61 protein-coding genes and 1 tRNA gene (2 of these 62 only partly in view) are annotated in these 54,502 nt (G+C 62.6%); 39 read left to right on the top strand and 23 right to left on the bottom strand.

All coding sequences use genetic code 11. The annotated features are described in order from the left end of the window. From CSE6_RS11555 to apaG, 4 genes are all read right to left on the bottom strand, one after another. A protein-coding gene (locus tag CSE6_RS11555; RefSeq protein WP_059440580.1) for a DUF4139 domain-containing protein crosses the window boundary here: on the bottom strand, nt 1–1,278 show its 5' portion. Its footprint begins 339 nt before the window's first position; the window shows 1,278 of its 1,617 coding nt (coding positions 1–1,278); it begins with the start codon at nt 1,276–1,278; its stop codon lies off the left edge, out of view. Between the two features lie 99 nt (nt 1,279–1,377). After that, nucleotides 1,378–2,355, bottom strand: a complete 978-nt coding sequence (gene thiL / locus CSE6_RS11550; protein WP_059440579.1) for a thiamine-phosphate kinase — start codon at nt 2,353–2,355, stop codon at nt 1,378–1,380. Between the two features lie 61 nt (nt 2,356–2,416). Continuing rightward, complete coding sequence (locus tag CSE6_RS11545; RefSeq protein WP_034395882.1) at nt 2,417–4,384, bottom strand: site-specific recombinase; 1,968 nt, start codon at nt 4,382–4,384, stop codon at nt 2,417–2,419. 19 nt (nt 4,385–4,403) lie between these two features. Next, entirely contained in the window at nt 4,404–4,817 is a 414-nt protein-coding gene (apaG, locus tag CSE6_RS11540) for a Co2+/Mg2+ efflux protein ApaG (protein WP_059440578.1), read from the bottom strand. Between the two features lie 31 nt (nt 4,818–4,848). On the opposite strand from apaG, the gene rpe reads away from it, so the two are divergent. From rpe to speE, 3 genes are all read left to right on the top strand, one after another. Next, a complete protein-coding gene (rpe, locus tag CSE6_RS11535; RefSeq protein ID WP_034355083.1) occupies nt 4,849–5,529 on the top strand; it encodes a ribulose-phosphate 3-epimerase in 681 nt (226 codons plus the stop codon). Between the two features lie 196 nt (nt 5,530–5,725). Further along, nucleotides 5,726–6,409, top strand: coding sequence for a phosphoglycolate phosphatase (locus tag CSE6_RS11530; protein WP_034355080.1), 684 nt, complete (start codon nt 5,726–5,728; stop codon nt 6,407–6,409). 138 nt (nt 6,410–6,547) lie between these two features. After that, on the top strand, nt 6,548–7,813 hold the full coding sequence (speE, locus tag CSE6_RS11525) for a polyamine aminopropyltransferase (RefSeq protein WP_059440577.1): 1,266 nt from the start codon (nt 6,548–6,550) through the stop codon (nt 7,811–7,813). 1 nt (nt 7,814) lies between these two features. Here speE and CSE6_RS11520 read toward each other — a convergent pair whose 3' ends face one another. Beyond that, nucleotides 7,815–8,420 (bottom strand): chalcone isomerase family protein, encoded by a 606-nt coding sequence (locus CSE6_RS11520; protein WP_034355074.1) that lies wholly within the window; start codon nt 8,418–8,420, stop codon nt 7,815–7,817. A 445-nt stretch (nt 8,421–8,865) separates the two neighbouring features. Here CSE6_RS11520 and trpE point away from each other — a divergent pair, with 445 nt between their 5' ends. From trpE to trpC, 6 genes are all read left to right on the top strand, one after another. Then, nucleotides 8,866–10,365: an anthranilate synthase component I gene (gene trpE / locus CSE6_RS11515; RefSeq protein WP_059440620.1), complete on the top strand. Its 1,500-nt coding sequence runs from the start codon at nt 8,866–8,868 to the stop codon at nt 10,363–10,365. After that, nucleotides 10,362–10,691, top strand: coding sequence for a chorismate mutase (locus CSE6_RS11510; RefSeq protein WP_034355072.1), 330 nt, complete (start codon nt 10,362–10,364; stop codon nt 10,689–10,691). Before trpE ends, CSE6_RS11510 begins: the two co-directional genes overlap by 4 nt. A 4-nt stretch (nt 10,692–10,695) precedes the next feature. Continuing rightward, complete coding sequence (locus tag CSE6_RS11505; protein ID WP_034355070.1) at nt 10,696–11,277, top strand: aminodeoxychorismate/anthranilate synthase component II; 582 nt, start codon at nt 10,696–10,698, stop codon at nt 11,275–11,277. A 111-nt stretch (nt 11,278–11,388) separates the two neighbouring features. Then, the gene (gene trpD / locus CSE6_RS11500) at nt 11,389–12,432 is read left to right on the top strand and encodes an anthranilate phosphoribosyltransferase (protein ID WP_152668560.1); all 1,044 of its coding nucleotides are present in this window, start codon (nt 11,389–11,391) and stop codon (nt 12,430–12,432) included. Continuing rightward, nucleotides 12,429–12,590 carry a hypothetical protein gene (locus CSE6_RS26075; RefSeq protein ID WP_193751120.1) on the top strand — a complete coding sequence of 54 codons (162 nt, stop codon included), beginning with the start codon at nt 12,429–12,431 and terminating at the stop codon, nt 12,588–12,590. The genes trpD and CSE6_RS26075 overlap by 4 nt, the downstream gene beginning before the upstream one ends. Then, on the top strand, nt 12,583–13,383 hold the full coding sequence (trpC, locus tag CSE6_RS11495; protein WP_059440575.1) for an indole-3-glycerol phosphate synthase TrpC: 801 nt from the start codon (nt 12,583–12,585) through the stop codon (nt 13,381–13,383). Before CSE6_RS26075 ends, trpC begins: the two co-directional genes overlap by 8 nt. Before the next feature lie 21 nt (nt 13,384–13,404). Here the strand turns inward: trpC and CSE6_RS11490 are convergent, their stop codons facing one another. Continuing rightward, a complete protein-coding gene (locus CSE6_RS11490; protein ID WP_012840108.1) occupies nt 13,405–13,809 on the bottom strand; it encodes a winged helix-turn-helix domain-containing protein in 405 nt (134 codons plus the stop codon). A gap of 172 nt (nt 13,810–13,981) precedes the next feature. Between CSE6_RS11490 and CSE6_RS11485 the strand changes: the two genes are divergently transcribed. Beyond that, the gene (locus CSE6_RS11485) at nt 13,982–14,719 is read left to right on the top strand and encodes a uracil-DNA glycosylase (protein WP_080745841.1); all 738 of its coding nucleotides are present in this window, start codon (nt 13,982–13,984) and stop codon (nt 14,717–14,719) included. Between the two features lie 20 nt (nt 14,720–14,739). Here the strand turns inward: CSE6_RS11485 and CSE6_RS11480 are convergent, their stop codons facing one another. From CSE6_RS11480 to CSE6_RS11465, 4 genes are all read right to left on the bottom strand, one after another. Then, nucleotides 14,740–15,666 carry a DMT family transporter gene (locus CSE6_RS11480; protein WP_238585684.1) on the bottom strand — a complete coding sequence of 309 codons (927 nt, stop codon included), beginning with the start codon at nt 15,664–15,666 and terminating at the stop codon, nt 14,740–14,742. A 105-nt stretch (nt 15,667–15,771) separates the two neighbouring features. Beyond that, the gene (locus tag CSE6_RS11475) at nt 15,772–16,626 is read right to left on the bottom strand and encodes a Wzz/FepE/Etk N-terminal domain-containing protein (protein WP_034404566.1); all 855 of its coding nucleotides are present in this window, start codon (nt 16,624–16,626) and stop codon (nt 15,772–15,774) included. 127 nt (nt 16,627–16,753) lie between these two features. Continuing rightward, nucleotides 16,754–17,842, bottom strand: a complete 1,089-nt coding sequence (gene queA, locus CSE6_RS11470) for a tRNA preQ1(34) S-adenosylmethionine ribosyltransferase-isomerase QueA (RefSeq protein ID WP_034377352.1) — start codon at nt 17,840–17,842, stop codon at nt 16,754–16,756. A gap of 87 nt (nt 17,843–17,929) precedes the next feature. Further along, nucleotides 17,930–19,141: an HD-GYP domain-containing protein gene (locus tag CSE6_RS11465; RefSeq protein WP_059440574.1), complete on the bottom strand. Its 1,212-nt coding sequence runs from the start codon at nt 19,139–19,141 to the stop codon at nt 17,930–17,932. A 148-nt stretch (nt 19,142–19,289) separates the two neighbouring features. Between CSE6_RS11465 and recG the strand changes: the two genes are divergently transcribed. The 5 genes from recG to ubiA all read left to right on the top strand — a co-directional run bounded on the left by recG (nt 19,290) and on the right by ubiA (nt 25,061). Continuing rightward, nucleotides 19,290–21,473, top strand: a complete 2,184-nt coding sequence (gene recG / locus CSE6_RS11460; protein ID WP_034377350.1) for an ATP-dependent DNA helicase RecG — start codon at nt 19,290–19,292, stop codon at nt 21,471–21,473. Nucleotides 21,474–21,615: 142 nt separating this feature from the next. Beyond that, nucleotides 21,616–22,584 (top strand): LysR substrate-binding domain-containing protein, encoded by a 969-nt coding sequence (locus CSE6_RS11455; protein WP_003050465.1) that lies wholly within the window; start codon nt 21,616–21,618, stop codon nt 22,582–22,584. A 63-nt stretch (nt 22,585–22,647) separates the two neighbouring features. Continuing rightward, nucleotides 22,648–23,184, top strand: a complete 537-nt coding sequence (locus CSE6_RS11450) for a Dps family protein (RefSeq protein WP_034355046.1) — start codon at nt 22,648–22,650, stop codon at nt 23,182–23,184. A 97-nt stretch (nt 23,185–23,281) separates the two neighbouring features. After that, the gene (locus CSE6_RS11445) at nt 23,282–24,130 is read left to right on the top strand and encodes a phosphatase PAP2 family protein (protein ID WP_059440573.1); all 849 of its coding nucleotides are present in this window, start codon (nt 23,282–23,284) and stop codon (nt 24,128–24,130) included. A 49-nt stretch (nt 24,131–24,179) separates the two neighbouring features. Next, nucleotides 24,180–25,061: a 4-hydroxybenzoate octaprenyltransferase gene (ubiA, locus tag CSE6_RS11440; protein ID WP_034377347.1), complete on the top strand. Its 882-nt coding sequence runs from the start codon at nt 24,180–24,182 to the stop codon at nt 25,059–25,061. An 85-nt stretch (nt 25,062–25,146) separates the two neighbouring features. Here ubiA and proC read toward each other — a convergent pair whose 3' ends face one another. Continuing rightward, nucleotides 25,147–25,986, bottom strand: a complete 840-nt coding sequence (proC, locus tag CSE6_RS11435) for a pyrroline-5-carboxylate reductase (protein WP_059440572.1) — start codon at nt 25,984–25,986, stop codon at nt 25,147–25,149. A gap of 70 nt (nt 25,987–26,056) precedes the next feature. Next, nucleotides 26,057–27,235, bottom strand: a complete 1,179-nt coding sequence (locus CSE6_RS11430) for an esterase-like activity of phytase family protein (RefSeq protein ID WP_059440571.1) — start codon at nt 27,233–27,235, stop codon at nt 26,057–26,059. A 100-nt stretch (nt 27,236–27,335) separates the two neighbouring features. Between CSE6_RS11430 and aqpZ the strand changes: the two genes are divergently transcribed. After that, a complete protein-coding gene (aqpZ, locus tag CSE6_RS11425) occupies nt 27,336–28,034 on the top strand; it encodes an aquaporin Z (protein WP_003068393.1) in 699 nt (232 codons plus the stop codon). Nucleotides 28,035–28,144: 110 nt separating this feature from the next. On the opposite strand, the gene glpK is transcribed toward aqpZ, so the two are convergent. Genes glpK through CSE6_RS11410 form a run of 3 tightly spaced genes read right to left on the bottom strand, consistent with a single transcriptional unit; the run spans nt 28,145 to nt 30,899 of the window. Next, on the bottom strand, nt 28,145–29,641 hold the full coding sequence (glpK, locus tag CSE6_RS11420; protein WP_034355032.1) for a glycerol kinase GlpK: 1,497 nt from the start codon (nt 29,639–29,641) through the stop codon (nt 28,145–28,147). A gap of 14 nt (nt 29,642–29,655) precedes the next feature. Beyond that, on the bottom strand, nt 29,656–30,138 hold the full coding sequence (locus CSE6_RS11415; RefSeq protein ID WP_034355029.1) for a GNAT family N-acetyltransferase: 483 nt from the start codon (nt 30,136–30,138) through the stop codon (nt 29,656–29,658). After that, a complete protein-coding gene (locus tag CSE6_RS11410) occupies nt 30,135–30,899 on the bottom strand; it encodes a DeoR/GlpR family DNA-binding transcription regulator (RefSeq protein ID WP_003068405.1) in 765 nt (254 codons plus the stop codon). Before CSE6_RS11410 ends, CSE6_RS11415 begins: the two co-directional genes overlap by 4 nt. A gap of 499 nt (nt 30,900–31,398) precedes the next feature. Between CSE6_RS11410 and CSE6_RS11405 the strand changes: the two genes are divergently transcribed. The 19 genes from CSE6_RS11405 (at nt 31,399) to CSE6_RS11315 (ending at nt 42,342) form a co-directional block, all read left to right on the top strand. Then, nucleotides 31,399–32,994: a glycerol-3-phosphate dehydrogenase/oxidase gene (locus CSE6_RS11405; protein ID WP_059440570.1), complete on the top strand. Its 1,596-nt coding sequence runs from the start codon at nt 31,399–31,401 to the stop codon at nt 32,992–32,994. A gap of 421 nt (nt 32,995–33,415) precedes the next feature. After that, nucleotides 33,416–33,784: a 50S ribosomal protein L14 gene (gene rplN / locus CSE6_RS11400; protein WP_003050500.1), complete on the top strand. Its 369-nt coding sequence runs from the start codon at nt 33,416–33,418 to the stop codon at nt 33,782–33,784. Nucleotides 33,785–33,796: 12 nt separating this feature from the next. Continuing rightward, nucleotides 33,797–34,114 (top strand): 50S ribosomal protein L24, encoded by a 318-nt coding sequence (gene rplX / locus CSE6_RS11395; protein WP_003068411.1) that lies wholly within the window; start codon nt 33,797–33,799, stop codon nt 34,112–34,114. A 10-nt stretch (nt 34,115–34,124) separates the two neighbouring features. Further along, nucleotides 34,125–34,664: a 50S ribosomal protein L5 gene (gene rplE / locus CSE6_RS11390; RefSeq protein WP_003050507.1), complete on the top strand. Its 540-nt coding sequence runs from the start codon at nt 34,125–34,127 to the stop codon at nt 34,662–34,664. An 8-nt stretch (nt 34,665–34,672) separates the two neighbouring features. Then, entirely contained in the window at nt 34,673–34,978 is a 306-nt protein-coding gene (rpsN, locus tag CSE6_RS11385; RefSeq protein ID WP_003050509.1) for a 30S ribosomal protein S14, read from the top strand. Nucleotides 34,979–34,998: 20 nt separating this feature from the next. Beyond that, nucleotides 34,999–35,394, top strand: a complete 396-nt coding sequence (gene rpsH / locus CSE6_RS11380) for a 30S ribosomal protein S8 (protein ID WP_003050510.1) — start codon at nt 34,999–35,001, stop codon at nt 35,392–35,394. Nucleotides 35,395–35,418: 24 nt separating this feature from the next. Then, nucleotides 35,419–35,952, top strand: a complete 534-nt coding sequence (gene rplF / locus CSE6_RS11375) for a 50S ribosomal protein L6 (RefSeq protein WP_003068417.1) — start codon at nt 35,419–35,421, stop codon at nt 35,950–35,952. Between the two features lie 11 nt (nt 35,953–35,963). Continuing rightward, on the top strand, nt 35,964–36,329 hold the full coding sequence (gene rplR / locus CSE6_RS11370) for a 50S ribosomal protein L18 (RefSeq protein WP_003050513.1): 366 nt from the start codon (nt 35,964–35,966) through the stop codon (nt 36,327–36,329). 15 nt (nt 36,330–36,344) lie between these two features. Next, complete coding sequence (gene rpsE / locus CSE6_RS11365) at nt 36,345–36,866, top strand: 30S ribosomal protein S5 (protein WP_003050515.1); 522 nt, start codon at nt 36,345–36,347, stop codon at nt 36,864–36,866. A gap of 14 nt (nt 36,867–36,880) precedes the next feature. Continuing rightward, nucleotides 36,881–37,063: a 50S ribosomal protein L30 gene (rpmD, locus tag CSE6_RS11360; RefSeq protein WP_003050517.1), complete on the top strand. Its 183-nt coding sequence runs from the start codon at nt 36,881–36,883 to the stop codon at nt 37,061–37,063. An 11-nt stretch (nt 37,064–37,074) separates the two neighbouring features. Next, on the top strand, nt 37,075–37,506 hold the full coding sequence (gene rplO, locus CSE6_RS11355) for a 50S ribosomal protein L15 (RefSeq protein WP_003050519.1): 432 nt from the start codon (nt 37,075–37,077) through the stop codon (nt 37,504–37,506). Nucleotides 37,507–37,530: 24 nt separating this feature from the next. Further along, nucleotides 37,531–38,844 carry a preprotein translocase subunit SecY gene (secY, locus tag CSE6_RS11350; RefSeq protein WP_003050520.1) on the top strand — a complete coding sequence of 438 codons (1,314 nt, stop codon included), beginning with the start codon at nt 37,531–37,533 and terminating at the stop codon, nt 38,842–38,844. Between the two features lie 118 nt (nt 38,845–38,962). Next, a complete protein-coding gene (rpmJ, locus tag CSE6_RS11345) occupies nt 38,963–39,076 on the top strand; it encodes a 50S ribosomal protein L36 (protein ID WP_003050535.1) in 114 nt (37 codons plus the stop codon). A gap of 22 nt (nt 39,077–39,098) precedes the next feature. Further along, the gene (gene rpsM / locus CSE6_RS11340; RefSeq protein WP_003068424.1) at nt 39,099–39,464 is read left to right on the top strand and encodes a 30S ribosomal protein S13; all 366 of its coding nucleotides are present in this window, start codon (nt 39,099–39,101) and stop codon (nt 39,462–39,464) included. A 17-nt stretch (nt 39,465–39,481) separates the two neighbouring features. Next, nucleotides 39,482–39,886 carry a 30S ribosomal protein S11 gene (gene rpsK, locus CSE6_RS11335; RefSeq protein WP_003050538.1) on the top strand — a complete coding sequence of 135 codons (405 nt, stop codon included), beginning with the start codon at nt 39,482–39,484 and terminating at the stop codon, nt 39,884–39,886. 89 nt (nt 39,887–39,975) lie between these two features. Then, the gene (gene rpsD, locus CSE6_RS11330; protein ID WP_003068426.1) at nt 39,976–40,599 is read left to right on the top strand and encodes a 30S ribosomal protein S4; all 624 of its coding nucleotides are present in this window, start codon (nt 39,976–39,978) and stop codon (nt 40,597–40,599) included. 112 nt (nt 40,600–40,711) lie between these two features. Next, nucleotides 40,712–41,710 (top strand): DNA-directed RNA polymerase subunit alpha, encoded by a 999-nt coding sequence (rpoA, locus tag CSE6_RS11325; protein WP_003050542.1) that lies wholly within the window; start codon nt 40,712–40,714, stop codon nt 41,708–41,710. A gap of 131 nt (nt 41,711–41,841) precedes the next feature. Beyond that, on the top strand, nt 41,842–42,225 hold the full coding sequence (rplQ, locus tag CSE6_RS11320; RefSeq protein ID WP_003050544.1) for a 50S ribosomal protein L17: 384 nt from the start codon (nt 41,842–41,844) through the stop codon (nt 42,223–42,225). 40 nt (nt 42,226–42,265) lie between these two features. Beyond that, nucleotides 42,266–42,342, top strand: a tRNA-Met gene (locus tag CSE6_RS11315). Between the two features lie 72 nt (nt 42,343–42,414). Here CSE6_RS11315 and CSE6_RS11310 read toward each other — a convergent pair. Further along, complete coding sequence (locus CSE6_RS11310) at nt 42,415–42,741, bottom strand: hypothetical protein (RefSeq protein ID WP_034355023.1); 327 nt, start codon at nt 42,739–42,741, stop codon at nt 42,415–42,417. Between the two features lie 268 nt (nt 42,742–43,009). Between CSE6_RS11310 and CSE6_RS11305 the strand changes: the two genes are divergently transcribed. Further along, complete coding sequence (locus CSE6_RS11305) at nt 43,010–44,515, top strand: DASS family sodium-coupled anion symporter (RefSeq protein WP_059440568.1); 1,506 nt, start codon at nt 43,010–43,012, stop codon at nt 44,513–44,515. 9 nt (nt 44,516–44,524) lie between these two features. Here the strand turns inward: CSE6_RS11305 and CSE6_RS11300 are convergent, their stop codons facing one another. The 7 genes from CSE6_RS11300 to CSE6_RS11270 are packed head-to-tail and all read right to left on the bottom strand — an operon-like array spanning nt 44,525 to nt 52,200. Continuing rightward, nucleotides 44,525–45,115: an alkylhydroperoxidase domain protein gene (locus tag CSE6_RS11300; RefSeq protein WP_034395849.1), complete on the bottom strand. Its 591-nt coding sequence runs from the start codon at nt 45,113–45,115 to the stop codon at nt 44,525–44,527. After that, entirely contained in the window at nt 45,112–45,807 is a 696-nt protein-coding gene (locus tag CSE6_RS11295) for a CMD domain protein (protein ID WP_059440567.1), read from the bottom strand. The genes CSE6_RS11300 and CSE6_RS11295 overlap by 4 nt, the downstream gene beginning before the upstream one ends. Continuing rightward, the gene (locus CSE6_RS11290; protein WP_059440566.1) at nt 45,804–46,922 is read right to left on the bottom strand and encodes a putative FMN-dependent luciferase-like monooxygenase; all 1,119 of its coding nucleotides are present in this window, start codon (nt 46,920–46,922) and stop codon (nt 45,804–45,806) included. Before CSE6_RS11290 ends, CSE6_RS11295 begins: the two co-directional genes overlap by 4 nt. Beyond that, nucleotides 46,903–48,588, bottom strand: a complete 1,686-nt coding sequence (locus CSE6_RS11285) for an ABC transporter ATP-binding protein (RefSeq protein WP_059440565.1) — start codon at nt 48,586–48,588, stop codon at nt 46,903–46,905. Before CSE6_RS11285 ends, CSE6_RS11290 begins: the two co-directional genes overlap by 20 nt. After that, nucleotides 48,585–49,517, bottom strand: a complete 933-nt coding sequence (locus CSE6_RS11280) for an ABC transporter permease (protein ID WP_059440564.1) — start codon at nt 49,515–49,517, stop codon at nt 48,585–48,587. The genes CSE6_RS11285 and CSE6_RS11280 overlap by 4 nt, the downstream gene beginning before the upstream one ends. Then, a complete protein-coding gene (locus CSE6_RS11275) occupies nt 49,514–50,461 on the bottom strand; it encodes an ABC transporter permease (RefSeq protein WP_034355003.1) in 948 nt (315 codons plus the stop codon). The genes CSE6_RS11280 and CSE6_RS11275 overlap by 4 nt, the downstream gene beginning before the upstream one ends. Before the next feature lie 26 nt (nt 50,462–50,487). Then, on the bottom strand, nt 50,488–52,200 hold the full coding sequence (locus CSE6_RS11270) for a TIGR04028 family ABC transporter substrate-binding protein (protein WP_187771834.1): 1,713 nt from the start codon (nt 52,198–52,200) through the stop codon (nt 50,488–50,490). Nucleotides 52,201–52,421: 221 nt separating this feature from the next. Here CSE6_RS11270 and CSE6_RS11265 point away from each other — a divergent pair, with 221 nt between their 5' ends. From CSE6_RS11265 to CSE6_RS11255, 3 genes are all read left to right on the top strand, one after another. Further along, nucleotides 52,422–53,006 (top strand): OsmC family protein, encoded by a 585-nt coding sequence (locus CSE6_RS11265; protein ID WP_193751119.1) that lies wholly within the window; start codon nt 52,422–52,424, stop codon nt 53,004–53,006. 23 nt (nt 53,007–53,029) lie between these two features. Next, nucleotides 53,030–53,851 carry a VOC family protein gene (locus CSE6_RS11260; RefSeq protein ID WP_059440563.1) on the top strand — a complete coding sequence of 274 codons (822 nt, stop codon included), beginning with the start codon at nt 53,030–53,032 and terminating at the stop codon, nt 53,849–53,851. Between the two features lie 118 nt (nt 53,852–53,969). Continuing rightward, a protein-coding gene (locus CSE6_RS11255) for an Hsp70 family protein (RefSeq protein ID WP_059440619.1) crosses the window boundary here: on the top strand, nt 53,970–54,502 show its 5' portion. It continues 718 nt past the right edge of the window; 533 of the gene's 1,251 nt are visible here — the first part of the coding sequence; its start codon is at nt 53,970–53,972; its stop codon lies off the right edge, out of view.

The raw sequence follows: 54,502 nt of genomic DNA, 5'->3' as shown, positions 1-54,502 counted from the left end.
ATCGCGGCCAAAAGACAGTCCTTGCGCCAGTGCCTGGGCATTGCCAAAGTCCAGTCTGCCATTGCCAACCAGCGCCTCGTCACGGAACAGTGCTACCGGGCCCGCCGGCCAGATGCCTGGCGGAGCCTGCAACGTGGCAATCAGATAGGCCGCCTCTTCCATGGCTGGCGCGGTGCGGGTCAGCAAGCTGGTGGCCAGATTTTCCTGGCCTAGCGACAGCGTGATGCGCTCGGCGCTGGAGGGTACGCTGATCTTGTACGGCACGATGAATTGCGTGCTGTAGGCCGTGTTGATGCTGGAGACATCGAGCACAGGCAAGTCCGGTGCTGCTGCCTCTTCGCGCATTGCCCGGGCTCCGCTGCGCGCCATCATGGCGACGGGGGCCGGTGCCGGAGCGGCGGGGGGCATTGGTTGCGCGATATCCACCGTCCAGGGGCGCGGCATGACACCCTGGGTGCTGCGGCCGGGTTGGCCGGTGGACAGGCGCAGGCGCACATTGCTCCAGTCCTCGCCACTGGCCTGCACGACCAGGGCCTGGCGCTCCAGCTGCACCTGCTGCTTGCTGGTGTTCAACTGAGCGCGGTAGCTAGGCTGCCAGCTGGGGCCGCGCACCTGATAGCTCAGGCGCACATTGGCAGCGCGTGCGCTGGCCAGTTGCACGCTGACTTTCATGACCTGAGACTGCTCGGAGCCCGTGCGATCGCGCTCCTGGCGCAGAGGCTGCAACTGCGCCAGCAGATCCTGCTTCTGGCGCTGAATCTGGTGAGCACGCAGGCTGTTGTCGCGGCTGGTCTGGCGCAGGGCCTGACTGGTGCCGGCGATCTGAGCGGGGCTGATTCTGGCTTCGTCGCCGGGCTTGCTCATGCCCTGCAGAAAATCGCCCACCAGCCTGGCTGCACCTTCTTCGGCCTCGATGTTCGCGAGCTGATCCTCAAGGCTGCGAATCTGCTGGTCCAGCGGGCTGGTGCATTCCTTGGCAGCCATCAGCCTGGACTGCATCAGGGTCTTAATCTCACCCACGCGCACGCCTTCGTCTCCGCTGATCTGCAGGCTTTGCGTATCCACGCTGGCGGGCAGGCATTCAAAGCTGAGCAGGCGGGTCTGGGCGTCGATGCGTGCCTCGCGCTGTACGGCGGCGATGCCGGGATAGAGCGTGACTTCTGTGATGGGCGCGCGATTGCCAGAGACACTGAGGCTGCTGGCGTCGGCCAGGGCGAGCCCGGGCAAAGCAGCTGCGACACAGACCATGGATACGGGCAGAAGACGGCTTGAACGCATTGGGCAGCTCTTGTGGATAGCGAGGGCTTGAGCTTAACCCAGGGCTCTTGGCGCGCCGCTTGTCAGGTGCAGGCCGCCTCCTGCCCGCGTGCTCGGCGTTCAGCTGCCGAAGTGGTCGAAGGATTTCCAGCGGTTTTGCAGCAGGGCGCCGTTTGCGTCGATCACGCGCAGGCCCGGCTCGGCATCGATGCGGCCTATGCGATGCACAGTCGTGCCGCTGGCAGCGCCTGCAGCCAGCACGTCGGCATGCCGGGCTGCGGGGGCGGTAAAACACAGCTCGTAGTCATCGCCGCCGGCCAGTGTGCATTGCTGCTGCAGCTTTGAATCGAATTGCCATGCATCGCTTTGCGGATAGGCGGCTGCGGCCATCAAGGGCGTGGTGCAGCGGCTGTCTACCGTGGCGCCGACGCTGGACAGCTCCAGGATATGGCCGAGATCGCCGAGCAGACCGTCGCTGACATCCAGCGCGCTGCTGGCAATGCCGCGCAGCGCCAGGCCCAAGGCCACGCGCGGCGTGGGCGCTTCCAGCCGCTGGCGGGCCTGCTGCAGCAACTCGGCAGGCAATTGCACATGGCCCAGCATGGCCTCCAGCGCCAGTCGTGCATCGCCCAGATTGCCGCTGACCCAGATCTCATCGCCGGCCCTGGCGCCGCTGCGCAGCAAGGCCTGGCCGGCAGGGACTTCGCCAAATACGGTGATGCAGATATTGAGCGGGCCGCCCGTGGTGTCGCCGCCGATCAGTTCGCATTCATGGGCGTCGGCCAGAGCCAGCAGGCCGGCCGCAAATTCGCTGATCCAGGCCTCGTCGGCACCGGGCAGGGACAGGGCCAGCGTGAATGCCAGAGGCCTGGCGCCGCTGGCGGCCAGATCGCTGAGATTGACGGCCAGAGCCTTGTGACCCAGCAGGCGCGGGTTCACGTCGGCAAAGAAGTGGCGGCCCTCGACCAGCATGTCGCTGGAGATGGCCAGCTGCATGCCGGGGGCCGGGGCCAGCAGCGCGCAATCGTCGCCCACGCCCAGGGCGGCGCGACGTACGGGGCGCTGGAAGTAGCGGCGGATCAGATCGAATTCACCCATGAAGTCTCTGGCCGCCCGCGATGCTGCGGCCTGGTGGCCGCTGGTCGGCGGCGGTTAAAGGTCAAGGCCAGAAAAAGCTCAGCGGCCTGCGCCAGAAGCGCTGGCGTATCGCCTTGTAGATGCGCGAGCGGTCCACGCCGCTGACGTTGTGGGCACGCAGGGCGACGCGGAAAGCCAGATAGAAGCTCACCCCCACATTCAGCGCCGCATTGAAGGGCAGCATGGCCACGGCCCACCACAGCAGATCGTCATGCAGTACCTCCCAGCCCAGCGATGCCACGGCGACGCCGATCTGGCCGGTGGACAGGGTGACGTGGCGCACTTCCAGTCCCAGGCCGAAGAAGGCCGCAAATGCAGGCACTAGGCCCAGCATGAAACCCAGCGAGATATTGGATGCCAGGCTGGAGACATTCTTGCGCAAGAAGCTTGCCCAGCGATCCGCGCGGCCCGTGCCCAGAAAGCGAGTGATGCGCGGGTTGTAGCGAATCACCGAATCGATGTTGCGCAGCACAAACCAGTTTTCCGCACCACCGGCAATCAGGCTGCTGACAAACAGCAGCACGCCGGTAAAGGCGGCGAAGAGCACGGACGGCCCCAGCAGACTCAGCGAGTCCAGCACCTGGCGCGCATGCGGGGTGCTGAGCGCCTGATGACCGACCAGATAGGCATAGCCCAGCGACAGCAGCAACGCACCGGGGAAGACGATGAGCACGTTGCCCAGAATGGCAGCCACCTGGGAGCGCACCAGATGGGCGACTTCGTCGACGAACTCCTGGATGGAGCCATCACTTTGGATGTCCTTGAGCTTGGCCGCCATGGCCGGCGCCGTCATGGCCGGCTGCTTGGTGGCCACCGTGAAGTGCAGCATCTGGATCAGCACAAAGCTGATAGCGTAGTTGAAGCCCGCAGCCAGTCCCGACCAGAAGACGGACAGGCCCAGCGCATACAGTGCAAACTTGGCCAGCGTGGTGAAGGCCATCACAAAGCCGCCACCCGCGGCCTTGGCAACCATCTTGCGGTATTCGCTGCCGTCGCGGGTGATGTAGTGCTCGCCGGTTTCGGCACTGCGCTCGGCCACCTTGGCTGCCAGCAGCGATGAGTTGGTGGACATCAGCGCACGCACGCTGCGCCGCTCTATGCCCACGGCCACGAGGTTGGAGAGCAGCTCTGACGTCTCGTAGGCGCGGTCTTCTGCCAGCAGGCAATCGAGCAGGCGGCGAATGCGCAGAATGCGCGCACGCACCTGGCGCAGGCGGAAGATCAGGCCGACTGAAATGCCTTCGGCCTCGACATAGGAGTAGACCGACGATACGGCGGCGCGGCAGGCCTCGAGCCGTTCGCGCAGCTGGGCGGCTGCGGCGTCGCGCCTGTCGGTGGTGCGCAGCGGCAGCATGACCTCCACACGCAGGTTCTCCACATCGTGGATCAGCGCATGAAACGGTTTTTCCTCGCGTGCCTGCTCACTCATGCGCAGACGCAGCTCTGGGGCAAACCCCGTGGAGAGAATCTGGCCCGCGCAATAGGTGATGGCGTCCAGCAGGTTGCGCTCCCAGAAACTCACGCCTTCATCCTGCTGCAGCGGGGTCAGCAAGGTGGTGATGCGGGCCATGAGTTGGCTGTCCAGCGCATGCAGCCAGCGGGCGTCGAAACGGTCGGGAAAGACCAGCATGAACAGCTCGGAGGCATCCTCGGTCTCGGGCGTGCTGGGCAGCAGCTTGTAGCGCAGGCGCTCGGCCACTTCGCTGGCCATGGCCGTGCGCGGGGCAAAGCCGAAATCGGCCAGCAGGGCGGTGATGTCCACCGTCTCCATCAGCGTCTGGCTCCAGCGGCGCAGCCGGGACAGGGCCTCGGGATCGGCCTCGAAGGCCTCGACGATCTGTTTCACGCGCTGCACGGCGCCTTCGACAGAGGGTTCGGCTGCGCGTATCCATTCGGCCAGATGGATCAGCCACAGATGGCGTTGCGCAAGGCCTGCATCGGGGTCCAGGGACGCCAGCAGGCCGGGCAGGTCAAGAGTGCTTTTCTTCATGCAAATGTGGGTGCTTGCCTCAGTGCAGAACGCGCTTCTCAGGCATGGGCATGGGCATGGGGTCGCCGGACTCATTCATCTGCAATACGAAGAGCGGAATCTCGCAGTCGAAGGTCTCGCCCTCGTGGTTCACGCAGAGATAGCTGCCGCGCATGGTGCCCGTGGGCGTGCGCAGTTGGCAGCCGCTGCTGTATTCAAAGGATTCACCAGGCTGCAGCAGCGGCTGTCGGCCCACCACGCCCAAGCCTTTGACCTCTTCGACATGGCCCAGCTCGTTGGTGATGATCCAGTGCCGCGCAATCAGCTGCGCCGGCACCTCACCCGTGTTGGTGACGGTAATGGTGTAGGAAAACACATAGACGCCGGCGGCCGGGGCAGATTGCTCAGGCAGGTAGGCGGGCTGGACTTGGACCAGAAACTCATTCATCGGCATGAGCTAATGGTAACTGCGACAATTGCAATCCATGAGCCCCACCTACCGTATTGCCCCCTCCATCTTGTCAGCCGACTTCGCCCGTCTGGGTGAAGAAGTGCGTAATGTCATTGCGGCCGGCGCCGACTGGATCCACTTTGACGTGATGGACAACCATTACGTGCCGAATCTGACCTTCGGCCCCATGATCTGTCAGGCTTTGAAGCCCCATTCGGTCACACCCGATGGCAAGCCCGTGCCCATCGACGTGCATCTGATGGTGCAGCCCGTGGACGATCTCGCCACGGCCTTTGCCAAGGCAGGAGCGGACTACATCAGCTTCCACCCCGATGCATCGCCGCATGTGCACCGCAGCGTTCAGAACATCAAGGCCCACGGCTGCAAGGCCGGTCTGGTGTTCAATCCCGCCGCGTCGCTGGAGGTGCTGGACTGGATGATCGAAGACATCGACCTGATCCTCTTGATGAGCGTGAACCCCGGCTTCGGCGGTCAAAGCTTTATTGATAGCACGCTGCGCAAGATCGAAAAGGCCCGCAAGTTGATCGATGCTTCTGGCAAAGACATTCGCCTGGAAGTGGACGGCGGCATCAAGGAAGCCAATATCCGCGCCGTGGCCGATGCCGGTGCCGACACCTTTGTGGCTGGCAGCGCCATCTTCGGCAAGCCGGATTACAAGGCTGTCATCGACACCATGCGCAAGAATCTTGCCTGACTCCCGCTTAAGGTGCTGCGCCCCGCAGCTCCTTTGCACTGAGGCGGCGAAGCCGCCCAGGTCTGGCTCGCTGTCCTGGCTTCGGCTGCGCTCGATGCAAGAGCGCGGCTTTTGGAGTCGGGGCATGGAAGTTTTAGTGTTTTTGGCTGCAAGCCCAGTATTGAAAAGCGCATGCAGCTATTGAATTGATAGTTGTATGAAGCTGAATCTGCCTGCTCCCGCCGCCGCCCTGGAACTGGATGCCGTCATGGTCGACCTCGATGGCACCATGGTGAATACGCTGGGCGACTTTGCCGAAGCGCTCAACCGCATGCTGGCCGATCTGCAACTGCCGGCCATCAAACCGCAGATCATCGAAAACATGGTGGGCAAGGGCAGCGAGCATCTGATCCGTTCCGTGCTGGCGCATGTGGAGGCCATGGATATCGATGCCCTGTATCCTCGGGCCTGGCAGCGTTACGAACACCATTACCTGGCCATCAACGGCCAGTTTGCCGATGTCTACCCTGGCGTGGCCCAGGGTCTGCAGGCTCTGCGCTCCCGGGGCCTGCGCATGGCCTGCCTGACCAACAAGCCTCTGTCCTTTGCCCAGCCCCTGCTGGCCGCCAAGGGGCTGGACGGCTTTTTCGACTGCGTGTTCGGTGGCGACTCCTTCCCGCGCAAAAAGCCCGACCCCATGCCGCTGGTCGAAACCTGCAAGGCCTTGGGCAGCGAACCCGCGCGCACGCTGATGGTGGGCGACTCCAGCAACGATGCCCAGGCTGCCCATGCCGCCGGCTGCCCCGTGGTGCTGATGACCTACGGCTACAACCACGGCCAGCCCATCACGGCTGTCGAGGCCAGGGCTCATCTGGATTCGTTGGAACAGCTTGTGGTGTGATGCCGTCTGTTGGTCCGCATATCTGGCAGGAAAGAGTGCGGATAAGCATATTTGCTAGAGTCATTTGCTTTGTTTGAACCAATGTCGGCTCATGCATCGCCTTGCAGCCGGCAGAGAACGAAGGGGGACTCACGCCACATGCATGGACTGCACCTGACTGCCGACCTTTATCAATGCGCAGGCTCCGAGCGCTACATGCTCGATGCCGACGCCATCGCCGGGCTTTGCCGCGAACAGACTGCGGCCTCGGGGCTGACCCTGGTGGATGACACCTGGGTGAAGTTCCCGCCCTATGAAGGCCAGCCCGGTGGGGTGACGGGTACGGTGCTGTTGGCGGAGTCCCATCTGGCCATACATACCTGGCCCGAGACGGGTAGTGTCACCATTGACGTCTATGTGTGCAATTTTTCCGCCGACAACTCGGGCAAGGCCCGCCGTCTGATGGAAGGCGTGATCGACGCTTTTGTGCCCAAAAAGGTGCTGCGCCAGCAATTGATGCGCGGAGACATCGGCATGGCGCAGCCGGCAGACCATGCCGTGGACCCTGCACCCGAGCCTGAATCCGGCTGGGCCCTGGAGCAGCTCACGCCCCATGCACGCTTTGGCTATCGCGCCACGGCGTTGCAGACGCTGCAGACCCCATACCAGAAGCTGGAGTTGCTGCAGACGCCGCAGTTCGGCAAGGTGCTGCGTCTCGATGATTGCTTCATGACTTCCGAGGGCGAGGAGTTCTTCTATCACGAGGCCCTGGTGCACCCGGTCGCCACGGCCCACCCCGCGCCGCGCAAGGCATTGATTCTGGGCGGCGGCGACGGTGGTGCCGCCGAGGAGCTGCTCAAGCATCCGAGCATCGAGCGTGTGGTGCTGGCCGAGCTGGACGAGGCCGTGGTGCAGTTCTCGCGCCAGCATCTGCGGTCCGTGCATCGCGGCGCGCTCGATGATGCCCGTGTCGAGGTCTGCATAGGCGACGGTCTGGCACTGATGGAGGCAACGGATGAGCGCTTTGATCTGGCACTGATGGATCTGACCGATCCCGATACCCCGGCCAGCGCCCTGTATGCGCCTGACGCGCTGGCACGCATGAAGCGTGTGCTGGCGCCGGGCGGCGCGCTGGTGCTGCATCTGGGCAGCCCTGTCTTCCACGGCCCGCAGGTGGCCGAGCTAGTGCGCAGCCTGCGTCAGCAGTTTGCCGTGGTGCGCTGCTATGGCCTCTATATTCCGCTTTACGGCGCTTACTGGGGGCTGGCCGTGGCCTCCGATGAGCTGGATCCGCTGGAGCTGAAGGCGCAGCAAGTGGCCGAGCGCCTCAGGCAGCGCAGGGTGCGGGATCTGCAGTACTACAACGAGCAGGTGCACGGCGCGCTGTTTGCGCTGCCCAACTATTACCGCGAGCTGCTCAAGTGAGTCAGCCAGCCTCGCCCAGCAGCGCTTTCTTGAGCTGCTGATCGGCGGGCTTGGGACCCAGCCAGATGCCCAGCAGGGCGTTGAAGAACTCGGGCTCCTTGAAAGCCTCGCCCTGAGGCTGGCCCTTGACGGTCACGATGGCGCCCTGGCCGGGCAGCCAGTCCACCATGAAGCTCTCGCCCGCAAGCAGTTTTTTGTGCTGGGTGAAGATCTCGCTCATGCGCATCACCCCCGGAATCAGCTTGGAGAAGGCGGCGCGCTCCATATTGTCTTCCATGCCGCGCGAGAACAGCTTGCCCAGCTCGGCCGAGTCGATATCGCGCAGCATGGTCACGCTGATACGCTTGGGGCCGGGCAGGGCGGCGATCTCCTGCAGGCTGCGCGCCGGCTTTTCCAGGTACAGGCCGGCGGTATAGACCTTGAAAACAGCCTTGTAGCGGGTTCCTGCGCCATTGAGTTCCAGCGTCCTGCCCTGGGACTGCAAGCTGGGGGCATAGATGACACCGTGAAGTTTCACGGGCTCGGAGGGCATGCCTTGTGCCTGAGCGGCCGGGCAGGCAAGAGCGGCTGCCAGCAGCAAGGCTGGCATCAAACGGGCACTGGGCATGGCGGTCTCCTCGTGATTTCCGGTCGAGCAGTTCTGGTGACCGCTTCGCTTGCACGCCGTGGGCGAGCGTTCCGGTAAAAAACGGTATGTTTGTTTTTGTCCGCGATGGCTGCAATCAGGTCTGTCCCCAGCAAAGGGGGAGTTGCACGGCATCGGAGCGCTATTGTTTGCGCGGCGGCGCTATGCGCTACACTGTCCGCATCATGTTCATTCATCGCACGTTCAATGCAGGTTGTGGAGACCGGGGAGCCTGGCCCTGGCGTAAGCCTGCACATCCGAACTGCTGAAGCACCCGGCACGAGCCCGGCGTGCACCCCGCGGCCCCATGCGTTGCATACTTCGGGCCAATTGGAATGAACCGGCGCATCCTCTCTTCAAACGCGTCATCTGCCCGTAATCAATCCGTGCAGATGCACCATGCGCCATGACTACCGGAGCTTCTCCCGTGATCACGGAACTGGAATTCAAATCGCTTGCGGCCCAAGGCTATAACCGCATCCCCCTGCTGATCGAGGCCTTTGCCGACCTCGAAACCCCGCTGTCCCTCTATCTCAAGCTCGCCCATGCCAATGGGGACGGCAAGTACAGCTTCTTGCTGGAATCCGTCGTCGGTGGCGAGCGCTTCGGCCGCTACAGCTTCATCGGCCTGCCGGCACGCAGCTTTGTGCGTGCCTCGGGCTTTGGCACTGAAGCCAAGACCGAAGTCGTGACCGATGGCAAGGTGGTGGAGACAGCAGGCGGCAATCCGCTGGACTTCATCGCGGCCTATCAGCAGCGCTTCAAGGTTGCCGTCACGCCCGGCATGCCGCGTTTTTGCGGTGGTCTGGCCGGCTATTTCGGCTATGACGCCGTGCGCTACATCGAGAAAAAGCTGGAGAACAGCTGTCCGCCCGACAGCCTGGGCACGCCCGACATCATGCTGCTGCAGTGCGAAGAGGTGGCCGTCATCGACAACCTCTCGGGCAAGCTCTACCTCATCGTCTACGCCAACCCCGGCGAGGCCGAAGCCTATACCCGCGCCAAAAAGCGCCTGCGCCAGCTCAAGGACCAGCTGCGCTACTCGGTCAGCGCCCCGCAGATTCGTGCCGGCGAGAGCTATCCCGCAGAGCGCAGCTTCGACAAGCAGGACTATCTGGACGCCGTGCAAAAGGCCAAGGAGCTGATTGCGGCGGGCGACTTCATGCAGGTGCAGGTGGGCCAGCGCATCCACAAGCGTTTTACGGCCTCGCCGCTGTCGCTGTACCGCGCGCTGCGCTCGCTCAACCCCAGCCCCTATATGTACTTCTACCATTTCGGAGATTTCCATGTGGTGGGGGCCAGCCCGGAGATTCTGGTGCGGCAGGAGCGCACGCCCGATGGCCAGAAAGTCACGATTCGCCCCCTGGCCGGCACCCGTCCGCGCGGCAATACGGTGGAGGCCGACAAGGCCACCGAGAAGGAGCTGATTGCCGACCCCAAGGAGCGTGCCGAGCATGTGATGCTGATCGATCTGGCGCGCAACGATATCGGCCGCATTGCCAGGACAGGCAGCGTCAAGGTGACCGAGGCCTTTGCCGTGGAGCGCTACAGCCATGTCATGCATATCGTGAGCAATGTGGAAGGCATCTTGCAGGACGGCATGGACAATATGGATGTCTTCAAGGCCACCTTTCCCGCAGGCACGCTGACGGGCGCTCCCAAGGTGCATGCCATGGAAATCATCGACCGGCTCGAACCCAGCAAGCGCGGCATCTACGGCGGCGCCTGCGGCTATCTGAGCTTTGCCGGCGACATGGATCTGGCGATTGCGATCCGTACCGGCGTCATCAAGGACAACGTGCTCTATGTGCAGGCCGCTGCCGGCGTGGTGGCCGACTCCGTGCCCGAGCTGGAGTGGAGAGAGACCGAGCACAAGGCCCGCGCCCTGCTGCGCGCCGCAGAACTGGTTGAGGAAGGTCTGGAATGAGCCAAGCCATTGATCTGGTGCAGCACTGCACCACCATGGAAGATGTGCGCCGCAATGTGAATGCGCTCGACGATGTGCTGGTGCCGCTGCTGGTCACCCGCATCGGCTATATGCAGCAGGCAGCGCGCATCAAGGGTGATGCGAGCCAGGTGCGCGATGAGGCGCGCATCGAAGCCATCGTCAGCCGCGTGCGTGAGCGCACGGTGCAGGAGGGCGGCCAGCCCGATGTGATGGAGACCGTCTATCGCGCACTGATGGAAGCCTGCATCGACTACGAACACCAGGAATTTGCGCGTCTGCGTGAACCCAGGAAATCAGGGGAGTAAGACCATGAAACTGCTGATGGTCGATAACTACGACAGCTTTACCTACAACATCGTCCAGTACTTTGGCGAGCTGGGCGCGGAGGTGACCGTGGTGCGCAATGACGAAACCACGGTGGCCGAAGTCGAGGCGCTGATTGCGCGCGAAGGCATCGAGCGGCTGGTGATCTCGCCCGGCCCCTGCTCGCCCAACGAGGCGGGCATCTCGGTGGCGGCGATCAAGCATTTCGCGGGCAAGCTGCCGATTCTGGGTGTCTGCCTGGGTCACCAGAGCATTGGCGCGGCCTTTGGCGGCGACATCATCCGGGCGGGCCAGCAGATGCATGGCAAGACCAGCGTGATCAGCACCGACCAGAAGGGCGTGTTTGCCGACCTGCCAAGGCAGTTCACGGTCAACCGCTATCACTCTCTGGTCATAGACCGCAGCACGCTGCCCGAGTGCCTTGAAATCACGGCGACCAGCGAAGATGGTGAAATCCAGGGGGTGCGCCACCGCGAGCTGGCCATCGAGGGCGTGCAGTTCCACCCCGAGAGCATTCTGACCGAGCATGGTCATGCCATGCTGAAGAACTTTCTCGATCAGAAATAACAGCCGATTTATTGATAGCTGCCAGCGCACGTCATTGCTTGATTTCAGATTGAAAGCAATGGGAATGCAAGTGAAGGCAAGCGTAAGCAGCTCTCAAAAATATAGAGAGATATTGCAATGATCACTCCCCAGGAAGCGCTGCAGCGGACCATCGAGCATCGTGAAATCTTCCATGACGAAATGCTGCATCTGATGCGCATGATCATGCGCGGAGAGCTCTCGCCCGTGATGACAGCCTCCATCATCACCGGCCTGCGCGTGAAGAAGGAAACCATTGGCGAGATCTCGGCTGCGGCCGAGGTGATGCGCGAGTTCTCCAACAAGGTGAACGTGCACGACAAGAGGAATCTGGTCGATATCGTCGGCACCGGCGGCGACGGCGCCAACACCTTCAACATCTCCACCTGCTCGACCTTTGTGATTGCGGCGGCGGGCGGCAAGGTGAGCAAGCATGGCGGGCGCAGCGTCAGCAGCAAGTCGGGCAGTGCCGATGCCATGGAGGCGCTGGGCGTCAACATCAACCTCAACGCCGCGCAGATCGCCGATTGCATACGCGATGTGGGCATAGGCTTCATGTTTGCGCCCAACCATCATCCGGCCATGAAGAACGTGGCCCCCGTGCGCAAGGAGCTGGGCGTGCGCACCATCTTCAACATCCTGGGCCCGCTTACCAACCCGGCATCTGCGCCCAATATCCTGATGGGCGTGTTCCACGAAGACCTGGTCGGCATTCAGGTGCGTGCCCTGCAGCGCCTGGGTGCCGAGCATGCGCTGGTCGTCTACGGCCGCGACGGCCTGGATGAGATCAGCCTAGGCGCGGGCACGCTGGTCGGCGAGCTCAAGGACGGCGTGGTGCGCGAGTATGAAGTCCATCCCGAGGACTTTGGCCTGCGCATGGCTGGCACGCGTTCGCTCAAGGTCGAGAATCCCGAGGAGTCCAAAGCCATGCTGATGGGCGTGCTGCAGGGTGAGCAAGGTCCGGCACGCGATATCGTCTGTCTCAACTCCGGCGCCGCCCTCTATGCCGCCAATGTGGCAGGCTCGATCGAAGAGGGCCTGGAGCGTGCACAACAGGCCATCGACAGCGGCGCGGCACTGGCCAAGCTCAAGGAGCTGGTGGCCTATTCGCAAAAGCTTGGCCAGGCAGCGGCATGAGCCTGCTGGATGCGCCCATCTGGAGTGATGCCGGCACCTGGATCGTGCTGGGCCTCTCCCTGCTGTTCATCGTGGTGGGCATAGGCATGCACCGCGTCATCGTGAAGGTCTTGCGCGGCCCGGCAGATGCCGCCACCAACAAGGAAAACCATGTCTGACATTCTCAAGAAAATCTGCGACGTCAAGGTCCAGGAAGTTGCTGCCGCCAAGAAGGCCGTGCCGTTTGCCGAGATGCGCCGCGATGCGGAAAGCCGTGTCTCCACGCGCGATTTCGTGGGCGCCATCCGTGCCAAGATTGCCAAGGGACAGGCCGGCGTGATTGCCGAAGTCAAGAAGGCAAGCCCCAGCAAGGGCGTGATCCGTCCCGACTTCGATCCTGCCGATATCGCCCAGAGCTATATGGTGGGCGACGGCAAGATCAGTGCGGCCAGCCTGTCGGTGCTGACCGACCGCCAGTTCTTCCAGGGGCAACCCGACTATCTCAAGCAGGCCCGCGCGAGCACGCTGCTGCCGGTGCTGCGCAAGGACTTCATGGTCGACCCCTATCAGATCTACGAATCGCGGGTGATGGGCGCCGACTGCGTGCTGTTGATCGCTGCCTGCCTGGACGATGCGCAGATGGCGGAGATGGAGCAGATTGCGCACAGCCTGGACATGGATGTGCTGGTGGAAGTGCATGACGGGGAGGAGTTGCAGCGCGCTCTCAAGCTCAAGACGCCGCTGGTGGGCATCAACAACCGCAATCTGCGCACATTCGAGGTCGATATTCAGACCACGATTGCGCTCAAGAAGGATGTGCCCGCCGATCGCCTGCTGGTGACCGAGTCCGGTATCCTGAGCCGCGACGATGTGAAGACCATGCGTGACGCCGGCATTGACGCCTTCCTGGTGGGCGAGGCCTTTATGCGTGCCCGCGAGCCGGGCGAGGCCCTGGCCCAGTTGTTTCAGTGAGCGATTGGCTGCTGTGCAGGTTCAGCGCAGAACCTGCACATCGGCATCCAGAAAATAGCCGGCACCACGCTTGGTCTTGAGCAGCGTGGGGGCGCGGCTCGATGCTTCGACCTTGCGGCGCAAGCGCAGCATCTGCACATCAATGGCACGGTCAAAGACATCGTCTTCGGCCTGCGTCAGATCCATGATCTGCTCACGGCTCATGATTTGTCTGGGACGTTTGAGCAGGGCCAGCAGCAGCGCGAACTCGCTCTTGGTCAGTCCCACCTCATGCCCGGCAGCGCTGATGAGGCTGCGCGAGCGCAGCCTCAACTCCCAGTCGGCAAACTTGAAGCCCTGGGGACTCAAGGTGAACGCAGGGCGGGCGCAGGAAAAGAAGGCCTGCGCGGCAGAGGCTTGTGAGTGACTGGCAGAAGATGTGTGCATGAATAACTCCTTGTGAGCCTGAGCCGCCAAGTGGTCAGCTATGTTGGAATCGATTCTTTGCAAATTGTCAGAATGTGTCACTCACTGAAATCAGGTATTTTGAGCCTCAAAATAGGTAGGAACCCTTGAGGAAATCATTCGAGGTGACTCTGGAAGTTGAGAGAATCCACGCATGAACTTCACTAGTCAGAGCATGAGTGCCAACACCGCTGCGCCTACCCAGTTGATGAGTGCAGATCCGCAGGACTGGCCTGTCTCGCCAGACTGGCAAGCCGTTGTCGACTCTTTCTTTGCAGGGAGCACAGGCCAGGGCTTGCTGCAGTTTTTGCAGCAAAGACTGGGTGCAGGGGCCGTGATTTTCCCGCCCAAACCTCTGCGGGCCCTGGAATTGACACCCGCCGAGGAGGTGCGTGTCGTGATCCTGGGGCAGGACCCCTATCATGGTCGTGGGCAGGCCGAGGGCCTGGCATTTTCTGTAGCACCCGGGGTGCGCGTTCCGCCATCGTTGCAGAACATCTTCAAGGAAATGCAGCGCGAACTGGGCACGCCGTTTCCGGCGTTTCCCCAGCCAGGCGGCAGCCTGGTGAGCTGGGCTCAGCGTGGTGTACTGCTGCTCAACACCAGCCTGACGGTGGAAGAAGGGCAGGCCGCAAGCCATGCCAAAAAAGGCTGGGAAGAGCTGACCGATGCCATCATCCGACATGTCGCCGAGCAGGGGCGGCCCACGGTCTTCATGCTCTGGGGCTCGCACGCCCAGTCCAAGCGTGTGTTCATTCCTCAGGATCGTGGCCATCTGGTGCTGATGAGCAATCACCCTTCACCGCTATCGGCCCTGAGGCCTCCCGTGCCTTTTATCGGTAACGGACACTTCGGCAAGGCCAGGGAGTTCAAGCTCAGACACGGCTATTGAGATGGCCAGATTGGGCTGTCTCAGCGCTTTTCCCTGATTCCAAGCCAGACGCCCGTCAGGCCGCTGAGCGTCACCACCGTCATTCCGAGCAGCGATGTGCTGTCGGGAAGCTGCCCGAAAAACAGCCAGCCCATCAGCATGGCAAAGCCGATCTGGCTGTAGAGGAAAGGTGCCACGGTTGCGGGCGTGGCGTGGGTGTATGCCTGCAGCAGCATCAGGTGGCCAATGCCGCTGCAAAGGCCCATCACAGCTGCTGCTGCGTAGATCTGCCAGTCATCGATGGGCTGCCATACAAAGCCTATGAGAGGCGTGGTCAGCAGCAAGGGCAGCCAGGTCGAGTAAAGCTGGGTGGTTGGAGGTGAATCCAGGCGCGACAGGCGACTTCCGAGGACCTGGTAGGTGGTGCCCGATACCAGCAGACCAACCGGCCACAGAGCGGCCAGGCCCAAGGGCTGTCCATCGTTTTCCGGTCGGACGATGGCAATCACTGCCAGCAGACCGATCACCAGCAGCGACCAACGGGCAGGACTGACCTGCTCTTTGAAAAATAGCGCCGAGGCCACCACGATAAAGAGCGGCGCTGCTGACCAGATGGCCGTGAAATTGGCCAAAGGCATGTTCTTTATGCAGAAGAAGGCGCAGACCGTGGTCAACAGCCCCGAGATCGCGCGCAGCAGCTGAAACCTCAGGTTCCGGGTTTTCAGTGCCGAAAGGCCGTGCCGAGGCAAAACCAGCACGCTGGTGACCAGAGCCTGGGCCGTGAAGCGCAGCCACAGAACCATGAGAACCGGAAGCAGCGTTCCCGTGAACTTGGTGGCGCTATCCAGAACGGCAAACAGCGCACAGGCGAATATGGTGAGCAGAACACCGCGGATGGCAGATTGCGCTGACGGGGAAAGTGTGGGAGAGAGCCAGCTGGGGAGCATGTCCGTAGCGATTTGCGACAAGAGAAGCGAGGAATTCTAGGGGGGATGAAGTTGTCGGCTCTGGTTGTGACGCCCATAAAAATGCCCGCACTGTTAGGTGCGGGCACTGGATGGGGTGAAGAAGGATTACCAGGGCATGGCGTTACGAATACGCGCAATTTTTTCGGCCTGCGCGGTCGAAGACTCCTTGGCGGTGCGCAGCGCCTGTCGGATGAAGACAAACAGCAGCAGCAGGAAACCGGTACCCACGGCCGCACCAATGGCCAGCATGGGCTTCTTGGGCTTGATGGAGCGTTCGGGCAGGGTCGGCATCTGGATCACATCGTCGTTGTCCAGGCCGCCGAGGCGACGCTCCATGTCCAGAATCCCCTTCTGGCGATTGCTGTTGGCGGTCAGCAGTTCACCATAGAGGCGGCTGGTGGCTTCGGTGACACTTTTTCCAGAAGAGAGATTGGCAGAAGTGTCATGCTCCAGCTTGAGCGATTCCTCCAGGCGTGTCTTCTCGGAGGCCAGTTGCACCTCCAGCTGCTTTTTTTCCAGACCGCGTGGCTTGCTCAGAGGAAACAAAGTGTCCAGCAGTGCCTGGTTGAGCTTTTGAGCCGCTTCAGGCGATTTGGCCTGGGTTGAAATATTCAGCAGCTTGTCCTGCTTGCCGACATTGACGGTGATGCGCTTGCTGAGCTTCTTATAGATCTCTTCCTTGGTCAGGCCATCGTCCAGGCCCGCCACGGGAGCAATCTGGTGCAGTACGTCTGCAGACATGGCCAGGCTGGCGGCCATGGGAGCGGTAAAGCTGGAGCCGGCACGCTCCACCTGAACCGATGCGCTGCTCTCGTAGGTCTTGGGGATCACCAAGCCGATTCCGTAAGCCGCAATGCCAGCCAATAGCGGGCCGAAAATCAGAATTTTCCAGTTTTCTGCGAGTGTGACCAATAGATCCAGCAGATCCAACTCTTCATCTTGTGGGGTTTGAACTTCCATTGATTTTTTCTAAATGAATAAGCACTTTGACAAAACGATGAAATCTACCACTAAGAAAAGATTGGACCCAGTGTTTCTGTAACTCCTTATGCCAGGAGCCGGCACGGCGGCTCCAATGTGTTGCAGATCAGCGCTGGCGCTCCAGTAGCATGGAGTCTCCATAGCTGAAGAAGCGGTAATGCTGGGCAATCGCATGCTGATACATGCCCATGATGTGCTCATAGCCCGCAAAAGCGCTGACCAGCATCATCAGCGTGCTTTTGGGCAGATGGAAGTTGGTGATCAGCATGTCCACCACCTGGTACTGAAAGCCCGGTGTGATGAAGATGCTGGTGTCGCCGCTGATATTGCCGTACTTGGCCCAGGACTCCAGCGTGCGCACCGTGGTGGTGCCCACGGCAATGATGCGGCCGCCGCGCTGGCGGCAGCGCTCCATGGCAGCCAATGTGGGCAGGGGAATGTCGTACCACTCGCTGTGCATGGTGTGGTCGGCAAGGTTTTCGGTCTTGACGGGCTGGAAGGTGCCGGCTCCCACATGCAGGGTGACGCTGGCGCGTTCCACGCCCTTGGCTTGCAGGGCGGCCAGAACGGTCTCGTCGAAATGCAGGGCGGCGGTCGGTGCGGCTACGGCACCAGGGTGGGCTGCGAACACGGTCTGGTAGCGCTCGCTGTCTTCTTTCTCATCGGGATCATGCTCGGCGTTCTGCTGGCGCTCGATATAGGGCGGCAGCGGCAGGTGGCCGAACTGCTCCAGCAATTCATAGGGCGATTCGCCCTGGTTGCCTTTGAAGGAAAGATGGAACAGCGGCCCGTTCTCATCCGGCCAGCGGCCCAGCAGGGTGGCTTCGAAACCGCCGTTCTTGAGGCCGCCGCAAAGATGGATCTTGGCACCAGGCAAGGGCTTTTTGCTCACGCGCATATGGGCCACGACCTCGTTGTTCTGCAGCACGCGCTCGACCAGCAGCTCGATCTTGCCGCCGCTGGCCTTTTCGCCGAAGACGCGCGCCTTGATGACCTTGGTGTCGTTGAAGACCAGCAGATCGCCGGGCTGCAGCAGATCGGGCAGTTCGCGGAAGATGCGGTCGGTGGCAGGGAGGCTGCGGCCGTCAAGCAGGCGCGAGGCGCTGCGAACGGCGGTGGGATGCTGGGCAATCAGGGATTCGGGCAGGTCGAAGTCGAAATCGCTGAGTGTGAATTCACGGGTGCAGGAAGACATGCGGTGCTTGAGGGCCGTACGAGGCCCGTTCCAAGTTCAATCAAACAAGTGGGCGATTGTCGCAAATCGCCATTAGGGCTGCCGGCTTCAGGGCTGAGCAGCAGCTGGGGTCCAGAGCTCGTTGAGATTCCTGAAGGGCCAGTCGGCAGGGTCTTCGCGCCCGACTATGCTGTCGTTGGCATGTGGGCAGGCCAAGTCGAGAATCTCGGGCGTGATGCGGCGCTGCTGGCTGAGGCAGTAAAAGCGCCGCACTTTCGGGGTCAGCAAACAGGTCGGCGAGACATCCAGCACCACGGCAAGATGCTGCGACTGCAGCCGCACCAGCGAGCCCAGCGGGTAGATGCCCACCGTCTGGACAAACTGCTCGAAGATGGCCTTGTCGAAATGATGGGGTGCCCATTGCGCCATGCGCTGCAGCGCGATGGCCGGGTGCCAGCCCTGCTTGTAGGGGCGATCCGAGGTGATTGCGTCATAGACATCGCAGACTGCCGTCATGCGCGCCATCAGACTGATCTCGTCCTGCTTCAGTCCGTCGGGATAGCCCGTGCCGTCGACTTTTTCGTGGTGATGCAGGCAGGCGTCGGTAACGGCGTCGTCCAGCCCCTGAGGCAACAGGATTTCGTAGCCCCAGCGAGGGTGGGACTTCATGATGACCCATTCCTCGGCATCCAGCGGCCCAGGCTTGTTGAGAACATCCGGCGGCACTCTGCTTTTACCGATATCGTGCAGCAGGCCTGCGATACCGGCCTGATGCACCTGGTGCTCGTCCAGACCCATGCGGCGTGCCAGACCAATCATCAGCGCGCACACCGCAATGCTGTGCATATAGGAGTAGTTGTCCGCAGTCTTCAGACGCGCCAGGCTGATCAGTGCATGGGGGTTGCGCTTGATCGACTCGGCCATCTCGTCGACCAGCTGGCCTGAGGCAGGCAGGTCCAGCGGACGGCCCAGGCGAACGTCCTTGAACATGGTCTTGAGCACATCACGTGCCTGCCCAATGATCTGATGGGCCTGTTGCAACTCCACGCTGGTTCGGGTGGGCCGTACCGGCGAGCTGGGCACAGCTTCGTCGCCTGGCGACTCCAAGACTTCTGCGGGCGTGATGTCGGGGGCGATGTCGGCCCCCTTGCCGGTGTCTATCCACACCTGGCGGATGGTGGTGGCAAGCAGGCGTTCCAGGTCCCTGGGCTGATCGAGCAGGAGGCGGGTACGCAAAAAGGGGTGCTCCATCCACGAGCCGCAGAACTCGTGCACAAACATCCCCGGGCGCAGGTGCTCGACATCAACTCGCTTCAACATGGATTTACGATGAAACACATAGTAACAATTTGAGAATGGTAGCGATTTTGACGTTATTGCGCTGGCGGCAGTTGTTTGCGAACCTGAATATGCTGTATATACATACATTGCTTTCCCTGTCGCGGGGAGTGTAGTCAAGGAGTCTCAGTTGTCTGTGTCAAAAAAGCCTGTTACCGAGCCGAAGTCTGCTGTCAAGCGCGCTGCCGCTCGTGAGAAAAAGGCGGGCATGGACCAGGATGCCGCTCCCAAGAAGACCGTCAGCCCTGCGCAGCAGGCCTTGCAGAAGATGGGATTGACGCGCGATATCGATCTGGCTTTGCATCTGCCGCTGCGCTATGAGGACGAAACCCGCATCGTGCCGCTGAAGAACGCGCGTGATGGCGAGACGGTGCAGATCGAAGCCACGGTCACGCACAGCGAGGTGCAACTGCGCCCGCGGCGTATGCTCAAGGTCACCGTGGATGATGGCAGCAGCACTTGTCTGCTGACTTTCTTCAGCTTCTACCCCTCGCAGCAAAAGACCATGGCGCCCGGGGCGCGTCTGCGCATTCGCGGCGAGGTCAAGGGCGGTTTCTGGGGGCGGCAGATGATGCACCCCGCATTTCGGGTGGCGGGCGGCGAGCTGCCCACGGCGCTGACACCGGTCTATCCCGCCACTGCCAGTCTGCCCCAGGCGTATCTGCGCCGGGCCATCGCCTCGGCGCTGTTGCGTGCCGATCTGTCCGAGACTTTGCCACCGGGGCAGTCGCCTCCCATCGCGCAGTCCTATGGTCAAAATGGACTGCAGCCGGCATATGACTTGCGCAATGCGCTCATTTTTCTGCACCATCCAACCCCTGACGTGGCCTTGGTCACGCTGGAGGACCATTCGCACCCGACCTGGCAAAGACTCAAGGCGGAAGAGTTGCTGGCCCAGCAGCTGTCCCAGTACGAGGCCAAGCGCGAGCGCGCCCGATTGCGTGCGCCCGTGCTCAGGCCGCAGGCCGGCATGGCGGATTTGACGCAGCAGTTTCTGGCGCAACTGCCATTTGGCCTGACGGGGGCGCAGCAGCGAGTGGTGGGAGAGATTCGGGCCGATATGGAGCGCCGTATTCCCATGCATCGTTTGCTGCAGGGCGATGTGGGCTCGGGCAAGACGGTGGTGGCAGCACTGTCTGCCGTGGCCTGTATCGAGGCCGGCTGGCAATGCGCGTTGATGGCTCCGACCGAAATCCTGGCCGAGCAGCATTTCGGCAAGCTGGTCGGCTGGCTGGAGCCGATTCTGGCGCCGCTGGGTAAAAAGGTCGCTTGGCTGGCCGGCGCCCAGAAGAAGAAGGAGCGCGCCGCGATGCTGGCGCTGGTGGAAAGCGGCGAGGCGGCGCTGGTCGTGGGCACGCATGCCGTGATTCAGGAGCAGGTGCAGTTCAAGAACCTGGCCCTGGCCGTGATCGACGAGCAGCACCGCTTTGGCGTGGCCCAGCGCCTGGCGCTGCGGCAAAAGCTCGCGGCCACGGGTATGGAGCCGCATTTGTTGATGATGAGCGCCACACCGATTCCGCGCACGCTTGCCATGAGCTATTACGCCGACCTCGATGTCTCCACCATCGACGAGCTGCCGCCAGGGCGCACGCCCATCGTCACCAAGCTGATCTCGGACAGCCGCAAGGACGAGGTGATCGAGCGTATCGGTGCCCAGGTCGCCAGCGGGCGTCAGGTCTACTGGGTCTGCCCGTTGATCGAGGAGAGCGAAGCGCTGGATCTGTCGAATGCCACGGCCACTCATGAATATTTGAGCGAAATGCTGCCCGGTGTCATGGTGGGTCTGCTGCATTCGCGCATGCCCACAGCCGAGAAAAAGGCCGTGATGGAGCTGTTTTCTGCTGGCGTCATGGGGGTGCTGGTATCCACCACAGTGATTGAAGTCGGTGTGGACGTGCCCAATGCCTCGTTGATGGTCATTGAACACTCGGAGCGCTTCGGTCTCTCGCAGCTGCACCAGTTGCGCGGCCGTGTGGGGCGCGGCGCTGCAGCCTCGGCCTGTGTGCTGCTGTATTCGGTCAATGACAACGGGCGACTGTCCGATACCGGCAAGGAGCGCCTGCGTGCCATGGCCGAGACCAATGACGGTTTCGAGATCGCGAGGCGGGATTTGGAGATTCGCGGCCCGGGCGAGTTTCTCGGCGCCCGGCAGTCGGGCGCACCCATGCTGCGCTTTGCCGATCTCGAGCAGGACGTGCTCCTGCTGGACTGGGCGCGCGAGCTGGCACCGCTTATGCTTGAGCAATTTCCTGCGCTGGCGGCACGCCATGTCAGCCGCTGGCTGGGTGGCAAGGCCGAGTATCTGAAGGCCTGAAGTACCGAAAATTGCGTCTGTAGACGTAAATAGTTACGTTTTTGCAGGAATATATGTAATCCTTTGCCTTGGTAATATGTGATTGAATGCAAAAACAGGATGAATCAATGCCGTTATTGATGATCCGAAAGATCCACTCTCTATGACTCTTACCGAATTGAAGTACATCGTGGCCGTTGCGCGGGAGAAGCACTTTGGCCGCGCAGCCGAAGCCTGCTATGTGTCCCAGCCTACGCTGTCCGTGGCGATCAAGAAGCTGGAGGAAGAGCTGGATGTCAAGATTTTCGAGCGCAGTGCCGGCGAAGTCTCGGTGACCTCGCTGGGCGAGGAGATCGTGCGCCAGGCGCAAAGCGTGCTGGAGCAGGCCAACGAGATCAAGGAAATCGCCAAGCGCGGCAAGGACCCGCTGTCCGGCGTTCTGACCCTGGGCGTGATCTACACCATAGGCCCCTATCTGCTCCCTGATCTGGTGCGCAACTCCATCAATATGACGCCGCAGATGCCGCTGATGCTGCAGGAGAACTTCACCGTCAAGCTGCTGGAGATGCTGCGCACGGGCGAGATCGACTGCGCCATCATGGCCGAGCCCTTCCCCGATACCGGTCTGGCACTGGCGCCGCTGTACGACGAGCCCTTCATGGCCGCCGTGCCCAGCACCCACCCGCTGGCGCAGAAGAAAAGCCTGTCTACCACGGATCTCAAGAACGAGACCATGCTGCTGCTGGGCGCGGGTCACTGCTTCCGCGACCATGTGCTCGAGGTTTGCCCGGAGTTCGCGCGCTATGCAAGCAACTCCGAAGGCATTCGCCGCACGTTCGAGGGCTCGTCGCTGGAAACCATCAAGTACATGGTGGCCGCCGGCATGGGCGTGACCCTGGTGCCGCGCCTGTCTGTGCCCGAAGATGCGCTGGCTCCCATTGAGCGCCGTCGCCGCGCTGACGAACCTCATATCCGCTATCTTCCGATTCATGAGGAAGACGGCATTGCACCGCCCACCCGCCGTGTGGTGCTGGCCTGGCGGCGCAGTTTCACGCGCTATGAGGCGATTGCCGCACTGCGTAATGCCGTCTACGCCTGCCCGCTGCCAGGAGTACAGCGCCTGTCGCAATAAGCGTGGCTTCAGCGGCTCGAAGAGGGCGGGAGCCTGGATTCGTTAAACCTGAAAGGTGAGTGCATGACCAAGCAAGGCAAGGACAAATCGCAGAAACACAAGCCGGATGCCACGCCGCAGGTGCCCGCAGGCATCCACATCGGCATCAGCGACGAGGACCGTGCTGCCATCGCCAAGGGGTTGTCGGCGCTGCTGGCCGACACCTATACGCTGTACCTGACCACGCACAACTTCCATTGGAACGTCACGGGGCCCATGTTCAACACGCTGCACACCATGTTCATGGCGCAGTACACCGAGCTGTGGAATGCCGTCGATCCCGTGGCCGAGCGCATCCGCGCACTGGGCCACCATGCACCTGGCTCCTATGCCCAGTTCGGCAAGCTCACCAGCCTGCCCGATGCCCCGGCCCAGCCGCCCAAGGCCCTGGAGATGGTGCGCATTCTGGTACAGGGTCATGAGGCCGTGGCGCGCACGGCTCGCCAGCTGTTCCCCCGTGCCGACAAGGCAGGCGATGAGCCCACGGCCGATCTGCTGACCCAGCGTCTGGCCGTGCACGAGCAGACCGCCTGGATGCTGCGCTCCCTGCTCGAGGAGTGAGCCGCGCCGCGGCAGCCGCTCGTCCCGGTCTCCCCAAGCCCTGACGGGCTGGCCTCCAGAGGCCCGTCAGGGCTTTTCGCTTTTGCTTTTGAAAGGAATGCCTGTGTTTTCTGCAGCGACTCCCGTGGTCCTGCTGGCGCAATGGGTGGACAGCCATGTCATCTGGGTGTTGCTGCTGCTGTTGCTGATTGGGGCCTGCATGCTGCGTTGCCGTGCGCAGGGCAGGGCCGAGTGGCTGTGGCAGGACCGCAGCGCGGACTTCAGGCCGGATGGCGGTCGTTTGCTGGCGGCGGCGGCACTGGCCGCTGTGCTTCTGGCCCTGCTGAGCGTCGGCGTGCACCAGTCTCAGTCGGTGCAGCCGCCTCAGGGGCTGATGGCCCTGGATCTGAAGCTGCAGCGCGCGGTGAGCGCGGCCCTGCCGCCCATGCTGCAGCCTCTGGTGCGGACATGGACCCAGCTCGGGGATTTGCGCGTCATGGGGTTGCTAAGTCTGGTCGTGGGCCTGTGGCTGCTGTGGCGGCGCCAGGGTCTGCAGCTGCTGAGCTGGGTGGTGGCGGTGGCCGGCACCGGACTGTGGGTGCGTTTCATCAAGGGGACCATGCAGCGCGCGCGTCCGCTGGACGGGCTGGTGCATGAGGCCGGCTTCAGCTTTCCCAGCGGCCATAGCGCGGGCACGGCAGCGATTTTCGGCATGCTGGCCTGGCTGGCCGCTCGTCGCCTGCCGCGGCGCTGGCGGGCTTGGGTCTTTGCGGCGGCGGCGCTGCTGGCCTTGAGCACGGGCTTGAGCCGTGTGCTGCTGTCCGTGCACCATGCTAGCGATGTGCTGGCGGGCCTGTGTCTGGGCCTGGGCTGGACGGCCCTGGTGCTCTGGTTGACAGACCGTGTCGAGCATGGGGGCGGCGCCATCGGGCCGCCGCAGGCCGAGGCACAATTGCCGCTGCGCTGACCGTGGCCTGGGGCCCGGTCATGATCTCCTGCCTTTCGGAACCCGTCTCATGTCCGCCTCCATCCCTGCTTCGCCGCGCTCCAAGCTGTCGCTGTATCTTGATCTGATCCGCTTTAACCGCCCCGCAGGCTGGCTGGTGCTGGTCTGGCCCACGCTGGTGGCGCTGTGGGTGGCAGGCCAGGGCTTTCCGGGCTGGCATCTGCTCGTGGTCTTTGTGCTGGGCACGGTGTTGATGCGCAGCGCGGGCTGCACCATCAACGATATTGCCGACCGCGACTTCGACAGGCATGTGAAGCGCACCACCCAGCGCCCCATCACCAGTGGCCAGATCTCGGTCAGGGAGGCGGCCATGGTCGGCTTGGTGCTCACGCTGGTGGCCTTCGGCCTGGTGTTGTCCACCCGCTGGGAGGCCGTGGCCTGGTCGGTGCCCGCCGTGCTGTTCACGATTCTCTATCCCTTTACGAAGCGCTTTTTTGCCATGCCTCAGGCCTTTCTGGGCATTGCCTTCAATTTCGGCATCGTGATTGCGTTTGCGGCGGTGACCGGTGAGGTCAGCGCCACGGCCTGGACGCTGTGGCTGGCGAATATGTTTCTGGTGCTGGCCTATGACACCGAATACGCCATGGTGGACCGCGATGACGATCTCAAGATCGGCATGAAGACCTCGGCCATCACCCTGGGCCGTTTCGATGTCACGGCGATCATGCTGTTCTTTGCCCTGTGCTGGGGGCTGATCGCCTGGGTGCTGGCTCCTTATCAGCTGGGCTGGCCCTTCTGGCTGGGCATGGGCGTGGCAGCGGCACAGATCGTCTGGCATTTCAGCCTGATCAAGGACCGCACGCGCGAAGGCTGTTTTGTCGCCTTCAGCAAGAGTCACTGGATTGGTGCCGCGATCTTTGCAGGCGTGGCGCTAGGGTTTGCGTTGAAATAGTCCTGTTTTAATAGCTCAAAGCGCTTGACTGATAAGCGATAGATTCTTGAAAGACTAAAAAAGAAACCGGCCGAGGCCGGTTTTTTTATTTGCCGAACTCGGCAGCCAGCTCCTGTGCGCGGATCTGGGCCTTGCGCATGGCTTCGATGAAATGCTCGGGCAGCTTCTGCTCCTGCATATGAGTGATGGCAGCGTAGGTGGTGCCGCCCTTGCTGGTCACGCGCTGGCGCAGCACTTCGGCGCTTTCGCTGGAGCGTGCCGCCAGTTCCGAGCCGCCCGCAAAAGTGGCCACGGCCAGCTTGTAGCTTTGCTCGGCGCTGAGGCCCATGTCGACGCCTGCCTGGGTCATGGCTTCGAGGAACAGGAATACATAGGCGGGGCCGGAGCCAGAGATGGCCGTCACGGCATCCAGATGGGCTTCCTTGTCTACCCAGGTGAGTTCGCCGGTGCTGCCGATCACGGTCTCGATCAGGGCCTTGCCCTGGGCATCGACTTCGGGGCGGGCGAACAGGCCCGTCATGCCCTTGCCCACCAGGGCCGGTGTATTGGGCATGGCGCGCACGATGCGGTGGGTGCCGGTCCAGGCCGCAATGCTGTTGGTGGTGATGCCGGCCGCCACGCTCAGGTGCAGGGCGTGGCGGGTGTGGGCGGCAACGGGAGCGGCCGCTTCCTTGAAGCTCTGGGGCTTGACAGCCCAGACCACCAGTTGGGCGCTTTGCAGGGCCTCGGTGGCGGCGGGCAGGGCGTCGATGCCGAAGCTGGTCTTGATCGCAGCGCGCGTGGCTTCAAAAGGCTCGACCACGGTGATGCTGCTGGCCGAAACGCCCTGGCGGATCAGGCCGCCGATGATGGCGCTGGCCATGTTGCCGCCGCCGATAAAGGCGATGGGAGGGAAAACGGAGGTCGAGTGGTCGGTCTGGCTCATGATGGTTCGATTCGCTCTGCGATGCAGCAAGTGGGCAAGCCTGTATTCGGATTCCAGGTGCAAAGCGGCACTATAAACCTGTGCCGCAGCGGCCGCGCTCCTCGCTCAATGCGACGAACTGGGTGACTTCGGCGGGATTGAAGTTGTTGTCACTAACCAGCAGCAGCACGCGTCGGCCATCGGGCAACTGCGGGCCCCAGCTCATGCCCTCCAGGTTGTCCACGGACCGCAGGCCGGCATTTGCCAGGTCCAGCAGCAATTCCTTGTCTGCAGGGCGGTAGCTGCCCGGCACGAGCCGGGTTTGGCCCAGCGTATCGCTGCTTGCGTCGGCACGGGTGCTGATGCGGTAGATGCGGGCGCCGAAGCGCAGCGGTGGCGCAAAGGAGCGCTCCAGCACCAGCAGATGTTCAGGGCCGTCGGCCAGCACGGCGCTGATGCCGTTGATGGCACCGTGTTGCAGCCACAGGTCGGCAGGCAGGGCATCGGGCAGATAGGCAAGCTGGCGCGCGGGCTGCTGCGTGCCCATGTCATAGGCGGTGATGCGCACCGGGCCGCCCGAGTGGTCAGCTGCGGGCAGGGCCCCGTCTTGTCTGAGCGCTGCCTCCATGGCCAGCCAGAGCGTTCGGCCATCCTGGCTCAGCGCCAGACCTTCGAGCGTGAAGTTGCTGCGCGGCCCTTGGGTCTTGCTGCTCGGCAGGTGCAGCTCGGGCGGCAGCGGCCATTCGCGCAGCCAGTGTCCATCCTTGCCTGATTGCAGCAATTGCGGGCCGAATCCGCGTGAGAAGTCGCCCTCGCTGCTCCACAGCAGGGACTGACCTCCTGGCAGCACGCGCAGGGCTTCCGCGTCGGGTGTCGCGATGCCGGGCACGGGCTGGCGGTGGCTGGGGTAGGGGGCCTGGGCGGGGCTGAGCAGCGGTCGGGCATTTTGCAGCCTGACCTGATGCAGGCCGCTGGCGTCGTATTCGATACGCGCCGTGTAAAAGCGCGCCGGCCCATGGGCGGAGCGGTCGTCGCTGACCAGGTAGTACAGATTGCTGCCCGCGTCGTAGTCGATCGAGGACAGGCCGCCCACTGGCGTGTCGGCAAACTGCTTGTCGTGCTGCCAGCGGATTTCCCCAAGCAGGGACCAGGGCCGGGCCTCGGATGTGCTGCAGATGCGGTGGGGTGCGAGCGACGCCGTCGTGCAGGCAGCGAGGCTGGCGCAGATCAACGAGAGGCCCCAAAGGCAGAGCTGTCGTGGATTGTTCACATTTGTGCCTTGTACTTTTCGCTGATCGCTTTCTAAGATGCCAGCATTTCTGTGCCGCGCGGGGCTGCACGGACAACGCCATCGGAAATAGGGAGCAATCATGGCATCCAATGTCAAAAAATGGTCGGCGGAGTTTCTGGGTACTTTCTGGCTGACGTTTGGCGGTTGCGGCAGCGCGGTGCTGGCAGCGGCCTTTCCCGAAGTGGGCATCGGCTTGCTGGGCGTGTCCTTTGCCTTCGGCCTGACGGTGCTGACAGGCGCTTACGCCTTCGGTCCCGTCTCCGGCGGTCACTTCAATCCAGCGGTCTCCGTCGGTCTGGCAGTGGCGGGGCGTTTTCGCTTTGCCGAGCTGCCCGGCTACATCATTGCCCAGGTGCTGGGTGCCATTGTGGCGGCCGCCGCGCTGTATTTCATCGCCAGTGGCAAGGCCGGCGCCCAGGTGGCCGATCTGGCCACCAACGGCTACGGGGATCACTCGCCGGGCAAGTTCAATATGGCGGCGGCGCTGGTGACCGAAGTGGTGCTGACCGCAGTGTTTCTGCTGGTGATCCTGGGCTCCACCACCAAGAAGGCTGCCGTGGGCTTTGCGGGCATGAGCATCGGCCTGTGCCTGACGCTGATCCACCTGATCTCCATTCCCGTGACCAACACCTCGGTCAACCCTGCCCGCAGCACCGGCCCGGCATTATTCGGGCCGGCCATCGCGCTGGAGCAACTGTGGCTGTTCTGGCTGGCTCCCATCGTGGGCGCCATCATCGGCGCCGTGATCCACAAGGCGCTGCTGGGTGACGAAGACTGAGCGTTCAACGCGGCCGCTGTCCAAGCAAAAAGGGATGCCTTGGCATCCCTTTTTTGATGGCTTTTCTGAGGGCTTGAGCGCTTGCCTGGCCAGCGCCCAGTGCAGCGGCTTTACTGCGCCGTGGTCTGGCGCACGGCCTGTTCCCAGCGCTGCATCAGCTCGTCGGCGCGGTCCTTGCCCAGCGTGGGCAGGAAGCGGCGCTCGGCCTTCCACAATGCCGACAGCTCCTCGGTGCTCTGATAGACGCCGCTGGACAGGCCGGCCAGATAGGCTGCACCCAGGGCCGTGGTTTCCACGCAGGCCGGGCGCACCACGGGAATGCCCAGCAGATCGGCCTGGAACTGCATCAGCAGATTGTTCACGCAGGCGCCGCCGTCCACGCGCAGCTCGCTGACCGGCGTACCGCCCGTGGCCACGGCGTCGCGGCTCATGGCGCCGAGCAGGGCAGCACTCTGGTAGGCAATGGATTCCAGGGCCGCGCGAGCGATATGGGCCATCGTCGTGCCGCGCGTCAGTCCGGTGATGGTGCCGCGCGCATCGGGCTTCCAGTAGGGGGCGCCCAGGCCGGTAAAAGCGGGCACCAGCATCACGCCGCCGCTGTCGGGCACGCTTTCGGCCAGTTGCTGGACCTGGCCGCTGTGCTCGATGGCCTGCAGGCCGTCGCGCAGCCACTGCACCACGGCACCGCCTACGAAGACGCTGCCTTCCAGCGCAAACTGGGGCTGGCTGCCCGCCTGGGCGGCCGATGTGGTCAGCAGGCCGTTGCTCGAGGTCTGGAAGCTGCTACCCGTATGCATGAGCATGAAGCAGCCCGTGCCATAGGTGTTCTTGGCCATGCCGGCGTCGAAGCAGGCCTGGCCGAACAGCGCACTTTGCTGGTCGCCGGCCACGCCGCCGATCTTGATGGAGCCGCCCAGCACCTCGTCGGCTGTCTGGCCGAAATCGGCGGCCGAGGGCAGGACTTCGGGCATCAGGCTCGCAGGGATGTCGAGCAGGGCCAGAAGATCGGCGTCCCACTGGTTGCTGTGCACATTGAAGAGCATGGTGCGGCTGGCATTGCTCACATCGGTGACATGGCGCTTGCCGCCCGTCAGCTGCCAGATCAGCCAGCAATCCACTGTGCCGAAGGCCAGCTCGCCGGCCTGCGCTGCGGCGCGTGCGCCGGGCACGTTGTCCAGCAGCCACTTGAGCTTGGTACCTGAAAAATAGGCATCGATGCGCAGGCCGGTCTTGCGCAGAATGGTGTCGCTGTGGCCGGCTTCGCGCAGCTGCACGCAGGTGGGTTCGGCGCGGCGGTCCTGCCAGACGATGCCGTGGTGGATGGGCGCGCCGGTCTTGCGGTTCCAGACGATGGTGGTTTCGCGCTGATTGGTAATGCCCACCGAGCGGATATCGCCAGCCTTGAGGCCCGCCTTGGCCAGCGCCTCCTTGGCGGTGCTCAGCTGGGTGCGCCAGATCTCGCGCGGGTCATGCTCCACCCAGCCCGGCTGTGGGTAGATCTGCGGCAGCTCCAGCTGGGCCGATGCCACGATGCGGCCTTGCGTGTCGAAGACGATGGAGCGGGAGCTGGAGGTGCCCTGGTCCAGGGCGAGCAGATAGGTTGTCATGGGTTGTCCGTGATTCAGAGGGGAAGCACAAAGCGCGCCATTTCGGTCTGCTCGCTCCAGCCCTGCCGGGAATAAAAGCCGCGCACATAGGAAGGACGTTCGCGGTTGTTGACCAGCCAGATGCGTATGCAATGGCGCTCGCGCGCAGCCTGTGTGGCCGCGTCCAGCAACTGCTGGCCCAGGCCTGCACCGCGCGCTGCCTCGGCGACAAACAGCTCGCTCACATAGGCTTCCCAGCCTTGCAGCACGGCGACCGGCAGCCAGTGCACGGCGCAGTAGCCGTGAATGCGTTGCTGGCCGTCTTGCGCCACCAGCATCAGAGAACGCTCCGGTCCGGCCTGCAGCTCGTCCAGCAGCGCCTTCACGGCCTCGGTGTTCTGGGATGTGGAGTGACTTTCGTAGGCCTTGAACCAGCCGATGTCATGCAGCAGCCCGGCAATGCCTGCGGCATCTTCGGGTAGCGCAGGGCGAATCAGATAGGGGGGGGCAGCATTCATTGGGCGATGGTGCATTGCACCTCGGCATCGCGCAACAGGGCATCGAATGGCGCGGAGGGCGCAACGTCGGTGAACAGGCGGTCGATCTGGTTCAGTCGGGCCAGCTCCACCATGGCCTGGCGGCTGAACTTGCTGTGGTCGGCTGCCAGCCAGACTTCACGCGACTGGCCGATGATGGTCTGGGCCACCTTGACCTCGCGCAGGTCGAAGTCGCGCAGGCTGCCGTCCGACTCGATGGCCGAGATGCCGATCACGGCAATGTCCACCTTGAACTGCCGCATGAAGTCCACGGCCGCCTCGCCGACAATGCCGCGGTCGCGTGTGCGCACCACGCCGCCGGCGACGATGACCTCGCAATCGGCGTTGCTGCTGAGGATGGCGGCGACATTGAGATTGTTGGTGATGACGCGCAGCCCCTTGTGCTGCAGCAGGGCCTGGGCCACCGCTTCGGTGGTGGTGCCGATATTGAGAATCAGCGAGCAGCCGTTGGGAATGGCTTCGGCAATGGCGCGTGCGATGCGCATCTTGCCTTCGGCGTGCAGCACCTGGCGCTGGGTATGGGCCAGGTTCTCCACGGTGGCGCTGGGCACGCGCACGCCGCCATGAAAGCGCACCAGCAATCCTGCATCGGCCAGCTTCTGTATGTCGCGGCGCACGGTCTGCAGCGTGACCCCGAGGATTTCTGCCAGTTGCTCCACCGAGGTGGACTGGCGGGCGCGGACTTCTTCGACAAGCTGCAACTGGCGGGGATTGCTGTTCATGACTGGTGACTGGTTATATAGGTGCTATTGGTGCATGGACGCGCTGCAGGCGAAGAGCTCTAAAGGGGAGAGCGTCAGCCGCAGCGGCAGTGCAGGGATTGTGAGCGAATCCAAACGAACCTCTAATAGGGTGATTTTCTATGGAATTGCCCGGTAAAAAACAAAAATGAATCCATGCCGAGTCTGAAGTCTGACAGCAAGCTGCGGTTATATGTCATCGTGGCGAGTTGTTGCAGCAGTAACAATTGGCGCTGCAAGAAGAATGCAGTTCATGCATTGAGAGTGTGCAAGCGCGCCGATTGCCGATGTTGCGGCCTGGCCGGGGTGGCGCCGGGCCAGCGGTTTGGGCTCGAATCGCGCTAAAACGAATCGATATTTGGGATTTGCAATGCACTAAAAGCGAAAAAGAGCGAAAATATTCGATCTGAAATTTGTTCTTTGCTGTGCGCGTCTCATCGCTGGATGATGGCGGCGCGGCGATCACCGCAGAAGTCGTTCCATGAACCAGTCCACTCAACCCTTGGCTACAACGCGTGCTCAACTGCTGGAGCGCCTGGCGCAGACCGAAAGCTTCGATCTGGCCATCGTGGGCGGCGGTGCCACGGGGCTGGGTGTGGCGTTGGATGCGGCGGCGCGCGGCTTCAAGGTCGTGCTGCTGGAGTCGCTGGACTTCGCCAAGGGCACTTCCTCGCGTGCCACCAAGCTGGTGCACGGCGGCGTGCGCTATCTGGCGCAGGGCAATATCTCCCTGGTGCGCGAAGCACTGCATGAGCGCACGACCCTGCTGCACAACGCACCGCATCTGGCTCAGCCTCTGGCCTTTGTGATGCCCTCGTACAAGCTGCTGGATACGCCGTTCTACGGCATCGGCCTCAAGATGTATGATGCGCTGGCCGGCAAGGCCGGCCTGGGGGCTACCGAATTCCTCTCCAGCGCCAAGACCGTGAAATACCTGCCGACCGTTCAGCAAAAAGGTCTCAAGGGCGGGGTCAAGTACTGGGATGGCCAGTTTGACGATGCGCGCCTGGCGCTGGCGCTGGCGCGTACCGCAGCGGCCAAGGGCGCTTTGCTGATCAATTACTGCCCGGCAGAAAAGCTGATCTACGAGGGTCAGCAGATTGCCGGCCTGATCTGCCGCGATGCGGAATCGGGCCGCAACTTCACCGTGCGCGCCAAGTGCGTGGTCAATGCCACGGGACCATGGGTGGATCTGTTCCGCCAGCAGGATGCCGAGGCCCAGGGCAAGCCCGTCAAGCCCATGGTGGCGCCCAGCCAGGGCGTGCACGTGGTGGTGGACCGCGAGTTCCTGCCCACGGATCATGCGCTGCTGATCCCCAAGACGGCCGATGGTCGCGTGCTGTTTGCCGTGCCGTGGCTGGGCAAGGTCATTTTGGGAACCACCGACACGCCGCGTCACGATCTGGCGCGCGAACCCCTGCCTTTCCCCGAAGAGCTGGATTTCATTCTCGGCGAGGCCGGAAAGTATCTGAATCGTCAGCCCACGCTGGCCGATGTGCGCAGCATGTGGGTGGGCCTGCGTCCGCTGGTCAAGCCGCAGGACGATGATGGCGAGAACACCAAGAAAATCAGCCGCGAGCACACGGTGATGGCCAGCAAGACCGGCCTGGTGACCGTCACCGGCGGCAAATGGACGACTTACCGAGCCATGTCCGAGGATGTGCTGGCCGAATGCTTCCAGATCGGTCGTCTGCCCAGTCGCCCTGCCGGGGTGACCGTGAACCTGCCCCTGGTTGGTGCGCCGGCGGAGGCCGCAGTCACGCACAGCATGAACCGGAGCCAGGGTCTGCACTCCTACGGAACGGATGCTGCCGCCGTGGCGGCGTTGCCGGGTGCTCAGAACTGGCTGATGGACGGTCTTTCCGAGGCCATGGTGCGCTTTGCCGCCCGCTTCGAGTACGCGCGCACCGTCGAGGACATGCTGGCGCGTCGCAGCCGCCTGCTTTTTCTCGATGCCCGCAAGGCGGCCGAGATCGCGCCCCGTGTGGCGGCCATCCTGACCGAGGAGCTGGCCCAGGATGTGCAGCTCAACGACTTCCTGGCCCTGACCCGTCAATATCTACCCGCCCAAGGCTGATCTGTGCGGCCGCCCTGTGGGGCGTGGCGTGCGGGCAACAGGCTGCGATCCGCAGGCCTCGTGAAAATGTGAGCTTTCAGCGCTTGATGGCTGTTGATTTCGGCTAATTTATTGTTTGAAATCAATGAGCTAATGGCGCGGCATGCTATTGTTTTAGTTGCAAGTGCGAAGGCCTGTCTGCCGGGCTTTGCGCCAGTGAAATCAGTGCGGGTATTGCGGGCTAAACGCTTGACGCACAAAGGATTTCCTGCGACAATCTCCTGCTTCACGTTTAAAAGCGTGGAACTTTCTGCCCAGCGGGAAGCCCTCCGGAATGGTCCGGAAGGTGGACGACGGGCCCAAGACTGACCGGCTGCTTGATCAGCCCTTGAGAAGACTCTGGGGCTGTCGAGCGTTGCTGGAGCAAGTTGGGAATATTGAAATGATCCAAACAGAATCTCGGTTAGAGGTTGCCGACAACACCGGCGCGAAGTCTGTTCAGTGCATTAAGGTGCTGGGCGGTTCTCATCGTCGCTACGCAAGTGTTGGCGACATCATCAAGGTGAGCGTCAAGGAAGCAGCTCCTCGTGGTCGCGTCAAAAAAGGCGAGATCTACAGTGCTGTGGTGGTGCGCACCGCCAAGGGCATCCGTCGTGCAGACGGTTCGCTCGTGAAGTTCGACGGCAATGCCGCCGTGCTGCTGAACGCCAAGCTGGAGCCTATCGGCACCCGCATCTTTGGCCCCGTGACTCGTGAACTGCGTACCGAAAAGTTCATGAAGATCGTGTCGCTGGCCCCTGAAGTTCTCTAAAGGAATAGCACCATGAACAAGATTCGCAAGGGCGACGAAGTTATCGTGCTGACCGGCCGTGACAAGGGCAAGCGTGGCGTGGTTTCTCTGCGCAAGGATGACTCCCACGTGATCGTGGACGGTGTCAACCTGGTCAAGAAGCACACCAAGCCTAACCCCATGAAGGGCACCACCGGCGGTATCGTGGAAAAGGCTATGCCTATCCACCAATCCAACGTGGCTATCTTCAATGCAGCGACCGGCAAGGCCGATCGCGTGGGCATCAAGGTGAACGCCGACGGCACACGTGTTCGCGTGTTCAAGTCCAATGGCGCTGAAATCGCCGCCTAAGGAGTAACACATGGCACGACTGCAAAAACTCTATCGCGAAAAGATCGCGGCTGAACTGAAAGAAAAGTTCGGCTACACCTCCGCTATGGAAGTGCCCCGTCTGACCAAGATCACTCTGAACATGGGTGTGAGCGAAGCCGTGGCCGACAAGAAGGTGATGGACAACGCCGTGGCTGACCTGACCAAGATTGCTGGTCAGAAGCCTGTGGTGACCAAGGCCAAGAAGGCTATCGCTGGTTTCAAGATCCGCGAAGGCCAAGCTATCGGCTGCATGGTGACCCTGCGTGGCGTTCAGATGTACGAATTCCTGGACCGTTTCGTGACCGTGGCTCTGCCCCGCGTGCGTGACTTCCGTGGTATCTCGGGTCGTTCGTTCGACGGTCGCGGCAACTACAACGTTGGCGTCAAAGAACAAATCATCTTCCCCGAAATCGAGTACGACAAGGTGGACGCTCTGCGTGGTCTGAACATCAGCATCACGACAACAGCGAAGAACGACGAAGAGTGCAAGGCACTGCTCGCCGCTTTCAAATTCCCCTTCAAGAACTGAGGTGGCGCATGGCTAAAGTAGCAATGATTCAGCGCGAACTGAAGCGCGAAAAGCTGGCAGCCAAGTATGCTGCCAAGTATGCAGAACTGAAGGCAATCGCCGGCGACGTGAAGCGTTCCGACGAAGAGCGCGACGCCGCTCGCCTGGGTCTGCAGAAGCTGCCCCGTAACTCGAACCCCACTCGCCAGCGTAACCGTTGCGAGATCACTGGCCGTCCTCGCGGTACCTTCCGCCAATTCGGTCTGGGTCGTGCCAAGGTGCGTGAATTGGCCTTTGCTGGCGACATCCCCGGTGTCACCAAGGCCAGCTGGTAAGCAAGCAGGAGAGATTAAACATGAGCATGAGTGATCCCATCGCTGACTTGCTGACCCGCATCCGCAATGCACAACTGGTCTCCAAGGCCACTGTGTCGGCTCCTTCCTCCAAGGTGAAGGTTGCCATCGCACAAGTGCTGAAGGAAGAAGGCTATATCGACGGCTTCGAAGTGAAGTCCGAAGGTGGCAAGTCCGAACTCGAAATTACCCTGAAGTACTACGCCGGTCGCCCTGTGATCGAGCGTATCGAACGTGTGAGCCGTCCCGGCCTGCGCGTGTACAAGGGTCGTCACGCAATTCCTCAGGTCCAGAACGGCCTGGGTGTGGCCATCGTCACTACTCCCAAGGGCGTGATGACTGATCGCAAAGCACGTGCTGCCGGTATCGGCGGTGAAGTGCTGTGCTATGTGGCCTAACGGACATTAAGGAGAAATACTGAAATGTCTCGCGTAGCAAAAGCTATTGTGACCATCCCCGCAGGTGTGGATGTGTCCATCAACGCTGAAACCATCAAGGTCAAGGGCAAGGGCGGCGATCTGTCGCTGGCTCTGAACGGCCTGGTGACCATCGGCAACAACGACGGCAAGCTGTCCTTTGCTCCCGCCAACGATTCCCGTGAAGCTGACGCTCTGGCCGGTACCATCCGCCAGCTGGTCAACAACATGGTCAAGGGCGTGACTGAAGGCTTCGAGAAGAAGCTGACGCTGATTGGCGTGGGCTACAAGGCCGCTGCACAAGGTTCCAAGCTGAACCTGGCTGTGGGCTTCTCGCACCCCGTCAACTTCGAGATGCCTGCCGGCATCACTGTCGCTACCCCCACTCCGACTGAAATCGTGATCAAGGGTGCTGACCGTCAAGTGGTCGGTCAATTGGCTGCTGAGATCCGTGCCGTTCGTCCTCCCGAGCCTTACAAGGGCAAGGGCATTCGCTATGCGAATGAGAAGGTCGTGATCAAAGAGACCAAGAAGAAGTAAGGAGCTGCATGATGTTGAACAAGAAAGAGCAGCGTCTGCGCCGTGCCCGTCAGACTCGCATCCGCATTGCCCAGCAAGGCGTTGCACGTCTGAGCGTGAACCGCACCAATCTCCATATCTACGCCTCCGTGGTTTCGGAAGACGGCACTACCGTGCTGGCTTCGGCCTCCACTGCAGAAGTCGAAGTGCGTTCGCAACTCGGCGCCGCTGGCAAGGGTGGCAACGTGGCCGCCGCCACGCTGATCGGCAAGCGCATTGCTGAGAAGGCTAAGGCTGCTGGCGTTGAGAAAGTGGCTTTCGACCGCGCCGGTTTTGCATACCACGGCCGCGTGAAGGCTTTGGCAGAAGCCGCTCGCGAAGCGGGCCTGCAGTTCTAAGCGGAGCGGATACAAATGGCTAAATTTTCCCCCAAAGTGCAAGACGAAGGTCGTGACGACGGTCTGCGCGAAAAAATGATCGCGGTCAACCGCGTCACCAAGGTTGTGAAGGGCGGTCGTATTCTCGGCTTCGCTGCACTGACCGTGGTTGGCGACGGTGACGGTCGCGTTGGCATGGGTAAGGGCAAGTCCAAGGAAGTGCCTGCTGCCGTGCAAAAAGCGATGGAAGAATGCCGTCGCAACCTGATGAAGGTTGCACTCAAGAGCGGCACCATTCACCACTCGGTGAAGGGCCATCACGGCGCTGCCAAGGTCGAGCTGCACCCAGCTCCCAAGGGTACCGGCATCATCGCTGGCGGCCCTATGCGCGCTGTTTTTGAAGTGGTGGGTATCACCGACATCGTGGCCAAGAGCCACGGTTCGTCGAACCCCTACAACATGGTTCGCGCAACTTTCGACGCTTTGAAGAACTCCACGACCCCTGCGAACGTGGCAGCAAAGCGCGGCAAGTCGGTCGAAGACATCTTCACCGCCTGATCGGAGTCCAGCACATGACAACACAACAAACTGTCAAGATTCAGCTGGTTCGTAGCCCCATCGGCACCAAAGAGTCGCACCGTGCGACTGTGCGTGGCCTGGGTCTGCGCAAGCTGAACAGCGTCAGCGAACTGCAGGACACTCCTGAAGTGCGCGGCATGATTAACAAGATCGCCTACTTGGTGAAGGTTCTCTGAAAGGATTGATGATGGAACTCAATAGCATCAAGCCTGCAGACGGCGCCAAGCACGCTAAGCGTCGCGTGGGTCGCGGTATCGGTTCTGGTCTGGGTAAGACTGCCGGTCGCGGTCACAAGGGTCAGAAGTCGCGTTCGGGTGGCTACCACAAGGTGGGCTTCGAAGGCGGTCAAATGCCTCTGCAGCGTCGCCTGCCCAAGCGTGGCTTCAAGTCGCATCTGCTGAAGTTCAATGCAGAAGTGACCCTGTCCGAGCTGGATAAGCTCGGCCTGGCCGAAGTCGATCTGGCTGCTCTGAAGCAAGCCGGTCTGGTTGGCTCTATCGCTAAGGTCGTGAAGATCATCAAGAGCGGTGAACTGACTAAGGCTGTCAAGCTCAATGGTATCGGCGCTACCGCCGGTGCCAAGGCTGCCATCGAAGCTGCCGGTGGCAGCATCGCCTGATTAAAGTTCTGAAAGAAGACATCCGTGGCTACTAGCGCAGCTCAAATTGCAAAGACTGGAAAATTCGGCGACCTGCGTCGTCGTCTGGTTTTTCTGTTGCTTGCGCTGGTCGTATACCGCATCGGGGCGCATATCCCCGTTCCGGGCATCGACCCAGCGCAGCTGCAGCAGCTGTTCTCTGGCCAGCAGGGCGGCATTCTCAATCTGTTCAATATGTTCTCGGGTGGAGCGCTCTCGCGCTTCACAGTGTTCGCACTGGGGATCATGCCGTACATCTCGGCATCGATCATCATGCAGCTCATGACCTACGTGGTCCCGACATTCGAGCAGATGAAAAAGGAAGGTGAAGCGGGTCGTCGCAAGATTACCCAGTACACCCGCTACGGCACTCTGGGCCTGGCGCTGTTTCAGTCCTTGGGAATTGCTGTTGCCCTGGAAAGCTCCGCAGGCTTGGTTCTGAACCCTGGTTTTGGCTTCCGCATGACTGCGGTGGTCAGTCTCACGGCCGGTACCCTGTTCCTGATGTGGCTCGGTGAACAGATCACTGAACGTGGTCTGGGCAACGGTATCTCGATACTGATCTTTGGCGGTATCGCCGCAGGCCTGCCGAGCTCCATCGGCGGTCTGCTGGAACTGGTGCGCACCGGTGCCATGAGCATTCTGGCGGCAATCTTCATTGTTCTCGTTGTGGCAGCCGTGACGTATTTCGTCGTGTATGTCGAACGAGGTCAACGCAAGATCTTGGTGAATTACGCACGCCGGCAAGTCGGCAACAAGGTGTACGGTGGTCAGTCTTCGCACTTGCCACTGAAGCTGAACATGGCAGGTGTGATTCCTCCCATCTTCGCTTCGTCGATCATCTTGCTGCCCGCTACGGTGGTGAATTGGTTCAGTGCAGGAGAATCCATGCGCTGGCTGAAGGATATTGCGAGCACGTTGACCCCTGGTCAGCCAATCTATGTCATCCTTTATGCTGCCGCGATCATTTTCTTCTGCTTCTTCTATACGGCCCTGGTTTTCAACAGCCGGGAAACTGCCGACAACCTGAAGAAGAGTGGCGCTTTCATCCCCGGGATTCGTCCTGGCGAACAGACAGCCCGCTACATTGACAAGATTCTGGTTCGCCTGACCCTGGCTGGCGCGATCTACATTACCTTCGTGTGCTTGTTGCCCGAATTCCTGATCCTGAAGTACAACGTTCCGTTCTACTTCGGTGGTACATCGTTGCTGATCATTGTGGTCGTGACAATGGACTTCATGGCGCAAGTGCAGAACTACGTGATGTCGCAGCAATACGAGTCGCTCCTGAAAAAAGCGAACTTTAAGGCTGGTATTTGATGACAAGGCTGCCCAAGGGGGCAGCCTGCCAAAAGTTAGTAGACGCCCATCGATCTATCGCGGGCAATGTTTCCCGGTCGATAGGCCGATAGTGGATGGAAAGTTTTAGGAGAAAAGAATGAGAGTTTCGGCTTCGGTCAAGAAAATCTGCCGTAACTGCAAGATCATCCGCCGCAAAGGTGTTGTGCGCGTGATCTGCACTGACCAGCGCCACAAGCAGCGCCAAGGTTGATTGAAAGCATTAGAGGACTAATATGGCACGTATTGCTGGCATTAACATCCCGCCGCACAAGCATGCTGAAATCGGCCTGACTGCCATCTATGGCATCGGTCGCACTACAGCTCGCAAGATCTGCGAAGCATGCGGTATCGAGTATTCCAAGAAGGTCAAGGACCTGACGGACGCTGATCTGGAAAAGATCCGTGACTTCCTGAATCCCATGACTCTGGAAGGTGATCTGCGTCGCGAAACCACGATGAACATCAAGCGCTTGATGGACATCGGTTGCTACCGCGGTTTCCGTCATCGTCGCGGCCTGCCCATGCGCGGTCAACGTACCCGCACAAACGCCCGTACTCGCAAGGGTCCGCGCAAGGGTGCTGCGGCTCTGAAGAAATAAGAGATTGAAAGATCATTATGGCTAAGTCTCCCGCAAACAACGCAGCTGCTCGCGTTCGCAAGAAGGTCCGTAAGAATATTTCTGACGGCATCGCGCACGTGCACGCTTCGTTCAACAACACGATCATCACCATCACCGACCGTCAAGGCAACGCTCTGTCGTGGGCTTCGTCGGGTGGCCAGGGCTTCAAGGGTTCGCGTAAGTCGACTCCCTTTGCTGCTCAGGTTGCTTCGGAAGTGGCCGGTCGTGCTGCTATCGAACAGGGCATCAAGAACCTGGAAGTCGAAATCAAGGGTCCCGGTCCTGGCCGTGAATCCTCGGTTCGCGCCCTGGGTGCTCTGGGTATCCGTATCACTTCCATCTCGGACGTGACTCCGGTTCCCCACAACGGCTGCCGCCCTCAAAAGCGTCGTCGTATCTAATTTTTTATCAAGCCCACCGCCGCCCAGGTGCATTTGCATCGCGGGCGGCTCCCGTGTTTGCGCACGGTAGATGACACAAAGGAAATCAAGTGGCACGCTATATTGGCCCTAAGGCAAAACTCTCCCGCCGCGAAGGCACCGATCTGTTCCTGAAGAGCGCACGTCGCTCCATCGCAGACAAGGCAAAGTTCGACACCAAGCCTGGTCAGCATGGCCGCACTTCCGGTCAGCGCACTTCCGACTACGGTCTGCAACTGCGCGAAAAGCAGAAGGTCAAGCGCATGTACGGCGTGCTGGAGAAGCAATTCCGCCGCTACTTCGAAGCTGCTGACCGCAAGCGTGGCAACACTGGTGCCAACCTGCTGTCGCTGCTGGAATCGCGTCTGGACAACGTCGTGTACCGCATGGGCTTCGGCTCCACTCGCGCTGAAGCACGTCAGCTGGTGTCGCACAAGGCTATCACTGTGAACGGCCAGTCCGTGAACATTCCTTCTTTCTCCGTGAAGGAAGGCGACGTGGTTGCCCTGCGTGAAAAGTCCAAGAAGCAAGCTCGCGTGGTCGAGGCTCTGCAACTGGCTGCTCAAGTGGGCTTCCCCGCATGGGTTGAAGTGTCTGCTGACAAGGCAGAAGGTACTTTCAAGAAGTCTCCTGACCGCGATGAATTCGCAGCTGACATCAACGAATCCCTGATCGTTGAGTTGTACTCGCGTTAATCTTTAGCAGCGACATTTCTGTAAACCGTCCCCACGGCGCGAGGCATCGCGCCGTGGGTGCTTCACCAGCCTTACCGGTGTAACGAGCCGAGGGTATTGAGAGGAAGTCTGCATGCAAACGAATTTGCTGAAGCCCAAGACAATCAATGTCGAGCAACTTGGTCACAACCGTGCCAAGGTTGTTCTGGAGCCGTTTGAGCGTGGCTACGGTCATACGCTGGGCAATGCCCTGCGCCGTGTTCTGCTCTCCTCCATGGTGGGTTACGCAGCGACGGAAGTGACGATTGCTGGGGTGCTGCATGAGTACTCCTCCATCGACGGTGTCCAGGAAGATGTGACCAACATCCTGCTGAACCTCAAGGGTGTGGTGTTCAAGCTGCACAATCGTGACGAAGTCACCCTGAGCCTGCGCAAGGATGGCGAAGGTGTTGTCACTGCCCGTGACATTCAGACCCCCCACGACGTAGAAATCGTCAACCCTGATCATGTGATCGCCCATCTGTCGCAAGGCGGCAAGCTGGACATGCAGATCAAGGTGGAAAAGGGCCGCGGCTATGTGCCCGGCAACGTGCGCCGCTACGGTGACGAATCGACCAAGTCGATCGGCCGTATCGTGCTCGACGCTTCGTTCTCGCCCGTCAAGCGCGTGAGCTACGCTGTCGAATCCGCACGTGTGGAACAGCGTACCGATCTGGACAAGCTGGTTCTGGAAATCGAAACCAACGGTGCCATCACCGCTGAAGACGCAGTGCGTGCATCCGCCAAGATCCTGGTGGAGCAGCTGGCAGTGTTTGCCCAGCTCGACGGTGGCGATATCGCCAGCGTGTTCGACGCTCCTGCCGGTGGCCGCGGCGCTGCCACGTCGTTCGATCCCATCCTGCTGCGTCCTGTGGACGAGCTCGAGCTCACCGTGCGTTCTGCCAACTGCCTCAAGGCAGAGAACATCTACTACATCGGTGACCTCATCCAGCGTACCGAAAACGAGCTGCTCAAGACTCCCAACCTGGGTCGCAAGTCGCTCAACGAGATCAAGGAAGTTCTGGCTTCCCGCGGTCTGACTCTGGGCATGAAGCTTGAAAACTGGCCACCCGCTGGCCTGGAAAAGCGTTAATTGCTACAATAAAAGACTTTGCTGGAGTTGATCCGGCAAAGTCCAAGTGCCTCGGGCAGTACCTGATACGGCTGCCTGATTTAATTTAGAAAAGATCTCCGGATAAAAACGGGGAGCAAAGGAAAAGCACCATGCGTCACGGCAACGGCCTCCGCAAACTGAACCGCACTTCTGCACACCGCAAGGCAATGCTGCAGAACATGATGAACTCGCTGATCGAGCACGAAGCAATCAAGACCACGGTCCCCAAGGCCAAGGAACTGCGTCGCGTCATCGAGCCCATGATCACTCTGGCCAAGGTTGATACCGTGGCTAACCGCCGTCTGGCTTTCGACCGTCTGCGCGACCGCGACAGCGTGACCAAGCTGTTCAACGTGCTGGGTCCCCGCAACGCTCAGCGTCCCGGTGGCTACACACGTATCCTGAAGATGGGCTTCCGCGTGGGCGACAACGCTCCCATGGCCTATGTGGAGCTGGTCGAGCGCGCTGAAGAAGCCGCTGCAGCAGCTGAATAAGCCAGGGCAGGCTGCAAAGCCTGCTACAATTTGGAAATACCGCGCGATGGAGCAGTCTGGTAGCTCGTTGGGCTCATAACCCAAAGGTCGGAGGTTCAAATCCTTCTCGCGCAACCAAATTGAAAAGGTCACGACAATGTCGTGACCTTTTTTTTGTCCATTTTCCATTGAAGGGCGGCAGCGCTGGTATCAGCCCGTCATCCCTCCCGGCGCTGTGCCCGAGCGCCGGCTCAAATGCTCGCGCACCCGGCTGGCGATCACCTGGGCGATTTCCGGGCTCAGCACCTCGCTGATATGCAGTACCTCGGTGTAGTGCAGATAGAGCAGGCCGCGCAAGGTCCTGAATGCCGTCTCATGTTCGGCACCGCAGATGCCGGCATCGTTGGCCAGCACGCGTTCGACGGCACCGGGGTCGAGCAGCCGGATCTTGCAGATAGCAGCCTGATGCAGTATCGCTAGATCTATTTCTTCAAGGCGGCTTTCCCATTCATCGGGCAGGAATCGGTTCGCTGGCATTTAGAGTGTCTCTCCTGCTGAATCCATGGGCATGTGCCCAATGCTTGAATACTGGCATGTACGAGGTCTTGCCATCGGTTTTGCTTCTGCAAGTCTTGCCGTCGATCAAACTTTGGCAACGTAAAAGTCGGCCTGGAGTCGAAGCCATGCGGCACTGCATCATGATGCCAGTCTGTGACCCGAGCGCCAATGTCCGTCGGGGACTCCTGGCTTTTGCTGAGCTGAGGTATGGTGTCTCGATGCGCTGCAGGTAAAGAAAAGGACTTCTATGTTCGAGAAGATCGTCTCGATGTTCCGTTACTTCAAATCGGTCGTTCCATTTCGGGTCGTGCCTGCACTGATTTCCACCCTGGTTCTGACCGGTCTGCTGCTGACGCCGGTGCCTGCGGGACTGGACAGCAAGGCCTGGCAACTGGTGGCCATCTTTCTGACGACCATCGTGGCGATCATCCTCAAGGTCATGCCCATAGGCGTGATGGCATTGATGGCGATTGTCATCGTGTCGCTGTCTCAGGTGACCTCTAGTTCGTCCAAAGGTGCGATCACGGATGCGCTGAGCAGCTTTGCGAATCCCCTGATCTGGCTGATCGTGGTGGCGGTTCTGATCTCGCGCGGTCTCAAGAAGACGGGGCTCGGCAACCGCATCGGATTGCTGTTCATTGCGCTGATGGGCAAGCGCACCATAGGCATAGGTTACGGACTCGCGATCTGTGAGCTGGTACTGGCCCCGTTCACACCCAGCAACACGGCACGCGGTGGCGGCATCGTGCACCCGATCATGAAGTCCATCGCCAACGCCTTTGAATCGGACCCGGCCAAGGGAACGCAAGGCAAGGTCGGGACCTATCTGGCGCTGGTCAACTACCATTCCAATCCGATCACCTCGGCCATGTTCCTGACCGCGACGGCGCCCAATCCTCTGGTCGTGGACTTGGTGGCCAAGGCCACGGGTCAGTCCCTGCACCTGAGCTGGACAAGTTGGGCTCTGTACATGCTGCTGCCAGGGCTGCTGTGTCTGCTGTTGATGCCGCTGGCGATCTATCTGCTGTCGCCACCCGAACTCAAGGCCACGCCCAATGCCGTGGAGTATGCGCGTGCCGAAATGGCCCGCATGGGCCCGCTGTCGGGCAAGGAGCGCGTGATGCTCGGCACCTTCGGCGTGATGCTGCTGCTATGGGCGAATGTGCCGCAAATGCTGTTCGGCCCGGCGTTCACGCTGGACCCGACCGTGGTGGCTTTTCTCGGTTTGTTCGCCCTGATCATCACGGGGACCATCGATTGGGATGATGTGCTGTCCGAGAAAAGCGCCTGGGACACCCTGATCTGGTTCGGTTCCCTGGTCATGCTGGCCGAGCAGCTCAACAAGCTCGGTGTGGTCGCCTGGTTTGCCGAGGGCTTGAAGAGCGCCATCGTCGCCAGCGGCCTGGACTGGCTGCCCGTGGCCGCCATTCTGGTGGGCGTTTTCGTCTTCTCGCACTATCTGTTCGCCAGCACCACGGCCCATATCAGCGCCATGATGCTGGCCTTTCTGACCGTGGGGGCGCAGCTGATCCCAGCTGACTACGTCGTCCCCTTCATGCTGATGATGACGGCCGGCTCGGCCATCATGATGACGCTGACGCACTACGCGACCGGCACCTCGCCCATCATCTTCGGCAGCGGCTATGTGACCCTGGGTGTCTGGTGGCGCGTGGGGGCTGCGATGTGCGTGCTGGAGCTGCTAATCTTCGCTGTCGTCGGCAGCGTCTGGTGGAAGCTGCTGGGGCTGTGGTGAGCTGCGCTGTCAGCTGCTCGTGCGCAGGGGCTCGCCCAGCGACAGCATGAGCCGGTTGGCCCAGTTGAAGAAGGCCGTGCCGTGAAGCGCATCGGAGATGGCTGCATCGTCGAGACCGGCGGCGCGCAGCGCATCGATATGACTGGACTCCAGTGCGGGCGGCGTCTGCGTCAAGGCCACGGCGGCGGCAACGATGGCATTCCAGCGCGAGCCCAGGTCGGTGCCCGGACCTTCATCGAGCAGGCGCTGCACATCGGCGGCGCGGTGCGAGAAATGCGTGGCAAAGCGCGCATGTACCGAAGCGCAGTAGATGCAGCCGTTGGTGCGTGAGGTTGCAGCTGCTGCCAGTTCGCGCTCGGCGCGCGGCAGGCCGGCGTCGGGGTTGTAGAAGATGTCCTTGTCGGTACGAGTGCGTGCTCCCAGCGTGTCGGGGTCGCGCGCCAGCAGCCGGAAATAGGGTGAACGCGCGCGCGCTGCGTCCACCAGGCCCGCATGGTGGCGCTCGCTCAGCTCGCTCTCCTGCAGCGGAGCTATCCATGGCTGCCAGTCGAGCTGTTCCTGGGTGAAGACCTGAGGGGAGGTGTTGTGCGTGGTGGTCATGGCTGGGCTTGCAGGGCGAGGGTGGACGATGCCGTGGTGACTGCTGCTCGTGCGCCAAGCACGCGCAGCCCCGCCACGAGGCGGATCTGGAAGGACAGAAAAGAGGCGAGCTGGGACAGGATGACGATATCGGTCTCGCTCCAGCCGGCCTGCTGCAGCGCCAGCAAGGCCTGGGCACTCGCATCGCGTGGGTGGTAGGCCAGCAGATGGGCATGCGCCAGCGCGGCGCTCATGCGCGGGCCCAGCAAAGCCGCATGGGCCGGGTCCACGGCGTAGCTGGGGCCGCTCTGGTCCTCGCGGCTCAAGGGGCCGGCCGGATAGATCCCGTAGGGGCCGTGCGGACCGCTGCCGGCCTGCAGGCTGGCAGCGCGCCCGCGCACCACTTCCGAGCTCACGGCACCGGCCAGATCGGCATCTTCGACCGCCAGGGCGCGTGTGTAGAAGGCCGTGCTGCGGGGCTCGCCATGCAGGCCTGCCGTGAAGGCGGCCAGCGTCAGGCGCTCGCGCAGCGAGACGGTTCCTGAGATGGGCTCTGCGGGGGTGAATAGGGCGGCAAAACTCTGCTGGGCCTGGGTGCGCGCCTCGCTGCGATGGCGGCGCACCTGATCCAGCGTGCTGCCGGCAGCGATATCGGCGAGATGGTCGATTACATCTTCGGGAAAGCGGGTCTGTGCGGTGTTGCTCATGGTCATGCAGCTTGAAGCAGTTCGGTCCGGACTAGGGGGTGGGAAGCGCCGGTGGGGGCCTCGTCGTGGCGCCAGCCCAGAGCTGGTGCCACGACGGCTGCCGTCAGCTCGATGGAGCGCAGAATGGCCTGGTGCGGCGGGTCGATGGAGTGAACCTGGAACACGATGTCGGTGGCTTGCGTCAGCGCCGTGTCGGCGCGCAGCGAGGCGATCACCTCCTCGGGTGTTCCCACATGCACGTCGTAGGCTTCAATGAGCTGCTGCAGCGGCGCCTGCGGATCGACGCGCGTTGCCCATTGCGTGGACGCGGATGAAGCCAGGGCCGCATGACGCTGGGCCGCGCGGCGCAGACCAGCCTCGGCCCATTGCAGTGCCTGGGCGCGCTGGTCGGAAACCAGCAGGGTGCGCGAAGCCAGGATGCGCGGTGCGCGTCCTGCGGGCAGGGCCGCGAGATAGGCTTCGATGATGGGGTTCTGTATCTCGGACAGCGTGGCGCGGGGGCGGCCTTCGGGTCGGGGCTGTGTGCGCGAGAGCATCAAGCCGTCCCCGTTGGCACCGGCGCGTGCACCGCCCTCGACCGAGAACGTGGCCTGCCAGACGCGCTCCAGCAACTGCGGGGCTGCGGGGTACAGGCGCACGCCGCCTGCCAGCTCGCGCCCGGCCCAGGCATCCCTCAGCACGGCGAAATTGCGCGCAAAGACTGCGCCGCGCTCGCTGCCTGTGACGCCGAAGGCCTCGAAGGACTCCGCCGTGCCGCCTGTGCCCAGGCCCACCTCGAGGCGGCCGTTCGAGAGCAGGTCCAGCACGGCCGCATCCTCGGCCACGCGCAGCGCGTTTTCCAGCGGCAGCGTGACCACGCCCGTGCCCAGGCGGATGCGCCGCGTGCGGGCCGCCACATGCGAGAGAAAGACAAAGGGTGAGGGCAGGCCGCCCTCGCTTTCGTGGAAATGATGCTGGGCGATCCAGGCCGAGTCGAAGCCCTGGGCTTCGGCATGGGCGATCTGCTCGGTGACCAGGCGGTAGCGTTCGCCGGCCGGTACCTCATCGAGCAGGCGGCTGAAGAAGCCCAGGCGCGGGGTCGGGCGCGCGCGAGCAAGAGTGTCAGGCGGGGTGGGGGACAAAATCAATGCTCCTTTTGCCGGGAATGGCGTCCATGAGTTCGCGCGTGTAGTCGCTGGTGGGGCGCAGGAACACGTCCTCGACGCTGCCCGCGTCCACCACCTTGCCTGCGCGCAGCACCGACACCGTGTCGGCGATCTGGCGCACCACGGCAAGGTCGTGCGAGATGAAGAGATAGCTCAGACCCAGGTCCTGCTGCAGCTGCGCGAGCAGGGCGAGGATCTGGGCCTGCACGGTCACGTCCAGGGCCGAGACGGCCTCGTCCAGCACCACCACCTCCGGTTGCAGCACCAGGGCGCGTGCAATCGCCACGCGCTGGCGCTGGCCGCCCGAGAGCGCATGCGGGCGCCGTTCGAGCACGGCGGCCGGCAGGCCCACGCGCTCGAGCATGTCAAGCACGCGCTGGCGGCGCTCCTGGGGCGGCAGCGGCTCGAAGTTGAGCAGCGGCTCCTCGATGATGTCGAAGACACGCTGGCGCGGGTCCAGCGAGCTGAACGGGTTCTGGTAGACCAGCTGAACCTTGCGCCGCAGCTGGCGCAGGGCCTCGCCGCGCAGGCCCGTGAGTTCGGCGCCGGCGATGCGGATGCGACCCGATGTAGGGCGTGCCAGGCCCACGATGTCGCGTATGGTCGTGGTCTTGCCCGAGCCCGATTCGCCGACGATGGCATGCGTGGAGCCCCGGCGCAGGCGCAGCGACACGCCGTCCACGGCGCGGAAAATGCCGCGCCCCTGGCTGGGGGCATGGAAGTCGTGAACCAGGTCCTCGACCTCGATGGCCCAGTCCTCGGTGGCAACCGCCGTCTCAGGCGGTGTGCGACGGGGGGCGGGCGTGAGCGAAGGTGCGTCCGACAGCAAGCGGCGTGTATAGGCGCTTTGCGGATGGCGCAGAAGCTCCAGTGTCGGGCCTTGTTCCTGGATGCGACCGCCCTGCATGACGATGAGGCGATGCGCGCGGTCGGCCGCTACGCCCAGGTCGTGGGTGACCAGCAGCACGGCGGTGCCGGTTTCGCGGCGCAGTTCGTCGATCAGATCCAGGATGCGCCGCTGTACCGTGACATCCAGCGCGCTGGTGGGCTCGTCGGCGATGATCAGCGCAGGCCGCAGCGCGATGGCGATGGCGATCAGCACGCGTTGGCGCATGCCGCCCGACAGCTCGTGCGGATACTGGCGCGCGTGCAGGGCGGGCTGGGACAGGCCCACGCGGGTCAGCAGGTCGATCACGCGCGCCTCGATGGCAGAGCGGTCGCGCAAGCCGTGAATGCGCAGGATTTCGCCGACCTGGTCGCCCACGGTGCGCACGGGGTTGAGCGAGGTGGTCGGATCCTGGGGCACCAGGCTGATCACGCGGCCGCGAATGTTGTTCCAGCGCGCAGCACTCCAGTCCGAGACCTCGGTGCCTTGCAGCCGGATGCTGCCTTGCTCGCGGCGCCCGTTGTCGGCGAGCAGCCCGATCACGGCCTGGGCCGTGGTGGTCTTGCCAGAGCCCGATTCACCGACCAGGGCCACGACCTCGCCGGGGGCCACGGAAAACGACAGGCCGTGGACCACGCGCTGTTCCCGGCCGCTGTGGTCGCGGTAGGCGATGACCAGGTCCTGGACTTCGAGCAGCGGGGCGGCGGCTGCGGCAGGGATTGCAGTGGCGGGGCGGTCTTGCAGCAGGGTGCTCATGCCGGCCTCCGCGCGAAGGAGGCGCCGATGCGGTTGGCGGCCAGAACCACGGCCACCACGACCAGGCCCGGCGCCGTGGTCAGCCACCAGGCGGTGGCGATGTAGTTGCGCCCTTCGGCGATCAGCAGGCCCCATTCGGGCGTGGGCGGCGGTGCGCCGTAGCCCAGAAAGCCCAGTGTGGAAATCGACAGGATGGCCGAGCCGAACTGCAGCGCGGCCAGGGCCACCACCGAGGTCAGCGAATTGGGCAGCACATGGCGCCACAGCACGGCCGCAAAGCGTCCGCCGCTGCCGAAGGCCGCCTCCACATAGTCCGAGCGGCGCACGCGTACCACCTCGGAGCGCACCAGGCGCGCGAAGCCGGCGACGGATGCCACCCCCACGGCGATGGCTGCATTGATGGTGCCAAAGCCCAGCAAGATGATGATGGTCAGCGACAGCAGCAGCGAGGGCACGGCCAGAAGCACGTCGACGAGGCGCATCAGCGCGTCATCGACGCGGCCGCCCGCTGCACCGGCCAGCAGGCCGATCAGCGTGCCCGCCACCAGGCCCACGGCCACGGCCAGGAAAGCGCCCGACAAGGAGTGCACGGAGCCATGCACTACGCGGGCCCAGAGATCACGCCCCAGCGCATCCGTGCCCAGCCAGTGCGCGAGGCCGGGCTCCAGCAGTTGCTGGCCGGCCTGGCCGACGACGGGGTTCTGATGGGCAAACCAGCCCGGAACCAGGGCCCACAGCGCGGCCGTGGCAATCACCAGCCAGGCCAGGGCCAGCGTGGGCGGCAGGCGCCTGAACCTTTGCAGATCGATCAGGACGGGGCGCAGGCTTTTTGCGGCCGGTGCCGGCGGGGGCGCCAGCCTGGGCGCTGCGGTGGAGGCGACGCCGGATGCCAGGGGCTTGGGAATGGCGGTCGAGACGGCGGTATTCATGCCCGGTTCTCCACAGAATGACGCAAACGAGGATCGAGCAGCGGGTAGAGCAGGTCCACGGCGAGGTTGATGAGCACGAAGGCGGCTGCCGAGACTACGACCACGGCCTGGAGCACGGCCGTGTCCTGGTTGCCCACGGCCTGCTGGGTCAGCGTTCCCAGGCCGTTGAGGCCGAACACGGCCTCGGTGACCACGGCGCCGGCCAGCAGCTCGCCGAACAGCACGCCGGCAATCGTCAAGGTCGGCAGCAAGGCATTGCGCGCCACATGGTGCAGCAGTACCCAGGCGCGAGAAGCGCCCTTGGCGCGCGCCACGGCCACGAAGGGCTGGGCCAGCGCGGTGTCGATATTGCGCAGCAGGATCTGGGCCAGTGGCGCCGAAATGGGGACGGCCAGCGTGAGAGTGGGAAGGACCAGGCCTTCCCAGGGGCCGGGATTGATGACGGGAATCCATCCCAGACGGAAGGACAGGACCTGGATCAGCATGATGCCCAGCCAGAAAACGGGCACGGAGACGAAGACCGAGGGCAGGGCTTGCAGGGCATTGCGCAGCCAGGCCAGCGGCGCGAGGCTGGCCGCAGCCGCCAGAGCGATGGCCAGCAGCGCCGCCGTGGAAAAGCCCAGGGCCGCCAGGCGCAGCGTGGGCGGCAGACTGGTGGCCAGGCCCTGGCTCACGGGCACGCCGGCCTGCAGCGAGTAGCCGAAATGGCCCGTGAGGAACTGAGCCAGCGTGTGCAGGTATTGCTGCCAGACGGGCTGGTCGGCGCCATAGGCGGCGCGGATGTCGGCGATTTCCTGCGGGCCCAGGCCCAGCTCGGGGTTCAGGAACTTGATCAGCACGGCATCGCCCGGCAGCAGCTGCAGCAGGATGAAAGAGGCCGTGAAAGCCGCCCACAGCACCAGGGCGGCCTGTGCGATGCGGCCAAGCAGATAGCGGCGTGGCATGGGTGCGCCTCCTTGGTCGCTCGCGCTCAGCGCTTGGCCAGCCAGGTGCTGTAGAAGCTGGGACGGCCCACGGCCTCGAAGCCCACCTCACGCACCCAGGTCGCACCCGCGAAGGCCTGGGGCTCCTCGAAGATCGGGATCACATAGGCCTGATCGATCAGATAGTTCTGCACCTCGCCGGTCAGCGCGAGACGCCGGTTGGCATCGGTCTCGGCCGCGATGGCATCGAACAGGCGGTTGAGCTTGCCGTCCTCGAAGGACTTGACCTTCTGGCTCACACCGCCTTTTTGCAGCAGCACATTGCGGTTGCTCGGGTAGTAATTGCTCTTGATCACGTCGGGATCGGCGCGGCCCACCATGCCCGGCAGCACGCCGGTCTTGTCGGGGTCCAGTGTGTCCACCGTGCGGCTGCCCGAGTCTCCGGCCAGCACATTGAGCTTGATGCCCAGCCTGGCCCATTGCTGGGCCACGAGCTGCAGTGTTTCCTTGTTCTGTGGCTGAGGCAGAGATTCGTAGGTCGAGAGCACGAAGTCCTGACCGTTCTTCTGGCGCAGGCCGTTGGCGCCCAGGCTCCAGCCGGCCTCGTCGAGCAATTGTCTGGCCCTGGCCTCGTCAAAGACCAGCTTGGCCGACAGGTCCACATAGCCGGCTGCCGTGGAGGCGATCACCGAACGTGCCTGCGGGTAGCGCGGCGAGAACAGGGTTTCGACGATCTCCTTGGTATTGGTGCCATGCAACAGGGCCTGGCGCACCTTGAGGTCGGCCACCAGGGCGTTGTCGGGACGGATGGCGATGCTGTTGTTCACGCCGCGCGTGGACGGCGCGTAGATGCTGAACTTCTGTTGCTCCACGCGCTTTTCGTCATAGGCCTGGACCTGGCGGATGAAGCCGGCCTGGCCGGCCAGCAGTGCGCCTATGCGCACGCTGTCCTCGGGTGTGACGATGAACTTGACTTCATCTAGGCGTGCGCGGCCCTGGTGGGCCAGCCTGGCGGGGCCCCAGGCGTAGTCCTGGCGTGCCTTGAGCACCAGCTCCTTGCCCAGGGTCTCGCTGGCCACCACGAAGGGGCCCGAACCTATGATGCGCGTGGCATCGCCAAGCTCCTCGAACGGACGATCCAGCGTGGCCGGCGAGACCAGGCCCGAGCCGATCACCGAAGTGCCCTGGAGAAAGCCCGGCGAGGGCTTTTTGAAGAAGAACTTCACGGTCAGCGGATCGACGACTTCGCTGCGCTCGTAATTGTTGATGACCTCGGAAACCGGTTGCTTGAGAGCCTTGTTGCCCAGGCCGTAGGTGTCGAAGTTGCGCGCCACGGCGGCCGCGTCCAGCGGCGATCCGTCCGAGAAGCTCACGCCGGAGCGCAGCTTGAAGCTGTACTCGGTGGCATCGGCGTTCACGGTCCAGGACTCGGCGATCCAGGGCTGGATTTCCAGCGTCTCGGGGTCCTGGTAGGTCAGCTTGTCCGTGATCTGGTTGAGCACGCCGCCGTTGGGATAAAAGCCGCCGGCAGGCGGATAGAGATTGGTGTGTGCCTGCTGTTCGAGGTAGACCAGGGTGCCGCCCTGGACCGGTTCCGCCGAGGCGCCAGCCTGGGCCGTGCCGGATTGTCTGGAGCAGCCGGCCAGCAGCATGCTGCCCGTCAGTACCGCCACTGCGGCCCATAGGGCGCGGCGTCGGGCCGGCTTGTTCACCGGCTGTTTTATCGATGGATCCGTCTGCGAAGGGAAAAACACGTTCATACCTCGTCGCCGCATGGCGTTGAAAACTCAGGTTCCGGACGCATCGCCGCAGCGACCGACCGGATTCATGGTTCTCATGCTATCGACGCCAAATATTCGTGTTCATATATTGAGTAGCATCGTTATGCGAAAAACAACTAAGCGGTGAGGGGCCGCATATTTGCAAAGCGCATAAGCGCAGACGAATTCCTTTGTTGGCCCGGCGCGCCGCTCTCACAACAATGGCCTGGCATTCCTCTATCGAAAGCCCGCTCATGAGCCATCTCAACGAATATCTTTCCGAAAAACGCGCGGCCGTGCTGGCGCGCAGCGCCGCCATCGAGGCGGGCACGGCCCAGGCCGCCAGGCTCAAGGCCAGCGTGCGTGCCGAGGGGCGCAGCGGCGTGCGTCGTCTGCGCATCCGCGAACACCAGATCATCAGCGACAGCCCGCCCGACTTCGCGGGCTACAACCTCGGCCCGAGCTCGCCCGAGCTGCAACTGGGCGTGCTGGGCACCTGCGTGACCCATATCTTTCTGATCCAGGCGGCCGAGCGCCAGGTGCCGCTGGAGAGCCTCGAAGTCGAGGTCACGGGCGTCATAGACCCGCGCGGCGGCAAGCCCGGCCATGAGGCGACGCCGATCTGGCCGCACGATATCGGCTATACCGTGCATATCGATTCGCCAGCCGGCCGCGCCGAGATCGATGCGCTGTTCGAGGCCGTGGAGCGAAGCTGCCCCATCCTCAACCTGCTGCGCAACCCCCAGTCCATCCGCGCCGAAGTGCGCCATACCGACTCCAGCGCGCCCGAGCGCCTGGCGGCCTGAGAACCTTTTGGAAAGACTTTTGCATGAGCCTGCCACTCGACCATATCGTCATCGCGGTCCAGGATCTGGAACGCACGATTGCCGACTACCAGTCCCTGGGTTTCAACGTGCTGCGCGGCGGCGAGCACCCGGGCCGCTCCACGCACAACGCCCTGGTGGTCTTTGCCGACGGCGCCTATTTCGAACTCATTGCCTGGCGTGCGCCAGCGCCCGAGGAGCGCTGGTGGCAGCAGCTGCAGCAGCACGGCGAGGGGCTGGTCGACTTCGCGCTGCTGCCCTCCGAGACCGGCGCCGTGGTGGCGGCGGCCCAGGCGCGCGGCCTGGACTATGAAGCGCCTTATGAGGGCGGACGTCTGCGTCCCGATGGAGAGCAGCTGCGCTGGCGCAATGCACGCGCCCACAGCCAGGATCTGCCGTTTCTGTGCGGCGACCTGACGCCGCGTGCCTTGCGCGTGCCCGAAGGCCAGGCCCGGGTGCATCCCAATGGCGTGACCGGCGTGGCGCGCCTGGAAGTAGCGGTGAAGGACCTGCAGGCCAGCCTGGCGCGCTGGCGGGCATTGCTCGGCGAAGGCGTGGATGTCAGCGCGCTGCGGGTCTCGGCCGACGGCAGCACGCAGCAGGTATCGCTGGGTCTGGGCACCACCGAGCTGGTGTTGGCGGCACCCGTACAGGCTGCAGGCCTCCTGGCCCAAAGACTGGCCACTCGCGGCGAAGGACCTTATGCGGTCGTGCTGTCGGTGCCGCAGCAGGCGGTAGCAGGGGAACTGGACGAAGTTGCCACCCACGGGGTGCGCATTGAACTGGCACTGCATTCCGGCAGCGAGCTGGAAACCGCCGCCGCCTAGGCCCAATAACAGGGGCGCTAGAATAGCGCCCCCGCTGACACCCATGCCCACTTCGGTGGGCGTTTTCGTTGCGGCCGCGACAGCCTTTGCGGGCCGACGCGGTGCAGCGCCGCCTTTCATGACCACAGCTCTCACGCCTGCCACTCTGGGCATCGATTTCGGAACCTCCAACTCTGCTGCTGCCTATCGCCTGCCTGGCAAGACCGCAACTTTGCTGCCTCTGGAAGGGGCTGCCACCGGCATGCCCACGGCGCTGTTCTTCAATACCGAAGAGCACAGCACGCATTTCGGCCGCGATGCCATGCAGCAGTATCTGGCAGGCGAGGAAGGGCGCCTGATGCGCTCGCTCAAAAGCCTGCTGGGCAGCAGCCTGTTGCTGGAAAAGACTGCGGTGCACGAGCAGCTCATCAGCTACCAGGACATCATCGCGATCTTTCTCAAGCGTGTGGCCGATCAGGCACGCCAGGCGCTGGACGGTCGTCTGCCCGAGCGTGTGGTGCTGGGGCGTCCCGTGCATTTTGTCGACGAACACCCGGAGCGAGACCGTCAGGCTCAGGATGCCCTGGCCGCTGCGGCGCGCGCCGCTGGCCTGGGCGAAGTCAGCTTTCAGCTGGAGCCGATTGCGGCGGCGCTGGATTACGAGCAGCGCCT

The sequence above is a fragment of the Comamonas sp. E6 genome, from assembly GCF_001010305.1.
In the GTDB taxonomy this organism is placed as follows: domain Bacteria; phylum Pseudomonadota; class Gammaproteobacteria; order Burkholderiales; family Burkholderiaceae_C; genus Comamonas; species Comamonas thiooxydans.
This window is presented reverse-complemented; position numbering and strand designations above follow the sequence as displayed.

Coding starts and splice junctions, on each gene's coding strand:
- thiL (WP_059440579.1), bottom strand. CDS start 2,355: ATGGGTGAATTCGATCTGATCCGCCGCTACTTCCAGCGCCCCGTACGT.
- CSE6_RS11545 (WP_034395882.1), bottom strand. CDS start 4,384: ATGAAGAAAAGCACTCTTGACCTGCCCGGCCTGCTGGCGTCCCTGGAC.
- apaG (WP_059440578.1), bottom strand. CDS start 4,817: ATGCCGATGAATGAGTTTCTGGTCCAAGTCCAGCCCGCCTACCTGCCT.
- rpe (WP_034355083.1), top strand. CDS start 4,849: ATGAGCCCCACCTACCGTATTGCCCCCTCCATCTTGTCAGCCGACTTC.
- CSE6_RS11530 (WP_034355080.1), top strand. CDS start 5,726: ATGAAGCTGAATCTGCCTGCTCCCGCCGCCGCCCTGGAACTGGATGCC.
- speE (WP_059440577.1), top strand. CDS start 6,548: ATGCATGGACTGCACCTGACTGCCGACCTTTATCAATGCGCAGGCTCC.
- CSE6_RS11520 (WP_034355074.1), bottom strand. CDS start 8,420: ATGCCCAGTGCCCGTTTGATGCCAGCCTTGCTGCTGGCAGCCGCTCTT.
- CSE6_RS11510 (WP_034355072.1), top strand. CDS start 10,362: ATGAGCCAAGCCATTGATCTGGTGCAGCACTGCACCACCATGGAAGAT.
- CSE6_RS11505 (WP_034355070.1), top strand. CDS start 10,696: ATGAAACTGCTGATGGTCGATAACTACGACAGCTTTACCTACAACATC.
- CSE6_RS26075 (WP_193751120.1), top strand. CDS start 12,429: ATGAGCCTGCTGGATGCGCCCATCTGGAGTGATGCCGGCACCTGGATC.
- trpC (WP_059440575.1), top strand. CDS start 12,583: ATGTCTGACATTCTCAAGAAAATCTGCGACGTCAAGGTCCAGGAAGTT.
- CSE6_RS11490 (WP_012840108.1), bottom strand. CDS start 13,809: ATGCACACATCTTCTGCCAGTCACTCACAAGCCTCTGCCGCGCAGGCC.
- CSE6_RS11485 (WP_080745841.1), top strand. CDS start 13,982: ATGAACTTCACTAGTCAGAGCATGAGTGCCAACACCGCTGCGCCTACC.
- CSE6_RS11475 (WP_034404566.1), bottom strand. CDS start 16,626: ATGGAAGTTCAAACCCCACAAGATGAAGAGTTGGATCTGCTGGATCTA.
- queA (WP_034377352.1), bottom strand. CDS start 17,842: ATGTCTTCCTGCACCCGTGAATTCACACTCAGCGATTTCGACTTCGAC.
- CSE6_RS11465 (WP_059440574.1), bottom strand. CDS start 19,141: ATGTTGAAGCGAGTTGATGTCGAGCACCTGCGCCCGGGGATGTTTGTG.
- CSE6_RS11455 (WP_003050465.1), top strand. CDS start 21,616: ATGACTCTTACCGAATTGAAGTACATCGTGGCCGTTGCGCGGGAGAAG.
- CSE6_RS11450 (WP_034355046.1), top strand. CDS start 22,648: ATGACCAAGCAAGGCAAGGACAAATCGCAGAAACACAAGCCGGATGCC.
- CSE6_RS11445 (WP_059440573.1), top strand. CDS start 23,282: ATGCCTGTGTTTTCTGCAGCGACTCCCGTGGTCCTGCTGGCGCAATGG.
- ubiA (WP_034377347.1), top strand. CDS start 24,180: ATGTCCGCCTCCATCCCTGCTTCGCCGCGCTCCAAGCTGTCGCTGTAT.
- proC (WP_059440572.1), bottom strand. CDS start 25,986: ATGAGCCAGACCGACCACTCGACCTCCGTTTTCCCTCCCATCGCCTTT.
- aqpZ (WP_003068393.1), top strand. CDS start 27,336: ATGGCATCCAATGTCAAAAAATGGTCGGCGGAGTTTCTGGGTACTTTC.
- glpK (WP_034355032.1), bottom strand. CDS start 29,641: ATGACAACCTATCTGCTCGCCCTGGACCAGGGCACCTCCAGCTCCCGC.
- CSE6_RS11415 (WP_034355029.1), bottom strand. CDS start 30,138: ATGAATGCTGCCCCCCCCTATCTGATTCGCCCTGCGCTACCCGAAGAT.
- CSE6_RS11410 (WP_003068405.1), bottom strand. CDS start 30,899: ATGAACAGCAATCCCCGCCAGTTGCAGCTTGTCGAAGAAGTCCGCGCC.
- CSE6_RS11405 (WP_059440570.1), top strand. CDS start 31,399: ATGAACCAGTCCACTCAACCCTTGGCTACAACGCGTGCTCAACTGCTG.
- rplN (WP_003050500.1), top strand. CDS start 33,416: ATGATCCAAACAGAATCTCGGTTAGAGGTTGCCGACAACACCGGCGCG.
- rplX (WP_003068411.1), top strand. CDS start 33,797: ATGAACAAGATTCGCAAGGGCGACGAAGTTATCGTGCTGACCGGCCGT.
- rplE (WP_003050507.1), top strand. CDS start 34,125: ATGGCACGACTGCAAAAACTCTATCGCGAAAAGATCGCGGCTGAACTG.
- rpsN (WP_003050509.1), top strand. CDS start 34,673: ATGGCTAAAGTAGCAATGATTCAGCGCGAACTGAAGCGCGAAAAGCTG.
- rpsH (WP_003050510.1), top strand. CDS start 34,999: ATGAGCATGAGTGATCCCATCGCTGACTTGCTGACCCGCATCCGCAAT.
- rplF (WP_003068417.1), top strand. CDS start 35,419: ATGTCTCGCGTAGCAAAAGCTATTGTGACCATCCCCGCAGGTGTGGAT.
- rplR (WP_003050513.1), top strand. CDS start 35,964: ATGTTGAACAAGAAAGAGCAGCGTCTGCGCCGTGCCCGTCAGACTCGC.
- rpsE (WP_003050515.1), top strand. CDS start 36,345: ATGGCTAAATTTTCCCCCAAAGTGCAAGACGAAGGTCGTGACGACGGT.
- rpmD (WP_003050517.1), top strand. CDS start 36,881: ATGACAACACAACAAACTGTCAAGATTCAGCTGGTTCGTAGCCCCATC.
- rplO (WP_003050519.1), top strand. CDS start 37,075: ATGGAACTCAATAGCATCAAGCCTGCAGACGGCGCCAAGCACGCTAAG.
- rpmJ (WP_003050535.1), top strand. CDS start 38,963: ATGAGAGTTTCGGCTTCGGTCAAGAAAATCTGCCGTAACTGCAAGATC.
- rpsM (WP_003068424.1), top strand. CDS start 39,099: ATGGCACGTATTGCTGGCATTAACATCCCGCCGCACAAGCATGCTGAA.
- rpsK (WP_003050538.1), top strand. CDS start 39,482: ATGGCTAAGTCTCCCGCAAACAACGCAGCTGCTCGCGTTCGCAAGAAG.
- rpoA (WP_003050542.1), top strand. CDS start 40,712: ATGCAAACGAATTTGCTGAAGCCCAAGACAATCAATGTCGAGCAACTT.
- rplQ (WP_003050544.1), top strand. CDS start 41,842: ATGCGTCACGGCAACGGCCTCCGCAAACTGAACCGCACTTCTGCACAC.
- CSE6_RS11310 (WP_034355023.1), bottom strand. CDS start 42,741: ATGCCAGCGAACCGATTCCTGCCCGATGAATGGGAAAGCCGCCTTGAA.
- CSE6_RS11305 (WP_059440568.1), top strand. CDS start 43,010: ATGTTCGAGAAGATCGTCTCGATGTTCCGTTACTTCAAATCGGTCGTT.
- CSE6_RS11300 (WP_034395849.1), bottom strand. CDS start 45,115: ATGACCACCACGCACAACACCTCCCCTCAGGTCTTCACCCAGGAACAG.
- CSE6_RS11295 (WP_059440567.1), bottom strand. CDS start 45,807: ATGACCATGAGCAACACCGCACAGACCCGCTTTCCCGAAGATGTAATC.
- CSE6_RS11285 (WP_059440565.1), bottom strand. CDS start 48,588: ATGAGCACCCTGCTGCAAGACCGCCCCGCCACTGCAATCCCTGCCGCA.
- CSE6_RS11280 (WP_059440564.1), bottom strand. CDS start 49,517: ATGAATACCGCCGTCTCGACCGCCATTCCCAAGCCCCTGGCATCCGGC.
- CSE6_RS11275 (WP_034355003.1), bottom strand. CDS start 50,461: ATGCCACGCCGCTATCTGCTTGGCCGCATCGCACAGGCCGCCCTGGTG.
- CSE6_RS11270 (WP_187771834.1), bottom strand. CDS start 52,200: ATGAACGTGTTTTTCCCTTCGCAGACGGATCCATCGATAAAACAGCCG.
- CSE6_RS11265 (WP_193751119.1), top strand. CDS start 52,422: ATGGCCTGGCATTCCTCTATCGAAAGCCCGCTCATGAGCCATCTCAAC.
- CSE6_RS11260 (WP_059440563.1), top strand. CDS start 53,030: ATGAGCCTGCCACTCGACCATATCGTCATCGCGGTCCAGGATCTGGAA.